60 protein-coding genes, 1 tRNA gene and 5 pseudogenes are annotated in these 57,671 nt (G+C 38.6%); 47 read left to right on the top strand and 19 right to left on the bottom strand.

Features of this window, described 5'->3' with window-relative positions:
• Positions 1–633: 633 nt before the first annotated feature.
• From ACFIKR_RS02055 to ACFIKR_RS02030, 6 genes are all read left to right on the top strand, one after another.
• The gene (locus ACFIKR_RS02055) at positions 634–1,554 is read left to right on the top strand and encodes a YopJ/AvrA family T3SS effector serine/threonine acetyltransferase (protein ID WP_375658627.1); all 921 of its coding nucleotides are present in this window, start codon (positions 634–636) and stop codon (positions 1,552–1,554) included.
• 387 nt (positions 1,555–1,941) lie between these two features.
• Positions 1,942–2,871: a YopJ/AvrA family T3SS effector serine/threonine acetyltransferase gene (locus ACFIKR_RS02050; RefSeq protein ID WP_026500412.1), complete on the top strand. Its 930-nt coding sequence runs from the start codon at positions 1,942–1,944 to the stop codon at positions 2,869–2,871.
• 888 nt (positions 2,872–3,759) lie between these two features.
• Positions 3,760–4,422 carry a lysozyme gene (locus ACFIKR_RS02045; RefSeq protein WP_375658626.1) on the top strand — a complete coding sequence of 221 codons (663 nt, stop codon included), beginning with the start codon at positions 3,760–3,762 and terminating at the stop codon, positions 4,420–4,422.
• The gene (locus ACFIKR_RS02040) at positions 4,419–4,655 is read left to right on the top strand and encodes a hypothetical protein (protein WP_273788536.1); all 237 of its coding nucleotides are present in this window, start codon (positions 4,419–4,421) and stop codon (positions 4,653–4,655) included. The genes ACFIKR_RS02045 and ACFIKR_RS02040 overlap by 4 nt, the downstream gene beginning before the upstream one ends.
• The gene (locus ACFIKR_RS02035) at positions 4,579–4,791 is read left to right on the top strand and encodes a hypothetical protein (protein ID WP_273788509.1); all 213 of its coding nucleotides are present in this window, start codon (positions 4,579–4,581) and stop codon (positions 4,789–4,791) included. Before ACFIKR_RS02040 ends, ACFIKR_RS02035 begins: the two co-directional genes overlap by 77 nt.
• Positions 4,784–4,996: a hypothetical protein gene (locus ACFIKR_RS02030; RefSeq protein ID WP_375635573.1), complete on the top strand. Its 213-nt coding sequence runs from the start codon at positions 4,784–4,786 to the stop codon at positions 4,994–4,996. Before ACFIKR_RS02035 ends, ACFIKR_RS02030 begins: the two co-directional genes overlap by 8 nt.
• Positions 4,997–6,669: 1,673 nt before the next feature.
• Here the strand turns inward: ACFIKR_RS02030 and ACFIKR_RS02025 are convergent.
• A complete protein-coding gene (locus tag ACFIKR_RS02025) occupies positions 6,670–6,816 on the bottom strand; it encodes a transposase (protein ID WP_375658625.1) in 147 nt (48 codons plus the stop codon).
• A 102-nt stretch (positions 6,817–6,918) separates the two neighbouring features.
• On the opposite strand from ACFIKR_RS02025, the gene ACFIKR_RS02020 reads away from it, so the two are divergent.
• The 4 genes from ACFIKR_RS02020 (at position 6,919) to ACFIKR_RS02005 (ending at position 10,382) form a co-directional block, all read left to right on the top strand.
• Positions 6,919–7,149: a DUF6471 domain-containing protein gene (locus tag ACFIKR_RS02020; RefSeq protein ID WP_375658624.1), complete on the top strand. Its 231-nt coding sequence runs from the start codon at positions 6,919–6,921 to the stop codon at positions 7,147–7,149.
• Positions 7,150–7,203: 54 nt separating this feature from the next.
• Positions 7,204–8,322, top strand: a complete 1,119-nt coding sequence (locus ACFIKR_RS02015; protein ID WP_375658623.1) for an adenine-specific methyltransferase EcoRI family protein — start codon at positions 7,204–7,206, stop codon at positions 8,320–8,322.
• Positions 8,322–9,215: a hypothetical protein gene (locus tag ACFIKR_RS02010; RefSeq protein WP_375658622.1), complete on the top strand. Its 894-nt coding sequence runs from the start codon at positions 8,322–8,324 to the stop codon at positions 9,213–9,215. The genes ACFIKR_RS02015 and ACFIKR_RS02010 overlap by 1 nt, the downstream gene beginning before the upstream one ends.
• Positions 9,216–9,446: 231 nt before the next feature.
• A complete protein-coding gene (locus ACFIKR_RS02005; RefSeq protein WP_375658621.1) occupies positions 9,447–10,382 on the top strand; it encodes a DUF262 domain-containing protein in 936 nt (311 codons plus the stop codon).
• A gap of 793 nt (positions 10,383–11,175) precedes the next feature.
• Here the strand turns inward: ACFIKR_RS02005 and groL are convergent.
• On the bottom strand, positions 11,176–12,819 hold the full coding sequence (gene groL / locus ACFIKR_RS02000) for a chaperonin GroEL (RefSeq protein ID WP_375658620.1): 1,644 nt from the start codon (positions 12,817–12,819) through the stop codon (positions 11,176–11,178).
• Between the two features lie 58 nt (positions 12,820–12,877).
• Complete coding sequence (groES, locus tag ACFIKR_RS01995; RefSeq protein WP_005774667.1) at positions 12,878–13,174, bottom strand: co-chaperone GroES; 297 nt, start codon at positions 13,172–13,174, stop codon at positions 12,878–12,880.
• Positions 13,175–13,401: 227 nt separating this feature from the next.
• Between groES and fumC (ACFIKR_RS01990) the strand changes: the two genes are divergently transcribed.
• The 3 genes and pseudogenes from fumC (ACFIKR_RS01990) to ACFIKR_RS01980 all read left to right on the top strand — a co-directional run bounded on the left by fumC (ACFIKR_RS01990) (position 13,402) and on the right by ACFIKR_RS01980 (position 17,090).
• Positions 13,402–14,790 carry a class II fumarate hydratase gene (fumC, locus tag ACFIKR_RS01990; RefSeq protein ID WP_375635572.1) on the top strand — a complete coding sequence of 463 codons (1,389 nt, stop codon included), beginning with the start codon at positions 13,402–13,404 and terminating at the stop codon, positions 14,788–14,790.
• A 546-nt stretch (positions 14,791–15,336) separates the two neighbouring features.
• Positions 15,337–15,555, top strand: a pseudogene (gene fumC / locus ACFIKR_RS01985) (class II fumarate hydratase); the annotation flags it as partial.
• Positions 15,556–16,199: 644 nt separating this feature from the next.
• Positions 16,200–17,090 (top strand): outer membrane protein, encoded by an 891-nt coding sequence (locus tag ACFIKR_RS01980; RefSeq protein WP_375658619.1) that lies wholly within the window; start codon positions 16,200–16,202, stop codon positions 17,088–17,090.
• A 1,324-nt stretch (positions 17,091–18,414) separates the two neighbouring features.
• Here ACFIKR_RS01980 and ACFIKR_RS01975 read toward each other — a convergent pair.
• Positions 18,415–18,499: transfer RNA gene (locus ACFIKR_RS01975), tRNA-Leu, on the bottom strand.
• 221 nt (positions 18,500–18,720) lie between these two features.
• Between ACFIKR_RS01975 and ACFIKR_RS01970 the strand changes: the two genes are divergently transcribed.
• The 4 genes from ACFIKR_RS01970 to ACFIKR_RS01955 all read left to right on the top strand — a co-directional run bounded on the left by ACFIKR_RS01970 (position 18,721) and on the right by ACFIKR_RS01955 (position 22,361).
• Positions 18,721–19,326 (top strand): YqaA family protein, encoded by a 606-nt coding sequence (locus ACFIKR_RS01970; protein ID WP_015856907.1) that lies wholly within the window; start codon positions 18,721–18,723, stop codon positions 19,324–19,326.
• A 12-nt stretch (positions 19,327–19,338) separates the two neighbouring features.
• Complete coding sequence (locus ACFIKR_RS01965) at positions 19,339–19,911, top strand: disulfide bond formation protein B (RefSeq protein ID WP_375658618.1); 573 nt, start codon at positions 19,339–19,341, stop codon at positions 19,909–19,911.
• A 295-nt stretch (positions 19,912–20,206) separates the two neighbouring features.
• Positions 20,207–20,731: a type II toxin-antitoxin system PemK/MazF family toxin gene (locus ACFIKR_RS01960; RefSeq protein WP_375658617.1), complete on the top strand. Its 525-nt coding sequence runs from the start codon at positions 20,207–20,209 to the stop codon at positions 20,729–20,731.
• A 1,267-nt stretch (positions 20,732–21,998) separates the two neighbouring features.
• A complete protein-coding gene (locus ACFIKR_RS01955; RefSeq protein WP_375658616.1) occupies positions 21,999–22,361 on the top strand; it encodes a hypothetical protein in 363 nt (120 codons plus the stop codon).
• Positions 22,362–23,123: 762 nt separating this feature from the next.
• Here the strand turns inward: ACFIKR_RS01955 and ACFIKR_RS01950 are convergent.
• Positions 23,124–23,804, bottom strand: coding sequence for a hypothetical protein (locus ACFIKR_RS01950; protein ID WP_375647266.1), 681 nt, complete (start codon positions 23,802–23,804; stop codon positions 23,124–23,126).
• Positions 23,805–24,871: 1,067 nt separating this feature from the next.
• On the opposite strand from ACFIKR_RS01950, the gene ACFIKR_RS01945 reads away from it, so the two are divergent.
• Both ACFIKR_RS01945 and dut read left to right on the top strand, forming a co-directional pair.
• Positions 24,872–25,681 (top strand): VIT1/CCC1 transporter family protein, encoded by an 810-nt coding sequence (locus tag ACFIKR_RS01945; protein ID WP_273788648.1) that lies wholly within the window; start codon positions 24,872–24,874, stop codon positions 25,679–25,681.
• 243 nt (positions 25,682–25,924) lie between these two features.
• Positions 25,925–26,455: a dUTP diphosphatase gene (dut, locus tag ACFIKR_RS01940; protein ID WP_375658615.1), complete on the top strand. Its 531-nt coding sequence runs from the start codon at positions 25,925–25,927 to the stop codon at positions 26,453–26,455.
• A gap of 813 nt (positions 26,456–27,268) precedes the next feature.
• On the opposite strand, the gene ACFIKR_RS01935 is transcribed toward dut, so the two are convergent.
• Positions 27,269–27,850 (bottom strand): biopolymer transporter ExbD, encoded by a 582-nt coding sequence (locus tag ACFIKR_RS01935; RefSeq protein WP_375658614.1) that lies wholly within the window; start codon positions 27,848–27,850, stop codon positions 27,269–27,271.
• A complete protein-coding gene (locus tag ACFIKR_RS01930; protein ID WP_375658613.1) occupies positions 27,847–28,731 on the bottom strand; it encodes a MotA/TolQ/ExbB proton channel family protein in 885 nt (294 codons plus the stop codon). The genes ACFIKR_RS01935 and ACFIKR_RS01930 overlap by 4 nt, the downstream gene beginning before the upstream one ends.
• Before the next feature lie 982 nt (positions 28,732–29,713).
• Between ACFIKR_RS01930 and ACFIKR_RS01925 the strand changes: the two genes are divergently transcribed.
• Together ACFIKR_RS01925 and ACFIKR_RS01920 are read left to right on the top strand one after the other, a co-directional pair.
• Positions 29,714–30,043 carry a YqjD family protein gene (locus tag ACFIKR_RS01925; RefSeq protein WP_375658612.1) on the top strand — a complete coding sequence of 110 codons (330 nt, stop codon included), beginning with the start codon at positions 29,714–29,716 and terminating at the stop codon, positions 30,041–30,043.
• Between the two features lie 3 nt (positions 30,044–30,046).
• A complete protein-coding gene (locus ACFIKR_RS01920; protein WP_375658611.1) occupies positions 30,047–30,490 on the top strand; it encodes a hypothetical protein in 444 nt (147 codons plus the stop codon).
• Positions 30,491–30,509: 19 nt separating this feature from the next.
• Here the strand turns inward: ACFIKR_RS01920 and ACFIKR_RS01915 are convergent, their stop codons facing one another.
• Both ACFIKR_RS01915 and ACFIKR_RS01910 read right to left on the bottom strand, forming a co-directional pair.
• Positions 30,510–30,845 (bottom strand): hypothetical protein, encoded by a 336-nt coding sequence (locus ACFIKR_RS01915; protein ID WP_375658610.1) that lies wholly within the window; start codon positions 30,843–30,845, stop codon positions 30,510–30,512.
• A gap of 222 nt (positions 30,846–31,067) precedes the next feature.
• A complete protein-coding gene (locus tag ACFIKR_RS01910; protein ID WP_375658609.1) occupies positions 31,068–31,811 on the bottom strand; it encodes a nuclease in 744 nt (247 codons plus the stop codon).
• A 158-nt stretch (positions 31,812–31,969) separates the two neighbouring features.
• On the opposite strand from ACFIKR_RS01910, the gene ACFIKR_RS01905 reads away from it, so the two are divergent.
• The 26 genes and pseudogenes from ACFIKR_RS01905 to virB11 all read left to right on the top strand — a co-directional run bounded on the left by ACFIKR_RS01905 (position 31,970) and on the right by virB11 (position 46,590).
• Positions 31,970–32,320 carry a TrbC/VirB2 family protein gene (locus ACFIKR_RS01905; RefSeq protein WP_375658608.1) on the top strand — a complete coding sequence of 117 codons (351 nt, stop codon included), beginning with the start codon at positions 31,970–31,972 and terminating at the stop codon, positions 32,318–32,320.
• A gap of 27 nt (positions 32,321–32,347) precedes the next feature.
• Complete coding sequence (locus tag ACFIKR_RS01900; protein WP_375658607.1) at positions 32,348–32,671, top strand: type IV secretion system protein VirB3; 324 nt, start codon at positions 32,348–32,350, stop codon at positions 32,669–32,671.
• Positions 32,671–35,031 carry a VirB4 family type IV secretion/conjugal transfer ATPase gene (locus ACFIKR_RS01895; RefSeq protein ID WP_375658606.1) on the top strand — a complete coding sequence of 787 codons (2,361 nt, stop codon included), beginning with the start codon at positions 32,671–32,673 and terminating at the stop codon, positions 35,029–35,031. Before ACFIKR_RS01900 ends, ACFIKR_RS01895 begins: the two co-directional genes overlap by 1 nt.
• A complete protein-coding gene (locus ACFIKR_RS01890) occupies positions 35,028–35,822 on the top strand; it encodes a type IV secretion system protein (RefSeq protein ID WP_375658605.1) in 795 nt (264 codons plus the stop codon). Before ACFIKR_RS01895 ends, ACFIKR_RS01890 begins: the two co-directional genes overlap by 4 nt.
• Positions 35,823–35,845: 23 nt before the next feature.
• Positions 35,846–36,112 (top strand): EexN family lipoprotein, encoded by a 267-nt coding sequence (locus tag ACFIKR_RS01885; RefSeq protein ID WP_375658604.1) that lies wholly within the window; start codon positions 35,846–35,848, stop codon positions 36,110–36,112.
• Positions 36,112–36,483 (top strand): annotated as a pseudogene (locus ACFIKR_RS01880) (EexN family lipoprotein); the annotation flags it as partial. The gene ACFIKR_RS01885 and the pseudogene ACFIKR_RS01880, both read left to right, overlap by 1 nt.
• 122 nt (positions 36,484–36,605) lie before the next feature.
• Positions 36,606–36,956, top strand: coding sequence for an EexN family lipoprotein (locus tag ACFIKR_RS01875; RefSeq protein WP_375658603.1), 351 nt, complete (start codon positions 36,606–36,608; stop codon positions 36,954–36,956).
• The gene (locus ACFIKR_RS01870) at positions 36,956–37,360 is read left to right on the top strand and encodes an EexN family lipoprotein (RefSeq protein ID WP_375658602.1); all 405 of its coding nucleotides are present in this window, start codon (positions 36,956–36,958) and stop codon (positions 37,358–37,360) included. Before ACFIKR_RS01875 ends, ACFIKR_RS01870 begins: the two co-directional genes overlap by 1 nt.
• A 26-nt stretch (positions 37,361–37,386) precedes the next feature.
• Positions 37,387–37,593 (top strand): hypothetical protein, encoded by a 207-nt coding sequence (locus tag ACFIKR_RS01865; protein WP_375658601.1) that lies wholly within the window; start codon positions 37,387–37,389, stop codon positions 37,591–37,593.
• Positions 37,594–37,641: 48 nt separating this feature from the next.
• A complete protein-coding gene (locus tag ACFIKR_RS01860) occupies positions 37,642–38,070 on the top strand; it encodes an EexN family lipoprotein (RefSeq protein ID WP_375658600.1) in 429 nt (142 codons plus the stop codon).
• Positions 38,071–38,106: 36 nt separating this feature from the next.
• Positions 38,107–38,337: a hypothetical protein gene (locus tag ACFIKR_RS01855; RefSeq protein ID WP_375658598.1), complete on the top strand. Its 231-nt coding sequence runs from the start codon at positions 38,107–38,109 to the stop codon at positions 38,335–38,337.
• A gap of 27 nt (positions 38,338–38,364) precedes the next feature.
• Positions 38,365–38,769 carry an EexN family lipoprotein gene (locus ACFIKR_RS01850; RefSeq protein WP_375658599.1) on the top strand — a complete coding sequence of 135 codons (405 nt, stop codon included), beginning with the start codon at positions 38,365–38,367 and terminating at the stop codon, positions 38,767–38,769.
• Between the two features lie 26 nt (positions 38,770–38,795).
• Positions 38,796–39,026, top strand: coding sequence for a hypothetical protein (locus ACFIKR_RS01845; RefSeq protein ID WP_375658598.1), 231 nt, complete (start codon positions 38,796–38,798; stop codon positions 39,024–39,026).
• A 27-nt stretch (positions 39,027–39,053) separates the two neighbouring features.
• Positions 39,054–39,458, top strand: coding sequence for an EexN family lipoprotein (locus ACFIKR_RS01840; RefSeq protein ID WP_375658597.1), 405 nt, complete (start codon positions 39,054–39,056; stop codon positions 39,456–39,458).
• A gap of 26 nt (positions 39,459–39,484) precedes the next feature.
• Positions 39,485–39,703, top strand: a complete 219-nt coding sequence (locus ACFIKR_RS01835; RefSeq protein ID WP_375658596.1) for a hypothetical protein — start codon at positions 39,485–39,487, stop codon at positions 39,701–39,703.
• A 49-nt stretch (positions 39,704–39,752) separates the two neighbouring features.
• Complete coding sequence (locus tag ACFIKR_RS01830) at positions 39,753–40,157, top strand: EexN family lipoprotein (RefSeq protein WP_375658595.1); 405 nt, start codon at positions 39,753–39,755, stop codon at positions 40,155–40,157.
• Between the two features lie 26 nt (positions 40,158–40,183).
• Positions 40,184–40,414, top strand: coding sequence for a hypothetical protein (locus ACFIKR_RS01825; RefSeq protein WP_375658594.1), 231 nt, complete (start codon positions 40,184–40,186; stop codon positions 40,412–40,414).
• A gap of 27 nt (positions 40,415–40,441) precedes the next feature.
• Positions 40,442–40,846: an EexN family lipoprotein gene (locus ACFIKR_RS01820; protein WP_375658593.1), complete on the top strand. Its 405-nt coding sequence runs from the start codon at positions 40,442–40,444 to the stop codon at positions 40,844–40,846.
• 26 nt (positions 40,847–40,872) lie between these two features.
• Entirely contained in the window at positions 40,873–41,091 is a 219-nt protein-coding gene (locus ACFIKR_RS01815; protein WP_375658592.1) for a hypothetical protein, read from the top strand.
• Positions 41,092–41,140: 49 nt separating this feature from the next.
• Positions 41,141–41,545, top strand: coding sequence for an EexN family lipoprotein (locus ACFIKR_RS01810; RefSeq protein ID WP_375658591.1), 405 nt, complete (start codon positions 41,141–41,143; stop codon positions 41,543–41,545).
• A gap of 26 nt (positions 41,546–41,571) precedes the next feature.
• A complete protein-coding gene (locus ACFIKR_RS01805; protein WP_375658590.1) occupies positions 41,572–42,507 on the top strand; it encodes a type IV secretion system protein in 936 nt (311 codons plus the stop codon).
• 6 nt (positions 42,508–42,513) lie between these two features.
• Entirely contained in the window at positions 42,514–42,798 is a 285-nt protein-coding gene (locus tag ACFIKR_RS01800) for a type IV secretion protein VblB7 (protein WP_375658589.1), read from the top strand.
• Positions 42,795–43,466, top strand: coding sequence for a virB8 family protein (locus ACFIKR_RS01795; RefSeq protein WP_375658588.1), 672 nt, complete (start codon positions 42,795–42,797; stop codon positions 43,464–43,466). The genes ACFIKR_RS01800 and ACFIKR_RS01795 overlap by 4 nt, the downstream gene beginning before the upstream one ends.
• Before the next feature lie 2 nt (positions 43,467–43,468).
• Complete coding sequence (virB9, locus tag ACFIKR_RS01790; RefSeq protein ID WP_375658587.1) at positions 43,469–44,323, top strand: P-type conjugative transfer protein VirB9; 855 nt, start codon at positions 43,469–43,471, stop codon at positions 44,321–44,323.
• A gap of 27 nt (positions 44,324–44,350) precedes the next feature.
• Entirely contained in the window at positions 44,351–45,520 is a 1,170-nt protein-coding gene (virB10, locus tag ACFIKR_RS01785) for a type IV secretion system protein VirB10 (protein ID WP_375658586.1), read from the top strand.
• 17 nt (positions 45,521–45,537) lie between these two features.
• On the top strand, positions 45,538–46,590 hold the full coding sequence (virB11, locus tag ACFIKR_RS01780) for a P-type DNA transfer ATPase VirB11 (RefSeq protein WP_375658585.1): 1,053 nt from the start codon (positions 45,538–45,540) through the stop codon (positions 46,588–46,590).
• 835 nt (positions 46,591–47,425) lie between these two features.
• Here virB11 and ACFIKR_RS01775 read toward each other — a convergent pair.
• From ACFIKR_RS01775 to ACFIKR_RS01730, 10 genes and pseudogenes are all read right to left on the bottom strand, one after another.
• Entirely contained in the window at positions 47,426–47,545 is a 120-nt protein-coding gene (locus tag ACFIKR_RS01775) for a type II toxin-antitoxin system RelB/DinJ family antitoxin (RefSeq protein WP_375629687.1), read from the bottom strand.
• A 164-nt stretch (positions 47,546–47,709) separates the two neighbouring features.
• A complete protein-coding gene (gene vbhT, locus ACFIKR_RS01770; RefSeq protein WP_375658584.1) occupies positions 47,710–49,233 on the bottom strand; it encodes a type II toxin-antitoxin system protein adenylyltransferase VbhT in 1,524 nt (507 codons plus the stop codon).
• Positions 49,220–49,408: an antitoxin VbhA family protein gene (locus ACFIKR_RS01765; protein ID WP_375658583.1), complete on the bottom strand. Its 189-nt coding sequence runs from the start codon at positions 49,406–49,408 to the stop codon at positions 49,220–49,222. The genes vbhT and ACFIKR_RS01765 overlap by 14 nt, the downstream gene beginning before the upstream one ends.
• Positions 49,409–49,577: 169 nt before the next feature.
• Positions 49,578–49,849 (bottom strand): annotated as a pseudogene (locus tag ACFIKR_RS01760) (HigA family addiction module antitoxin).
• Positions 49,850–49,865: 16 nt separating this feature from the next.
• Positions 49,866–49,976, bottom strand: a pseudogene (locus ACFIKR_RS01755) (type II toxin-antitoxin system RelE/ParE family toxin); the annotation flags it as partial.
• A gap of 300 nt (positions 49,977–50,276) precedes the next feature.
• A complete protein-coding gene (locus ACFIKR_RS01750) occupies positions 50,277–50,459 on the bottom strand; it encodes a hypothetical protein (protein WP_375647376.1) in 183 nt (60 codons plus the stop codon).
• 281 nt (positions 50,460–50,740) lie between these two features.
• The gene (gene glmM / locus ACFIKR_RS01745) at positions 50,741–52,114 is read right to left on the bottom strand and encodes a phosphoglucosamine mutase (RefSeq protein WP_375635540.1); all 1,374 of its coding nucleotides are present in this window, start codon (positions 52,112–52,114) and stop codon (positions 50,741–50,743) included.
• A 472-nt stretch (positions 52,115–52,586) separates the two neighbouring features.
• Complete coding sequence (gene ftsH / locus ACFIKR_RS01740) at positions 52,587–54,737, bottom strand: ATP-dependent zinc metalloprotease FtsH (protein ID WP_375658582.1); 2,151 nt, start codon at positions 54,735–54,737, stop codon at positions 52,587–52,589.
• A 114-nt stretch (positions 54,738–54,851) separates the two neighbouring features.
• A complete protein-coding gene (tilS, locus tag ACFIKR_RS01735; protein ID WP_375658581.1) occupies positions 54,852–56,339 on the bottom strand; it encodes a tRNA lysidine(34) synthetase TilS in 1,488 nt (495 codons plus the stop codon).
• Positions 56,340–56,357: 18 nt separating this feature from the next.
• A pseudogene (locus ACFIKR_RS01730) lies at positions 56,358–57,671 on the bottom strand (tol-pal system protein); the annotation flags it as partial.

The following is a 57,671-nucleotide window of genomic DNA, read 5'->3' as shown; positions in this document are numbered from 1 at the left end:
CTCTCCCTTCATCTTGCCCCCTCCTTTCTCAAAGGAGAAAATGTTTTTTGCCGCATCAAAAACTTTCCCATTAAAACAACATATTTTGCTGCATAGCTAATGAATGAGCTTTTTTCTGTAGATTTTTTGCCACAATAAAAAAGGAAAAAATAATCGTTTTGCTGTTGACAGAATATGAAAAATCGTATTTAATAACAGGTGCGGTAACGGGTTTTTTGTGCCCAGATTTCATCATCAGATGTTTGAGTTATTATAGACTGTTATCAAACAGTGTGTTTCGCGACAATCTTCAGAAGTCTCCTGTTTGAAGGTATCTTTCGTCTTTCTCTGACTGTTTTTCTTCTGCATCATCCAATTTGCATCACCAACAGCCCTGTAATTTTGAGATTTTCAAAACAAGCAGTATCCAATAAGGGCTCCCAATAAAACGCTCTAACAAAATACCCCAATAAAAATATCGATGCAATACATCTCAGAAATGATGAGCAATATACGAATAATAATATGAAAACGGCACAATATGCTCTCATCGCCTCATCTTTCAAAATGCAAAGGCTCTCTTTCAAAACATTGTTTAGTCAAAATTGAAGAAAATAATGCCGTCCATTGATTATTAATATGGAGGCTAATATCATGAAGCCACAAGATTCTTCTCTCCCTCATTCCTCACAAACACTAGGAATGGCAAATGCATCATTAGACAATCTTGCTGCACATTCAGAACAACCCAGCAGCGAAAAAGAAAGAAATATCCCATTCAGTCATGAGGAATTAAAAAATATCATTGCCCGTTTAGAAGATGACATCTCAACTGGCCGTTGGTTCACAGCTGATTATGCAAGCATAGATCTTACACTGATGCCAGCCTTGGTAGAACAAGCAAATCGTAAATATCCTGAAATGCGTCTTCAATTGGTAGCATCATCTCACGACTTTGCCCTTGCACTAAAAGAAGCCATCGAAAACGGCATTCAATCTTCTAGATTTATCATTCACACAAAGGATAGAGGAATTCATTTTTCAGTGATTGATCATCAAACCATCGATGACAAAACGTCCGTGATATTTTTTGAACCTACAACACTTAACAATATGAGATCAGCGGTGCTAGCATTAAGGACACAACTGGCCATTAAAGCGCATGAATTGTCTAATTGTTCTTTTGCCATGGCAGAAATGGACATTCAACGCAGTTCCTCTGAATGTGGAATGTTCAGCTTAAGCCTCGCCAAAAAGCTTTATTCCGAAGCTCAAAAATTAGAACGACTGCACAAAGATAATATTAAGGGTGTGTTATGTGAACCAGATACGCCTTTATCTGCTGAAAAGTTAGATACATATCTTCCAACCACTTTTTATAAACATACACAAGGGAGAAGACGTCTTGAGGAATATCTAAAAGCCAATCCACAAGCAGCACATGAAACAGTAAACAAAAAAGGTGAAACTCTAACCGAGAGATTTGAAAGAAGCTTAAGTTCAGCAGAAGGAAAAACTGTTTCTGTTTCACAACATAGAAAAAGAGCGACGGAATACAAATCTCTGATGATGTAATGAGTGTTTTAGCCATATCCGTATTCCACATCCACAAAGAATGAAGCTTTACGGCTTTACGATTAAGCATAAATTGCTGTCAGCCAATCTTCTTTTCCCTTTGAAAGAAGTAACAATGCAAAAAGTGAGCAATTACCTCTTCAAACAAAAAGCAAAACAATAGTATTCTATTAAAAGCAGCCCATTTTAAAGCCCGTATTTTAAGACTTTGAACAAACATAAAACACGCAAGTTTTGAAAAGACCTGCCCGCACTTTCTTATAAAGCAGCCGAAAAATGATTTTTTCCTTAATCTTCAAGAGATAAAGGTTCTTTTTCAAAACATTATTTGGTCAAAATATAAGAAAATAATATTGCCTCCCAATTATAACCACGGAGGTTCATATTATGAAGCCACAAGATTCAAAAGATACTGCCGCTCATGCCTCACAAATAGCAGAAAGTAACATCGAAAATGAATCCTTAGAAAGCCTTATTGCCCGTTTAGAACAACTCAACGCTCCTCAAAAAGAAGAGAGCACCTTGAGTCAGGAAAAGTTGAAAGCTATTATTACAGACTTAGAGGATGATCTCGTCACCGGCCGTTGGATTAACTCTTATTATGAAAATATAGATATTAGATTGATGCCGGCTCTCGTAGAAAAAGCAAACAGCAAATATCCAGAAATGAATCTCAAATTGGCTCTTACAGCAGAAGAGTTTTCGCACGCACTAAAGGAAGTGGTTGAGAGCGACGCAAAATCTGCTCGATTTATAGTAAATTCGGGAAGCAAAATCCACTTTGCAGTCCTTGATTATCAAAAAGTTGATGACAAAATCTCTTTGATTATGCTTGAACCTACAACATTTCAGAATATCACTGCTTGCAAACTAGGGATAAAAATAAATCAAACCCTTCAATGTCTTCAACTGCCTCCTTATTCTTTTACCACGGCAGAAATGGATATTCAGCGAAGCTCTTCTGAATGTGGGATGTTCAGCTTAAGCCTCGCCAAAAAGCTTCATCTTGAATCTGATAAATTAGCAAGATTGCACAAAGATAATGTTAAGGGTGTATTATGTGAACCCAATTCATCTTTATCTGCTGAAAAGTTAGATTCCTATCTTCCCATCAGTTTATACAAACATGCGCAAGGAAGAAAACGTCTAGAACAATATTTAAAAACCAATCCGGATGCTGAACATGAAACAGTAAACAAAAAAGGTGAAACTCTGAGAGAGAGATTTGAAAAAAACTTAAGAACAACAGAAGGAAAAACTGTTTCCGTTTCCTCCCACCAAAAAAGGCTCACTGAATACAAATCTTTGATGATGTAATTGAGGTTTTTTCCATACCCATAAAGAACGAGGCTCTGCTGCTTGACAGTGAGGTGCAAATTGCTGTTAGCAAATCTTCTTGTCCCTTTGTAAGCAGATAAAGATGTAAACAACAAGCAACGTGACCTCTTAAAGACAAAAGGCAAAACAGGACTGTTCTATCAAAATCAGTCGATTTTAAAATTTTATCAAAAGTCCAAAGCTCTTCTTAACAATGATCCATATTTGAATAGACAGAAGGCTGAATGCATAAAATATTTTATGATTTTAGATGTTAAATAAAAGCACCCGCCTCCTCCTGTAGCTTTTTTCTAAGAGTTGTCCGCTTTTATCTCAAGCGCCTCCACATCAGTACCACTTGCCAAAACAACCGCAAACAGCCGCTCTCTTATCCCTCACAATCAACACCCATCCGTTCTCCCCATCTCTCCCCCCTCACAACCCCTGCCAAAACAACCGCAATCACCAACACCAATGCTAACACAAATCATTATGCACCCCCTCCCACCCCCTGCCGCGCCAACAGTGCCTTCTAAAAATTCCATTCACCAACATATATGTCACCCCTCCAACCTCACCTCTCATGCCACCGCTAACACAACCGTAATGCCCGCCGTAATGCCGCCGTAATGCCATTGCGTACATCAACACAATCGCCAACCTCACCAGCACCAAGTCTCAAAACCAACAACATCTCTCAACGGAAAACACCAGCCAAACCATTATCCCACTTGGCCAACTATTATCGCATCCCTTAAGTTGCTACAACTAACCTTTTGATTTCATTGAAGTTTAACGTCTCTTCTGTTTTTGAAGAGTGAAAAATTTCATTTTTAATATGTCGACCAGCCTCACGTTAACGTGAGGCTTTATTTTATGGAGAAGCAAATGAGAAAAATATCATCAGCAGGGCTTGCACTCATTAAACAATGGGAAGGATTGCGTTTGAACGCCTATAAAGATGCCATCGGGGTATGGACAATTGGCTATGGACATACCAGCGCTGCTGGCAAACCGTTCGTTCACAAGGGCATGATCATTACTGAAAAACAAGCAGAAGAAGTTCTTTCTCAAGATTTAAGACAATTTGAAAATACTGTTGAAACAAATGTGACGGTTTCCTTAACGGATGAACAATTCGCCGCGCTCGTATCGTTTTGCTATAATATAGGAGCTTCGGCTTTTTGTAATTCGACCCTGCTCAAAAAACTCAATAACGGCGAATATGAAGCCGTCCCTGCTGAATTACAAAAGTGGACCAAAGCAGGAGGAAAACGTCTTCACGGTTTAGTGCACCGTCGTGCAGCCGAAGCAGGACTATGGGCAAAAGGTGCTTATGTTTCTCCTAACTACCAAGCCGTAGAAACGCAAGCACCAATGGGATTTTTCAAAGCAGAAGCGCTTACACCGATTATTGGTTCTTTTTCTGGACTTGGAGGCTTATTGGCAGGCAATGGCCCCATCCAATGGGCATTGGCAGCCATTATGGTTTTAGCCGCCTGTGCTGGCATCTTCTTTGTGGCAAAACGGTTTCGGGAGCAGCGCTTATAATGTGGTGGATGAAAAAAAATCTGATGATAACAGGAGCGGCTCTGACCGCTTTTTTTATCGCTTTAGCAAAAGTTTTCACTCTTGGAAAAAAGATTGAACAACAAAAGCAAATAGAAAAAACACTAAAGTCATCAACAACACGGCTAGAGGTGGAAAATGAAATTAATCAAAAAAGTGATCCTGATGTACGCGCTGCTCTTACTCACTGGTTGCGCGATAAAAACAATAAATGAGCCTTTTTCTTGCGTTGGTTGGATGCCCATTTATTTAGACAAAAAAGATCTCAATATCATCAGTTCAAATCTCGCAAGAGATATTTTAAAGCATAACAAACAAGGGGAAGGCTTGTGTGGGTGGAAACATGGCTAGAAAAAAAACAGAAAAACAAACAGAGCTGACAGAACAGGAAAAAGAAATCCTACAAGAAATCATCACGACTTATAAAAGTGTAAAAATAATGTCACGCTATACGAAGTGGATTATATTCATCATTTTCTTATTAGCGCTTGATTTTTCACGTATCGTGGATGCATTGGCAAATATTTTTACACAAAAATCGAATATTCAGCTCTAAAATAAATAAAAAACATGAGACGTGTTAAATCTTTTTTTAAAAATATAAAAAGTCATTCGTTATTTTTTGAAAACACGGAGATTTTATTGATGATTTTTCACGTCTCATAGAAAATTTTTACACACTCTTCACCAACGCTTTCATGAAATGAATTTAGGAGCATGAAGAGAGATTTTTAACAAACGCGTAAGTCAACAACTTTGCTAACATAAGAAAATGATCATACCAACGCACATTTTTTTAATAACCTATTGATCCTCAAAAGATTTTATACTCTTCACAAATCTCATTGGGGGGATACCATCGCGAAAAAATTTTAAAATATTTAGAGATATTTTTTTAATAATTGCATAAGTAAACAACGCAAAAAGCATTAACTTGCCTAAAATCCCCTTTCTTTACACTTAAAAAAAAAGAGCAATCGGACACCACCCTACGCATTACCAATCCCCAATATTTATAAAAACCCCGTTTATAAAAACTCTGTTTATAAAAACTCTGTTTATAAAAAACTGACTATTTGAGAATATTCATGAGAGGCATTTTTATTTTCTTTAAGTATTTTACCCTAGCTCCCTCCACTTGTGAGGTATAAGAAAATGATTGAGATTGTTTCAACATAAGAAAGAATTGAAATGAAAAAATTCACCGCAATAAAAATCTCTTATTCAACATACAAAACAATGAATTATTATTATAAATAAAAGCGTTGCTCCATTAAAACCCATTAAAAAATGTGAAGCAACACATGATTATCGTTATTTGCAAGAATGCAATGCTCTTGAAAAGAGTAAAACCACATCACATTGATTTATAACTATCATTAAGCACTCTTCAACTTGAATTAAAACCCTGTATATCGTGGGATTCTCTCATTTCCAAACCTGTTTCTTTTGAAACAATCCAAACCATGTCGCTTGCACATTACAGTGTATGGGTCAAAACTATACAAGCAAGGCATGCCTCACCGTCTCACGGACTAACGGCTTGTCATAACATTGAGAGCTGAAAACATGTATGATAACGTTCGCGTATTCTTTTATTAAGCGTAAAGATGATCGTGCCCTATAGTTTTATGCACTTCATGAGAACTTTGCCCTTATGCCATTCACGAGTCCATTGCGAAATCGGTGTGACGAGCGAAATGTCTCTTAAAAAACACGTCAATATGCAAAAATGTATATTTGGAGACAAATATATTTGCGGCTTTTCTGCTTTACGTGAGGGATTTCACCCAATGCCACGAAGGTATATGTCATTTTAGCCACTGCGAGTTGTAGATTGGCTAGGATTTCGTCTGTGGTGTAGCGATTACGCATAACGATGATACAACGCTTATTGGGGTTATCATTGACCTTTAAACGTCTATCAACCCCTATCAATCTTTTTATTTTCCTCACACACACACTTGAGTGGACGTAGCTACCATCCAGGTGGCTTCACCATTTAGCGGAAACAAATCTTTTTGGGCTTGGAGTGATTCACGGATTTTATAGGCTAAGACAAAAGCAGTTTTGTACTGAATATCTAGGAGATAGCTGTAGGGCTGATATACCTTTCACCACATTGACTTAAATGGCACAGGCAAAAAGAAACACCCGTAATGGCAATTTATGGTGAGCAAAGATAATGCTTGATGTTACACTAAAGCGATGTTTGCAATGCTTACATTGTCATTGTTTACGACAGGTAATGTAATAGGCTTTATTTTGTACTTGGCATTTCGGGAAAACCACGATTTCTGTACTACTCCAACGCAATTCACACAGCATAGCATGGCACTTGTCATCACTTAACCGAACAATAGCTAGTGACAGCATACTACGAGCATGGGCTGTTAATAAGAAGTGTTTTGTCATAATTTAAGCTTGTTAATCATCGTTTATAATGATTATATGTTTTAAATAGTGAGAAAATACGATATGCAACACTCAAAGATCAATGAATGGCGAAATAAAGCCAAAGGCATTGTTAAAGCGGAAATTGTCCTTAGAAACCTCAGCTATGCTGATGTAGCAGAAAAGTTAAAAGACTTAGGTATTGAGGAAACCCCACAGAACCTTAGCAATAAGATTTCTCGCGGAGCTTTTGGGGCGGACTTTATGTTGCAGGTTTTGACTGCGATTGGGTGCAATGAAATTCGTTTGATTTAATAACATTTTTTATAAACGGTAGTTTTGAGTTGATCTTAGTGAGAAGGTTTTAATATGCTTAATAATGATGCACATCTTGAAAAGAAAAATAGTGGCTTATCTAAAGCCAAAAATGCTAAAAAGGACGAATTTTACACGCAATACAACGATATTGAAAAGGAAATGCAATCCTACCTTGACTATGACGCTAACGTTTTTCGAGGTAAAATTGTCTTTTTACCATGTGACGACCCCGATTGGAGTAACTTTACCAAGTATTTCGCTCAAAACTTTGAACGATTTGGCTTAAAAAAACTCATTAGCACCAGTTACGCACATACCAGTAAAGATTTACAAACTGATTATGAGCCGTCTTTATTTGAAACTCAAAGCCCGAATTATGACAAAGGTAAATCGGTAAAACAGGGTAAAATATTCATCCTTGATAAAGACAATAACCATGACGGAAAAGTCGATATTAAGGATTTGCAATGGTATTACCTTAATGGCACAGGGGATTTTAAAACAGATGAAATCAAAGCCTTGCGAGATGAAGCGGATATGATTATCACCAATCCACCCTTTTCGCTATTTCGTGAGTTTTTGGCATGGATAGTGGAAGCGGATAAACAATTTTCCATTATTGGAAATATGAACGCCATTACCTGTAAAGACATATTTTCACTCATTAAAAACAATGAAGCATGGTTAGGTGCGACCATTAATAGTGGTGATAGAGAGTTTAGAGTGCCTGAAAGCTACCCACTTGAAGCAGCAGGATTTAGGATTGATGATGAGGGGAATAAATATATTCGTGTAAAAGGCGTTCGTTGGTTTACAAATATCGACCACGGCAGACGACATCAACCCTTGCAACTGATGACAATGGCAGAAAATCTTAAATTTAATAAGAAAATTCAAGGAAAAAATGCTTATCAAAAATACGATAATTACAACGCCATTGAGGTACCCGTAACTATCGCCACACCAAGCGATTATAAAGGTATCATGGGTGTGCCTATTAGCTTTTTAGACAAACACAACCCTGAACAATTTAAAATTATTGGTATGGATTTAGATGTCAAAAATGGATTATTAAGTGATTTAGCTGTTGCTGATTGGAATGGTAAGTTAGACCGTGCTTACATTAAGGGTAATCGAATGTACTCACGAATCCTCATACAAGCAGAATAATGAGAGTACCTAATATGTACATTGAATATATAGATTATAATGATGGGCAAATGCTGTTTGACAATAATCACATGATCCGATGTGATTATTTCAACAATCTACCATTTAGAATACAGCGTATTGTGCTTACACCTGATAATCAAAACACTCAAAATATCATTGAGATTGCAAAAAAGCGTTTAAGCAATATAAATTTTAATTCAGCCAATTCGTCAGGCGATACAAGAAATTTAAGAGAAATTCAGTTAAAAGGCTTATGTGGTCTTATCATTGAGCAATTATGTTTTACTATGCTTAATCACTACAATACAAGTAAAAATGTTTCTATCCAAATAGATAGTTCAAATAATTCTATCAATCAAGTTGATATAAAGATTATCAAAAGATGGAAAGACCAATCAGACATTGAACATCAAGCCGTAAAAACAGTAGAGATACGCTCCTCTTTTCCATTTAAGCCGATAGCAGAAGCTATAATAAAAGATTTTGATATATTAGGTACTTATACTAACCATGTTAAAACTATAGAAATGGATAAAGATTTCTATTTGCGTTTTCTTTTTAGTATTGATTATAGTAACGGGCAGTTCGTTAAAAATAATAAAGGCGGTATAAATTACAGTGCTACTACAGTTAAGTTTTTAAATGAACAGTATTTTGATGATAATTTATTTTTGAAACGAGATTTGGTTATCTATTTTGTCGGTGGGGCTACCAAAGAAATGATGCTTGATGACACGATATCATATTATGGCTCTATGCAGTCAAATAATTTCAATAAGTCTAGCACCGCAAAATATCGAAAATTAAAAATTAAAAATGCCCTTGATTGTATTTCTATAATTCAACTAATGTTAAATGTTGTCGCTGATGAAGCATCTAACGGGAAATAAGAATAATTTATGAAAACCACGCTTAAGACCTATACCATTGCAATATCTGTCATGGATTCACCTACAACGAATTTGAAGGCAAAGGCTTATTTGGTTTATCTGGCAAACTTACCATTCAACCTGAATACCAACGCAATTATATCTATGCTGATGGTAAACGTGATGTTGCCGTTATTGAATCTATCCTAAAGGGCTACCCATTGGGTTTGTTGTATTTTAACCAAACAGGGGATGGTATATGAGGTTTTAGACGGACAGCAACGCATTACCAGTATCGGGCGATTTGTTACCAATAAATTTGCCATCATGGATAACAATAAGACCCCGCAATATTTCAACTCACTACCACCTGAACAGCAAGATTTGATTAATAAAACCAATCTTTTAGTATATGTGTGTGACGGTGAGGAAATCGAAATTAAAAACTGGTTTAAAACCATCAACATTGCAGGCGTACCACTCAATGAACAAGAATTATTAAATGCTGTCTATTCAGGCAAATTTGTAACCCTAGCAAAAGCCGAATTTAGCAACAGCCAAAACGCCAATATTAACAAATGGGCGAGTTATGTGCGAGGGTCAGCTTTACGCCAAGACTTTTTAGCCACCGCCCTTGAATGGGTCAGCCGTAACAATGTAGGCGACTACATGAGCCGTCACCGTCATGATGACAACATTAGCGAACTAAAAACCTATTTTAATACCGTAATTGACTGGGTATCAGGGATTTTTACTACTGTTGAGAAAGAAATGCAGGGGTTAGAATGGGGACGACTATATGAAACCTACAAATCCAAGCCTTACAATCCGCAAACCATTAGGGAGCAAGTAAAAACCCTATATGCAGACCCTTATGTCAAAGACCGTAAAGGAATTTTTGAATATGTGCTAGGTGGTATGATGGATAAAAAATTACTTAATGTAAGAGTATTTGATGAAGTTACCAAAAAATCAACCTATGCCAAACAAACCGCCAATGCCGAAGTGAATGGTATTTCAAACTGCCCGCTATGTGCAATCAGTGACAATGTCAATAAAAATAAAATTTGGAAAATTGCCGACATGGATGCAGACCATGTGACTGCTTGGAGTAAAGGGGGTGCAACCGACAAGGCTAATTGTGAAATGTTATGCAAAACTCATAATAGAGCTAAGGGTAATAAATAATACAAATCACGAATAAACATTGGTTTTGTGCAAGTGCTACATAATGACGGAATTTCACAAAAAAAAGATACGCAAGCAACAAAAGTTTGAGGCATCATCTTCATTATTTAATAAGATATTACTATAAATACCTTTAAAAGTCATAAAGCAAAAAGATGATGACACGATGAATGATTATATGCCTTTACACTCTTCCTCAATGAGGTTGTCTTTCTATTACAGAGATTAACCAAACAGAGATATGCTTGTCCCAGTATACAAAAGCCCTTTAACAGAGCAAACCTTAAATTTTGTTTTCATACAAAAACTTAAACACCAGCATCTTATTCATAAAAAAACAAACAAGACCCAACATGCTCTGTTCAACTTTCCCTCTTCAACTTTTAATGGGTACAAACTCTTGCGTTGGTTCATAAAAACCATTCGCCCTTCTAAAGCGCAAACACGAAAGCGCAAACACAGGATTTTTTAATGGTGCATACATAAACTTAAAATGAAAAATAGAACTGTATAAGAAAGAAATGACTATAAATCAAAAAGTTGTATTTTTATCAATAAAATATTTTCAAAGAAAACCACGCTCCCCGCACAATAAAAACATTTCATAAATGCAAGAGAAAAAGTCATGAATAAAGAGAAGATCTATTCACAATGGCGATACATCAACCAATGAAAAATAGAAAAATGCTATAAGATCACTATCATAAAAGGAAGAACTGTACGAAAAGCGAAAAAACATTTAAAAAAACGGGCACAGAAGGCCCGTTTCTTTATTATTTCTATGGAAAAGAGCTTAGAAATCCATTCCACCCATTCCACCCATTCCGCCACCAGGCATTGGAGGCATTGGGGTATCTTTCTTTGGAACTTCAGCAACCATTGCTTCTGTTGTAATCAGAAGGCTAGCAATTGAAGCCGCATTCTGGAGAGCAGAACGCACAACTTTCACTGGATCAACAATTCCCAAAGCAATCAAATCACCAAATTCACCCGTGGCAGTATTGTAACCATAAGTGTCAGCATTATTTTCCAGCACTTTGCCCACAATAATAGCGGCTTCTTCACCGGCATTGCTTGCAATCTGGCGCGCTGGTGCTTGTAGAGCACGACGAACGATACTAATACCAGCTTCTTGGTCAGGATTACTTCCCTTAACGGTCAACGCATTTGCTGCACGCAACAATGCGGTACCACCACCAGCAACAATACCTTCTTCAACAGCAGCACGTGTTGCATTCAAAGCATCATCAACACGGTCTTTCTTTTCTTTCACTTCAACTTCTGTTGCACCACCCACGCGGATAACAGCAACACCACCAGCGAGTTTAGCAAGTCTTTCTTGCAGTTTCTCACGGTCATAGTCAGAAGTTGTTTCTTCGATCTGAGCCTTGATTTGATTGACGCGAGCAGTAATTTCAGACTTTTGTCCAGCACCATCAATAATGGTGGTGTTTTCTTTAGAAATGTTCACTTTCTTTGCACGTCCAAGCATATCCAAAGTAACATTTTCAAGTTTAATGCCCACATCTTCAGAAATAACCTGTCCGGATGTCAAGATTGCGATATCCTCTAACATTGCTTTACGGCGATCACCAAATCCAGGTGCTTTTACAGCAGCAATTTTCAAACCACCACGCAACTTGTTGACCACGAGTGTTGCCAAAGCTTCACCTTCCACATCTTCAGCGATAATGAGAAGTGGTTTTCCAGATTGCACAACAGCTTCAAGCACTGGAAGAAGAGATTGTAGATTAGACAATTTCTTTTCGTGAATGAGAATGTAAGGATCATCAAGATCAGCGACCATTTTCTCAGCATTTGTGACAAAATAAGGGGAAAGATACCCACGGTCAAATTGCATTCCTTCAACGACTTCTAATTCCGTTTCAGCAGTTTTAGCTTCTTCTACGGTAATGACGCCTTCATTGCCCACTTTTTCCATAGCATCAGCGATCATTTTACCGATTTCAGCAGCACCATTAGCAGAAATGGTTCCTACTTGTGCAATTTCTGCTGAAGTTTGGATTTTTTTTGCTTTTTTGAAGAGGTTTGCCACCACTTCATCCACAGCAGCATCAATCCCACGTTTAAGATCCATTGGGTTCATGCCAGCAGCAACAGCTTTAACGCCTTCTTGCACAATAGCTTGTCCTAAAACAGTTGCTGTTGTTGTTCCATCACCAGCGATATCATTGGTTTTAGAAGCAACTTCGCGCAACATTTGTGCACCCATATTTTCGAACTTATCTTCAAGTTCAATTTCCTTTGCAACGGATACACCATCTTTTGTGATGCGAGGCGCACCGAATGATTTATCAATCACCACATTACGACCTTTAGGGCCGAGTGTCACCTTAACAGCATTAGCAAGGATGTCGACACCGCGCAACAAACGCTCACGCGCTTCACGGCCAAATTTGACTTCTTTAGCAGCCATTTAATTTCTCCTTGGAGTTTTCTCAAAATAGTACACAATGAAAAGTTAAGCGCTTCAATTAGCCCATAATTCCCATAATGTCAGATTCTTTCATGATGAGGAGGTCTTCCCCATTGATCTTGACTTCAGTTCCAGACCATTTTCCAAAGAGGATACGGTCTCCTGTTTTGACTTCTAAAGGCACACGCTTTCCGTTATCATCGAGAGCGCCATTGCCAACAGCAATCACTTCGCCTTCTTGAGGTTTTTCTTTTGCTGTATCAGGGATGATAATCCCACCAGCCGTTTTATTTTCAGATTCAACCCGACGGACAACGACACGGTCGTGAAGTGGGCGGAATTGTATATTAGCCATGTTTTAAATCCTTAAAACTGAACATAATTGCATTAATCTTAAAAGTTCTTGCTAGCACTCATAGCTTGAGAGTGCTAGTATGAGTTAGATATAAAATCTGCATCTCTTAATGTCAAGAATAGCCACAAAAATAATTTCTCTAAATGAAGCTTCAAAGTCTTGCCTCTCATTGCACTTTCGCGTTATTTAGCTTTTTTAAGAACCCGTGAACAAAAAAGGATCTTATCATGGTTGAAACACGTCAGGAAACGGATAGCTTTGGAACGATTTCGGTACGTCAAGATCGTTATTGGGGAGCACAAACTGAACGTTCACTGCATAATTTTAATATTGGCAGTGAAAAGCAGCCTCTTGCCATCATCTATGCCTTAGTCCTTATCAAAAAAGCTGCAGCTGTTGTAAATATGGACAAAGGAAAACTACCAGCAAATATTGGAAAAGCAATTATTGCCGCCGCCGATGAAGTGCTTGCCGGCGATTTTGATACGCATTTCCCACTCTCCGTCTGGCAAACAGGTTCTGGCACACAAAGCAATATGAATGTCAATGAAGTCATTGCTAATCGTGCCAGTAAGATTTTGGGAGGAAAACTTGGAAGCAAAAAACCAGTTCATCCCAATGACCATGTCAATATGAGTCAATCATCGAACGATTCCTTTCCCACAGCGCTTCACATTGCCACCACGTTGCAAACACGCCAACACTTACTGCCAATCCTTGAAGCTCTTATTGCTACACTAAAACAAAAAGAGCAAGAATTTGCAGACATCATTAAAATCGGCCGCACCCATACCCAAGATGCAACGCCTTTAACCTTAGGACAAGAATTTTCAGGCTATCGTGCCGCATTAGAAGCCAATCTTCAGCGCATTGAAAATGCTCTAACCGATGTCCACATGCTTGCTCAAGGTGGCACGGCTGTTGGCACAGGACTAAATGCGCCAAAAGGTTTTGACATTGCTTTTGCGCAAACAGTGAGCGCTTTCACAGGAATAACGTTTCAAACTGCCAGCAATAAATTTGAAGCACTCGCCCATCATGGAGCCCTTGCGCATTTCCATGGGAGCTTGAATGCTCTTGCTGCTGATCTGTTTAAAATTGCCAATGACATTCGATTTTTGGGCTCAGGACCACGTTCAGGTTTAGGAGAACTCAGTCTTCCCGAAAATGAACCCGGATCTTCCATCATGCCAGGCAAAGTCAACCCCACGCAATGTGAAGCCTTAACCATGGTCGCATGCCAAGTTTTTGGCAATCACACCAGCGTAACCTTTGCCGCAAGCCAAGGACATTTTGAACTCAACGTTTATAAACCTGTTATTGGCTATAACGTTTTACAATCAATTACCCTTCTTGGTGATTGCATGCGCTCTTTTGATGAACATTGCATTCAAGGATTACGAGCCAATCGCATTCATATTCACTCGCTCATGGAGCGCTCACTCATGTTAGTCACAGCTCTTGCACCAGAAATTGGCTATGAAAAAGCTGCTGAAATTGCTAAAGCAGCGCATAAAAATGATACAACTTTGCGCGCAGAAGCAATAAAAGCTGGCGTTTCTGGAGCTGATTATGACCGGCTGGTTGATCCCAAAAAGATGATTTCTCCCCAATAAACAACTTACTAAAAAAAGATGCAAACGTCTTAAAACAAATCTTTCTGTCAAAAAATCGGGGTGTAAACAACCCCGATGATGACCGATAACGATTACCCACAGCGTTCATTTTAGGCTCTGCTCCATATTTCTGCTCTTGTCTCAATGAGATAATGTGTTTATTTATAATGATAATCCTGAATACCGTAGGATTTTCTCATTTTAAATCTGTCCCATTTTAAATCAATCAAAATCACTTACTTGCACATCACAAGCGGGATGAATGTATGGATAGAAATTGTATAAGATTAAAAAAGAACTAAAAGCGCCTCTAATGAACCGCCTCAATTGCCAAGAACTGTCTCAACATTGTGGAGAGGGCTGTCACAACACCCACGAGCTGGCAAATATAATGATCGTACCGGCTTGCTTCTTTATGAAGCGTAAAGATAGGGGGGCTCAATGGCTTTATCGTTATACCATTCACGAGCCACCGTCGTGAAATGGGTTTGGGAGCATTGAGAAATGTCTCCTTTATGAAGCGTGAAGATAGAAGTGCTCAATAGAGGAACAGCTGTTGGAAAAAACTCAATGCACCGAAAGGCTTTGGCCTTTGCTGAAACAATCAGCTCTCTAACGAAAATATCCTTGACAGTTCGCAAAAAATTTGAGGCATTTACCTATCATGGCGCCCTCACCCATTTCCACAAAAACCTGAGTACACGCGCTAATCTCTTTAAAATTGCCAACGACATTCAGTTTTTAGGCTCTCATCCACGTTCCGGCTTTAAGCGAACGAAAAAAAGAATTTATCGTTTTACATGGTGCATGAGAAACCTCATGAAACATCAGATTCTCGCACTTTGCTCCTTCTTATTCTTCGTATTCCATTCAATCAATCAAAACTATTCGCTTGGATTGTTATAAGCAAAAGTGGCATATAGATAAAAAAAGAAATAAAGAAATAAAGTCGCTCATCCTTTCAAGTGTTCAAAAGGCTATCGCAATACAAAGCTACGCAATATCAGAAACGAGCAAAGAATGTGATGGTGCCGATATATATTTTTTACGATCAATTGAATATTAAGCACAATGATATCAATCATTATAGACAATATATTTAACAATGAAAAACAAAGAGTGTTTTTGATATATATATATATAATAATGGTTATTAAAAAAATTAAAATCTTATTCACTATACTATATTTTTTCTAAAACACAGAAAACACTGAAAGAATATATAAAAATCCTGAAAAATTAAGACAAACGCGGGACAAAAGCACGAAAACAAGCTGTAAAAACGCTTTAATATGATTAATTATAGATTTTATGCATATTTTATTTTTCATAATGATATTAACTATAGATTTTTTTAACCAATTTGCATATAATACGATTTGTATCCGAAATGAATTGGGGACGTTTTTATGAAAACAAAATGTTTAATTGCACTATCTATTTTTACTTTCATTACCACTTCAACAGCGCAAGCAGCAGATACGGTAATCTTTGAGCAATCAAAACCGAAGGTTTCATTGCAAAATGATTCATCGTCACGTATCTCACCGGTTACTGTTTCTGCGCCTTTTTCTTGGTCTGGTTTTTATTTTGGAGGACAAATTGGATATTTTTCCAGTAAAAATACTCTAGATTATGCAAAAGAAGCCAGGGACGGAAAATGGGCTTGGGTTGATAGAGATTTATCACCGAAACCATCAGGATTGAGAGCAGGTTTGTATGCAGGTTCTAATATTGATCTGGGAGAGAACCTTGTTTTCGGTTTTGATACGGACATAGTCTGGTCTGGGAGGAAAAGCACCCAAACAGACAATGGAAAGAAAATTCTAGATGAATTAGACTCTATTAACATTGCCTTTAAAGAAGCTGGGATTCCTATCATAAAACCTGCGGCTCAGGATGAAACGATACCCAACTATGGTGACATTGTTGTCAGCAGTGTAACATTGAAAGAAAAATGGTCTGGTGCTGCACGCGCGCGTATTGGTTTTGCTTCCCATCGCCTTATGCCTTATATAGCAGGGGGTGTAGCCTATACACAAATGCAATATATCATGTCACTTTTATCAAAATCGCAAGAAGATTCGACAGTTTTTGCTTCTGGCGATGTGTTAGATAAGACAGAAACAATGTTTGGTTACACTGTTGGTGGTGGTTTTGATCTTGCAATGACAGATAATATCATCATGCGTACAGAATATCGTTATTCAGATTTTTTGAAAAAGAAATTTGCAAACGATGACCTTAAAATCTCTTCTCAAACGCATGATGTTCGCTTTGGTATCGCTTATAAATTCTAAGTTCTATAAAAAAATTGAACTCTTAAAAAACCCTGTTAAAACGGGGTTTTTTTATGCCCCTTTCCCTCCTAAAAAGACGCAGATTCTAAAAACCAAGACTAAACTGTAAACAAATCGTCACAAAACAATAAAGCCTCTCCCTCTTTTAAAGCAAGCTCCTATCCTCTCCCCCTTTCATGTAATACATTTGGAATATAAAAGCTTTACCATCATACCACTGGGCGCCATCGTAAAATACGCCATCGTAAAATAAATAAGAGCAATTATTAAGAGATATTGACTTGGCCTCCCACTCTCAAAGGATCAAGATTCTAAAAACCCATTTCTAAAATCATGTCCGTTTGTAAGAACACAACAACTCTTGGGGACTCTTGGGGCAGGCTCCTCTTGGTGCCTCCCCATGGAATGCCCTTAAACCTAAAGTAAAACAAACACTCTTAAGAATATCCAACACACACTGAAAAAAATTACTGTAACGTTTCAAAGAAGTTTACAGCCCCTATATGACCACACTTCAAATGACAGTGTTTTACAGCTATTGTATACCAGAGTAGAGAGAGGATATTGCGGTTCTCTGTTTATGTAATTTCTGTAACGGGGAGACAGCTTCATTTGGGGAGCATATGAAATTGTCAAGGCAAAAACCAATTTCCACCCTTACTATTTCTTTTTACTTCGGTTTTACGACTTTCAAAGCCTCTAAAGCACTATCTTTTAAGCCTCTACAGCTCTGTCTTTTAAAGAAAGGAGTTTACGCATTGCCTCATGCTTGTGTTTCTCACGTATCTCTTTTGGATCACTCCCCTCATGTCATACGACAGCGCTCCAAACAAAACACTCTCAAATCCCAAACACTCTCAAATCCCAAACACTCTCAAATCCAAGACACTTGGGTTGCCAATTCACATGCGTGTTTTCAAGAAACATCTCTCAAAACCATGACGCCCATTTTGCAACAACGCCCACAAGCATATAAAATCTATAGAGCATCATCTTTACACTTCATAAAAGTGCAAGATAAAAGTGCAAGCTGGCACCATCCATCATATACTCCCACCCCCCAATGATGCCCTTGAAACGGTTTATTAAGAGGCATTTTTATTCATTTTTTGTAAAATTTCATGCCACAATAGCTCATCCAGCTTGCAATGTACAAGAGACATGATTTTGGTCAATTTACTATAAACAAACTTAAAATGAAAGAATCCTATGGTATTCGAGGTTTTTCATTCAACATGCAAAACAGTGAACACTATTTATAAATCCCACATGTTTTATAAATTAACATGATACGCCATAACAGGATAAAGGAAAATATTAGAAATGGTGCGGGTGGTCGGACTCGAACCGACACTCCTCTCGGAACCAGATTTTGAGTCTGGCGCGTCTACCAGTTCCACCACACCCGCACATTGCTACAAAAGACAGGACTTAAAATACAGACTTGTCGATTATTCCTTTGCACTATATGAAGAAGCACAGATTCGTCAACAGCAGACTTCTCATTTTTTAAGAATTCATATCATTTTCTTATCTGTTTTATGAAATATTTTCTTTGTTGGATTTCTCTACCAGATTTATAACAATCTCATTTGTAAAGTCTTTACCTCTTAAATTTATAGAAAGCCTCATGATATTAAACAAATTAAAGCTTTGGACGATTTCTTTAGCAAATCGGCGTACAGCACCACACTGGCTTGGTTTCATTGCCTTTATTGAAAGTTCTGTTTTTCCAATTCCCATAGATGTTTTATATATTCCGATGCTGCTTATCCATCAAAAGCGAGTTTATCGCTATGCTTTGATTGCGACTATCTGTTCTGTATTAGGAGGCATTGCCGGTTGGTTTATCGGACATTTTGCCTATGATACTCTTGCCAAACCCATTTTAGAAATTTATGGTAAGGTTGAAAGTTTTGAATCTCTGAAAAATAGTGCAACCCTGCAATTTCTAGTCATTTTACTGATAACATCAGGTTTTTTTCATCTTCCCCCCATCAAAATTGTCACAATTTTGGCCGGTGTAATGAGTGTACGTCTTGAACTTTTCATTCTTATTTGTATTTTTTCTAGAGGCGCTCGTTTTTATCTTCTCGCGTGGCTGATTAAACATTTTGGGCAAAAAGCAATGAATTTTCTAGTACAGAATTTCAAATGGATTATTCTCATTGGTTGTGTTAGTCTCGTTTTAATTTATGGGATTTTCATAGCTTTTTTAAACAAAAAGCTTTTATAAGGAACAGACTTAATGGCGTGCGTTTTGTCTTCTCACCCACTTTTATACAAGCACCTTCATCTTGAACCCAGCAGAAAAGAACAAAGTTTATGGGCTTTTTTTCTCGCTTTTTGCTTGTCCGCTACAATAGGTCTTGCCCTTGGTTTTGAATATTTTGGAGGGTATCTTCCTTGCGATTTGTGTCTCATAGAGCGTTTTCCCTATTATGGTGCCATACCCTTTTTGCTCTTAGCAGGTTTTGGGGCATGGTTTTTTCGCATGTCTGTTTGGATACAACTTTTATTTTTATGTGTTTTTGTCTTAATGTGTATAAGCCTTGTTTTAGCCATTTATCATGCAGGTGTTGAATATGGCTTTTGGGCAGCTCCCCTCAGTTGTGGTTTAAGCGCAATGAGAAAAACCTCAGACATTAACCAGCTTCTTAACCAATTAAACAACATTCATCCCCCTTCTTGTTCTGAAGCATCCGCACGCTTTCTTTTTCTTTCATTTGCCGGCTGGAATGTCGTTGCTAGTCTATTTTACATGCTTATCAGTTTTTATGTTGCCTCAAAAGGACTCCTTTCAAGCAATAAAAAACTCTAACCATAAAATAGAAACGAGACCGCGTGCACTCGTTCTCTCCAATCGTTTCCCCCTAACCAACACCCTCCAATCACCAATCATCCCCTAAAACCACCCACCGCCAAACCAACCCACCAACACCAACTAGTCACCAACATCCCTCCTCTAGCGTTGTACGCAAAAGACAAAAATAAGCAGATATATCCATTTTATGGTTTCACCTCTCTGTACTTATGAGCAACATTTTGATAAAAACCCGTGATAGAAAAGCCGTAAAATAATAAGTGAGGGGACCGATAAATATAAATGGTCTGCTATGGCTGAAGATAAGAACACAGCGCCTTCTACCCTATCACCTATTTCCTTAGATATAACCAAACTTGAAGAACCATGTGTTATGATGGAACATGATCATAATGCATGGCGCGAGCATATAAGAGAAACGGATTTAAATGCTCCTTACAAAAAACCACCTCACATAAAACCACGAATCAAATCGGCACCACGCATCAGACAAGTTTTTTGGTGCGATTTTCCTCATGATTCGATACTCCCTGAATTTTGGAAAAAGCGGCCTGTTTTAGTGCTTTCTAAGAATGCAAAATTATATGGAAATGTGACAGTTTTACCTTTTTCAACGAAATCACAACCCAATAATCCCGCTGCGTATCCAATACAATCTCCCATAGAAAATAAAAAAGCATGGATTATCTGCAATTATGTCACAACAGTTTCTGTAAGTCGTTTAAGTTGCTCACGTACTGTTCCAAGATTATCCAGCGAAGATTTTCATAAAGTTGTAGCTCTGATGCTCAAACATTTACCGCATTTACACTATTGACTTTTGAAAAAAATAAGCGTATATGTACTACCATATACGGCATCAGTAATGGTGGCCGCTTCCCCGAAAGGGGAGATAGGAACGAAGGAGTGGGCAACCGCTCCTTTCGTCATTTTTGGTATTTTTTTTGAGAACTTTTTAGCCATTTTTTGCAACCTTCCCTAGAACATATCCAACATTCATTCTCCACCGTTGTTGTTTTGAAATATCTGCGATTTAGAGTAAGAAGAAGACACTATCCGTACTGTTGATCCGGTAAAGTTTCCCACGGAAATTACCGTGACGTTGTACATATTTATCATTTCATTGCACAAAAAACCGTGCTGCCGTTGCTTAAACTTTATATGATTTGCCGCAATGGGAATATCTTTCCAAGATTGAAAAAAAATCATAATTTGGCATAACAAATAATCCCTTGTTCTTCGCGCTCTTGAAGTGTTCAATCGCTCAATTTACCAAAAGATATTCGACCTCACAACTTGTTTATTTACGTCCCTCAATACGGATGAAGCGGATAGAAAAGCCAGCATTCTTGAAAAAAAATAAAGAGCATTTAATGATTCAAGCGCTTTAAGACTACACAGAATACTCCATCCATCTTTGAACGCAACTATTTCTGTAAAGAGAGCTAATAATGCTTATATAATCTGAATAATATTAGTTTACTTACCATATGATAACCGATTGATAACGATAACGCTGAACACAGAACTTACATCACCATACCGCAAAATAGTGTTTTTACGAGATAACAAAAAACGATTACTTCACACCGCAATATATCTTAAAAATTGCATCAATAATCCATAGCATTTTTATAAAATGCTATGAAATTTGAAAAATTCATACAGAACATATGTCATTTACACCACAATAAAACTACATTCTGTTTATTAAAAAACATTTTGTATATTTAAAATATCTCTGTTAATAATATAGAATTGCGTTTACGACTTACCAAAACAGATGATACAATAAATATAATAAAAACAATAATATAATTTAAACTTATTTCTAAATTAACAAAAAAATTACAGCTTATAATTTAAGTTAAAAACTAAAATTGAAAAGTTGACAGAATCAATAAACTATGGAAATTACATAAAAGTATAATACAAAATGTGCAATTGAACACTTTGTATTAACAGCACATTAAACACATAATGAAATTATGTATCATAGGATGCCACGGTGCTTTTTTTGTTTTGTTTAAAGAGTGTAATGAAAAAACTTTTTTGATTAAATCTTTTAAATTTGGATTATTATAATGAAAATATTTCAAAAAATCGCGTTATATATTGTTACAATAGCCTTTTTCTTTTCACAGGTTTTGGAAGCTAATGCTTATTATTTGAATAGTCATTCTCAAGGTTCTAGTTTTGCTTCTACAGTGTCAAAAGAAAATAAAGTTGTTAAAGCTATTGATATGGATCATATTTCAACACAAAGCACTGAACAAGATTTTAAAAAAGGTGTTGTAAAGGTAGGAGTTATGATGGGACTTGCACCAGCACTTTGGGGTCTTATTGCATATTTTTCATGGTTGTTTTCTAAAAAGCGGGCTCCCTATCGTACACCGGGTCAAAAAGCATTTGATGCTTTTGCGGACAGTGCGTGGATGCTCATTTAAACAACGTTTCACTTAAATACAGTTTAAACAGTAAGCTTATTTAATACTTAATAACATAAACTGTAATTCAGATTACAGTTTATGTTTTTTTATATTCAATTAATATTGTTAACTTTTCCCCACTCTACATGATAAATAAAATTTGATCAGCTATATTCACACAAATGCAATGCGATAAATTGAACACTGTTTGATATGATAATATCTCTCTCTCATTTATGCACCCCCACCCTTAAACCTACCCCTGAAATTGCAGCACAAAAGATAATTCGTTACACGCTAAAAAATCCACCTAAATGCAAAAGCTGTAATAACGCTCAACTGCGACTATTTGAATAACAGCGATCATTCAAATTTTAACCAACACGATAATACGCCTATTCTAAACGATTTATGTACCACCTCATCCGCAACACATTGCCAAATATCCTTACATTTCCCCGAAAAATTTTCACACTTTTACGCATAGTAAAAAAAAGATTAACTTTAATCATGTTGCACTCCTTAAATTGATAACGGATTTTAAAAATGACCAAAAAAATCAAACAAAAATAGAGAGGTAAGTTACGAAAACTACAGGGTAAATTTTACTGCCCAACAACGTCTATTTTTCCTCGCCTGAACAGTCAGAGGAACACTATAAAAATTATTTTCATTGAAAAACAATTACTTATAATCTAGGGAAGAAAAGTAAAAATCTCCCCCAGAAAAAGAGATTATCTTCAAAATTATCAAAAAAACAGCACAATTTTAGTGATCTTTTTATTTTTTTTCTTTTGATAAAAGAGAGCTGGCAGGTGTCTTAGGAGCCCCTCCGGTAGGTTCCCAATTCGCAACAGCCGCTAATTCCTCAATGAGCTTCTCTCTTGGTAAATTATTATCATCCACCAACTTGTACTGAACGGCATTGTCACTAAGCCACTTTATAAGCGTTCCTTTAACAGTTTTACCACCCTCAGCCTCACTCACCGCTTCCCATGCCGCAACCACCGCTCCAAGCTTTGGAGCATAACGTGGATGCGTTGGATCTTGAAACGCATATTTTTGATCCTTAACGTCACGAGAATCATCCTCAGGGAAAAGAATTTTAGGTCTCTCACCACGCGATGAAAGCCATTTCCTCAAATCATCTAGGGAAACAGAAGAATATTCAGCAATAGGATCGTTCAAATGCCCCACCCGAAAACCACTAAGATAGTACCATTCTACCCTTAATTTTCCCTCTTTTGCTTCTCTTACTATGTCACTATAAACAGCTCGGAACAAAGCAATTTTATCAAACGGTACTCGCTCCTCTCCTTCGTAAATATCACTGTCTTCAGGGCTATATTCGCCGGGAAATTTACATATGAGTGGATTCAAGCCCGCTATCAATAACGCTGCCTGCAGTATTGTTATTTTTTGAGAACGTAAAAACCATTCTAAACTTTTATTAATTTCCATATATTCCCCGCTTTTTCTACGAAACTTAACATATTTTTCAAAATGCTAAGAGCAATCTCCTTCACTGACACAGAGATTATACTCCCCTCACATTGCAACTTATCACACTTTTTAATAATCCCACAACCACACCCCTCCTTGTGATACACAAGAAAATGATTTGAATTGCTTCAATATAAGAAGTTTTGAAGTGAGAGGAAACCTACTGAATTTTGGGCTTTCATACAAGATATCAGGCAAGTTACAAGGCGATAAAAGCCCCTTCATAAAGCATAAATTTTTATGCGTGATCAAACAATTTGATATGATAATATCTCTTTCATTTATGCACTCCCCCCCTTAAACCTGCCCCTGCAATTACAGCACAAAAGATAATTCGTTACACGCTAACAAATCCACCTAAATGCAAAAGCTGTAACAACGCTAAAATGCACGTAAATATCATAAGAATATTGTCTTACATCTCCACAAGTGGGATCAAGTGGCGTAAAACTGTACAATAAAATGCCATGTCTATAATGAACCTTGCTAAAGACTGTCGCAACACTGGGAGCTAAGGTGTATGATGATGCCGGCTTGCTCTTTTATGAAGCGTAAAGATTAAGAAGACTCAATAGAGTTTATATTATTTCATGGAAATTTTGTCGCTCTACCCTTCTATACTCTTCACAGGGTCCCTTCGCGAAATGGGCTTTTGTCCCTTGAAAAAGGTCTCTTTTAAAGAATCATCTCAAATTCCAAGAGCTGTTACAGTCTTTTGAACGCATAAAATGAATGATGACGCCAAGCCTATTTCTTTCCCTACATTCTCTAGCACAATACATTGAAACACTTCTTTGGAACGCCCCTTTAGCAAAATAAAGCACATTGTCTCTTAATTTTTTCACGCAATCATTTCTTTCATGTGACCATACTTCTTGATAAATCTCCTTTGCTTTCTTGACTTCCCAGCACTCTTTTTTCTCAGTGCAACCTTTTTGCAATTTTTCAGTTTTTAACTTTTAGATTGACTTTTGGTTTATTTTTCTTATGGTTTAGAACTATTCTAAAGTGCAGAGGAACAGAAAATGTTGAGATCGTTTTTTTCATTTGTACAACGTAAAGCTCTGTTCTTTCGTTCAGCACAAAAAATGATGCTTCAAGCGCTCAAAGTAAAAGAGCAGCATGCAGCGCTCTATTTAAAATATGCAAAAGCTCTAGAACCTTATTCCTCTAAGGAAGCGGCGGTTTTTACCGCCATGGGGCTTCAAGAGCTTGAAAATTATAAGGAACTTTTGTGCCTTACTTGCCATAATCGTGCAAACACTATCGGTTCATTATGTGACCGAACTTCTCTTGTAAAAAGCAAGAGCAGCCATCCCTCTAAAAAAACAACAGTGGCCAATAACACCGTAAAAAAACCTTCGAAAACGCAAAGACAAACACTTTTGACTTGGATTCAACCAGGTCTTGCAGGATTAATGGATGGCTCTGTCTCTACCCTTGCCCCCATTTTTGCGGCAGCTTTTGCCACAGGAGACACGCATCAAACTTTTTTGATAGGGCTCTCAGCTTCAATTGGTGCAGGACTTTCGATGGGTTTCACAGAAGCAGCCCACGATGACGGTAAATTATCAGGGCGTGGTTCGCCATTAAAAAGAGGTCTTGCCAGCGGCATTATGACAACGTTAGGGGGGTTGGGCCATACTCTTCCCTATTTGATCAACTCTTTTTATGTAGCGACAGTTATTGCATTTATCATTGTTTTTTTCGAACTAGGCGCAATCGTCTGGATTCAAAACAAATTCATGTCAACTCCCTTTTGGCGCGCCTCTTTACAGGTCATCATTGGTGGTGCTCTGGTTTTTGCCACGGGTATTCTTATCGGTAGTATCTAAAAAATCTTATCTGTAACCATAATTTAGATCTCAAATAAGCGCATGTCCCTAGGCATAAGCCGTCATGGATGATGCCATGAAAAATGCCATTATTGGTGTTAGATGGTGTTTTGGAATATTCTAGATCAGCAAGCTCTGGGGACAACCTGTATTAACAAACCTTTATCGACTTGGTTTTATGGATATCTTTTGTTAAAGTATCATTTCCTTCTAGAGACCTCATATTTTGGAAATGCCTTGATCATGTCGCACACTGAAACCAACGCCCTTCTAAACAATCACCCTGTCTCTTCTCAACCTTCACATGCCCAGACTTTATCCGTTCAGCGTCTTGCACACGGACAAGGTTTAGAACTTCCTCACTACGCAACGGCTGGTTCTGCGGGTCTTGATCTACGTGCAGCAATTGGAGAAGAAGAAACCGTGGTCCTCACACCGGGGCAACGCGCCCTTATCCCAACCGGTCTGATCTTTCATCTTCAACCAGGCTTTGAAGCGCAAATACGTCCACGCTCTGGCTTAGCCTTAAAACACGGCATCACATGCCTCAACACTCCAGGAACAATTGATAGTGATTACCGTGGTGAAGTCAAAGTCCTTCTTATCAATTTAGGACAAGAAGACTTTTCTATCCAACGGGGAATGCGCATTGCCCAAACAGTCATCGCTCCCGTATCCCAAGTCAATGTTTGCGCCATTGAACCAGAGCAAAATACCCAAAGCCATAACGAGAGCCGTGGAACGGGAGGTTTTGGTTCAACGGGGCATACTTAAGAAATCGCTACTCTCAAAATATAACACTCGCTTATTCTAACCACTCTTTTACTGAAAGTCCTTTGGGCTTTTAAAATGCAGAAGGAATGCGCATGTGCTCTCAAAGTTTTTTTACTAAACGGAACCTCTAAACAATCATCTCTCAATTACGTTTCTTGCGCTATACAAAACTTCGTTATCACCGGACACCTCTCCCCCATAACAAAAACATTGGCATTAACCATTGAGAGCCCACATACCGCTTGTAATGTCTACAATCTATACATCATATTGATTTATAATAATTAATTATCTTGTAACTTAAATGAGAAATCCCAATACTGTAAGATTCTTTCATTGCAAATCTATTTATATTACATCAATCAAAAGTATATCTCTCACGTTCCAAATGTGGCTGGCATGTAGATAAAAACTGGAAAAATACCTATAATGAATACTTGTACTCAGCACTGTCACAACATTGGGAGAAAATATAAACACTATAATGGTGCTCGCTTGCTCTTTTATTAAGCATAAAGATAGTGAGGTTCAATAGATTTTTGATTATTTTACGGGGGCTTTACCGTTATACCATTTATGAACACCGTCGCAAAAAGGGCTTTAAGATGTATTAAGACACACAACAACCACTCCTGCTGTTTTTCTTGATCGTACCTCTTGAGGCAAGATTAGTAGAGCTTAATCCTACACAACCGATTCAATATATCAACCCATGCGTATTTGGTTTAATAAATCCACGACAAAACCCTCATCAATTTCACTCTACGATTTTGAGTCATATGCTTTGCTTCCTACAACAAAGGCTGTTTTTTATCACTGGTCAGAAGCAGCTCCTGAAATATTAGCGTTTACCGCAGTGCCCGTTGTTACGGCATCCACATGCCCCACAATGTTACCACCCACTCCATCGACAACAGCGTCCGCTACCCCTGTGGTTTTATTATTGATCACATCTTTTGAGGTAAGACTGGTAGAGTTTTGCAATCCTACAAGACCGATTTTATTATATCCAGCCATGCGTATTTGATTTAATAAATCGATGACAGCACCATAATCAATTTCGCTATCGGCTTTGATTAAAATTTTTGTCTCTAAATTTTGCGTAGTTTCCCTCAACAAAGCTTCTCTCAAAGCTGCTTGTTCTACAAGATGATCACCAATGTAAAGAGAACGATCTTTTTGCAAAGTAACATAAAGAGGTTCATCAGACTGAATCACTGAAGGTATTTGAGTTATAGAAGGAAGCTGAATGGGAATGACAGATGTTGCCAAAGGTGCAGCAACCATAAAAACAATAAGCAACACCAATATAACATCAATAAAAGGGGTCACATTGATTTCGCTTTGCAACCCACTCTCATCTGTATCCCAATCATTATTCAGGCTTGCTTTCATTTTTTATGACTTTTCTGTTGTCTTTGTCTATCAAGTTCACGGCTCAAGAGCCTTTCAAGAGCCGCAGCGATATCGCCTAAATCATTGCGATAACCATTCAAAGCACGCATAAGGCTATTATACATAACAACGGCGGGAATAGCTACAAAAAGCCCAATAGCTGTTGCGAATAAGGCTTCAGCAATCCCAGGAGCAACCACATCAAGTCGCGTTGTTTGAGACTGAGCAATCCCAATAAAAGAATTCATAATGCCCCAAACAGTCGCAAAAAGACCAACAAAGGGAGCAATTGCGCCAATGGTTGCAAGAACAGTGCTTCCACATGCAACACGGCGTGTAGCAGCCAACAAGCAGCGTGACAAAAGCGAATGAACCCTTTCTTTTAAACCTTCATGAACATCGCGAATCTTAACATCGCGAACATCGCGGGAAACATCTTCATATTGATTGCTCTCCTCATAAAAGAGAATGTCTTCAAGCGTTTGTGCACTTTCCCTCGCACTGGTTCTTTCCTCAGAGCTTTTATTTATCCCTTCAGGAGCAGAAAAATGAACCTGTTGTGTAGAAAGATACACCTCTTTAAGGACTTCTTTGAGAAAAAACACACCAGCCCCTTTGCTTTCTTTCAAGCTAGCTGCCAAACGTGTAAGAGTCTGAGCATTAAGAACCAATTGAAGTTCATGACGTACTCTTCGTTTTGCCAAAGTGATCTCAATAATTTTCACAAAAGCAATTGTCCAAGATATAAGAGAAGCAAGTAACAAAATAATGATAACGGCTTTCACCACCCAATCAGCAGCCATAAACATAGAAAAAGGAGAAAAATCATGCGCTGTCAATACAGCAGACATATTATCTAGAGGTACTGTTTCAGATTCCATTTCTATCTCACATTCTTATGGTCTTATCTTTTTTATGAGCTGAATCGTCACCCCACATAGCATCACTGTTCCACAATGCCACTACCCTTTTAACGTCATCTTCGCATTCCTCTTAAGAAAGAAAACTTGATAAATCAAGTATAGTTTTATTCCACAAGCTCTCTCTTATTCTAAAGAAATCACTCAAGAAATTTTTCTCTAACAATTCAACAAGTTGATCTTAGCCAATCAATTTATTACATAAATTTGGCAAAATGATAGACTCGCAAGAAGTATTGCATATAATATTTTAATTTATAAGAATAATTTATCATCGTTTCTGTTGAATGAATCCCTCATATCGCAAAGCTTCTCTCATTTCAGCGGCTCTTTTAAACCCAATAAAATATTTACTTGCATGGAATAAGCCGCAAAAATATCATAAAATTCTTGAAGAAAAGAATATGCACATCTCTAACAACCAGTGCACTGAAGTACCTCCTATCCCAAAATAAAATATACCTTACATTTTTAAAAAAGAACTATCGCAATATCTTAAACTGACCAAAAATATAAAATATAATGGGAGTGCTCGTTTAGCCCCCAAATACATAGAGAGCAACGAACAGCAATATTATTTTCTTGTTCTTCTGCAAAAGCATAAAAATGGCATCACTTCTGCCGTAAAATCACAAAAACTATGTTTGTTATCTGTCACAAGCCCAAAAATAAATCTTAACACGCTTTTAAGAAAACTTTTATAAGAAACTGCGCCACAAGAAACTGAAGAATGGTGCTAACTTCCTGCAAAAGCATAAGACAATTTTCAACGGATGCGATCCCTTACGGGTATTGCCTATCGTATAGGAAAGATTTATTTTATCAAAAACAGTCTTAAATTCGACAAAATAAAAGGAACTAAAAAAAACTTTTGGCGTTACTCAAGCAGTGAAAATTTTCACACCAATACAAATATAATAAATCAAGAGAGGGAAAGAATATCATGGCCCAGAACAAAACAACACAGCATAATAAAACAGCCGTAGAAGAAAAAGACCTACAAGGACAATTAGAAAAGCTACGCACTGAAATTTCAGGGATTACCTCAACCCTGACAGATCTTGGTGCAAACAAACTTAACGCCGCCAAAGACAAAGCAGAAAAACTATATCACTCAGCGAAAGAAAGTGGTGAAGACATGATGTCTCAAGCAAAAGATAAAATCAGTGATCTTGAACAAACCATGAATCAATGCGTTCGCAAAAATCCTGGCAAAAGCGTTTTGTTTGCCGCAGGGGTTGGTTTTATTCTTTCTCAATTACTGCGTCGTTAAGCAATGCATAAGTTTATCGCTCCTCTTTTAAACCATCTTGTCGGTGGAGGGCTTAAAAGCACTGTCAAGCAAGTACGCCTTCAAGCAATTTGCTATGGGTTTATTGGCATTTCATTCTTCATGTCTTTGCTTTTTTTATGCATCATCGTTTTTATTGCGTTATGTTCTGTTATGAAGCCTCTTGCCGCCGCTAGTATCATGTTTTTAATTTGTCTTTCTCTTGCAGGATTAGGTCTTATTATCAGTCGTGTTCTCAAGGCTTATCAACGCTATGACCAACAAAAAAAGACAGAAGAACAACGCCAAAAACTAATGACAGATGCGACCGTTTCCAGCCTTGCAGCTCTCAGTCAACATTTCCCTTTTGCCAAATTGAGAGTTCCCATTCTCGGAATTGTAACTTATTTTTTGTGGAAAAAAGGTAAAAAAGACCGCTTTTCAAAGTAAAATATGTAAAGCTGTCACTCTAATCCCCCAATGTGCTTTCTTTTATAGCAAAAGAAAGCACATCTTTTCTTATAGTCTCTTTAGCTTCTTCAAGCGCCTGAAAGGAAATCCCTTTCATTTTCGCTAAAAATTCCATGGATCCGATTAAATCTCTTTCAGATTGCAATCCATGTTTCATGAACATAGCAACATGAGGCAATGCTTGCATTAAAAATTCTGGTTTGATTTGAAGCAATGTAGTATTTTTTGAAGATAGAGATAGTTCGTTTCTGCTTTTCTCTATTTTTTCATAAGCCTTTTTTTCATGACCGAAGGTTACGTCATCGATTTGAATGTGTTCATATTTTCTGAACACTCATGTTTGTTACAATGACTATTCTGTTTAGGGGAAGGAAACGCGCTCTTACATAGCGCTGTAGTAAGCAACCTATATGCATACGCGAGCTTTAAACACAACAATTTTTACTGAAGAGAGTTGTCCACCAAGGACTGTGTGGACTATGATTAACTTTTTTCTGATAAAGTTCGTAGTGGAATATTGTCTTTATTTTTAAATAGTGCTTGAGAGGACGCTTTATCAATAATGGTCAATAGGATTATAACTCCCGTGATCTCTTCGCCAATCTTCTGGTTGTTGAAATTTGCTCGACCATAAGCCATTTTGTGCTTTTTGAGCAGCAGATTGTAGAGTTTTATAGTCTGCTGGAGATGGAAAATTATGCTGATCTTGTGTTAGCACCATCAACCCTTCTGCAAGCCCCAAACGTGCCAGATCAACCCCATCCACAAAACATTGTGCATAATGAACCTGTTGAATGACACGTGCTTGCCGACAAGTAACCTTTTTATCGATTGTTTTTGAGACAAGCCAAGCAGTAACAAAAGCACCACATGGCCACTTAACTCCATTGCGTGAAGCAAATTGCCTCATTTCACAGCTTTCCACACCATATAAGCGAATATCACGGATGATCTTTTTTCTCCATCCATCATCCACAAGCGTAATCATTTTAAAGGTCACGCCACTTGTTACCTGTATAGCACCTGAATAAACCGGCACATTTTCTTCATAAAATTGTAATGCGAGTGGTTCTGGATGTAACATTACATTTTGTTGGTTTACGACTTGTTGGTTTGCATAATCTATCAATTGTGACTTCGGCTTTTGAACAAGGTTTTCTATTGTCTTTTCTGGCACTTTAAAAAAAGAATATTGCATAAGTTTTTCAGTATGTTGACTGAAATAAAAGTATCCCAAAATAATAATACAAATTAAGACAATATATTTAGGCGCTACTCTAAGATGTTTTAAAAGTATCATTTTGAATATTACTATAGTTTTTGTTTATTAATTAAGAAAAGATTAAATATTGTTAATTTATCGATAGAAAAATTTATTTTTTTCATCTATATGATTCCTGATTAATATTTTGAATATTAATTTTATGATCAACTTAAACATAAAGCGGGGGAATTTTCATGAAAAACATGAATAATTCGTTCATTAATGAACATACCTTACAAAAAACTACTCTATCCAACACACAAAAGAAATGGTTAACAGCAGCATTGATGCTGTTTATTGCCTTCATCGCACTGAGTGAGCCAGCATTTGCAGATGGCGGCTTCGGAAAAGTTGAAACTGCTCTTCAAAAAATAGTTGATGCTTTAAAAGGACCAATTGCAAAATCAATCGCAACCATTGCGATTGCTGGTGTTGGGCTTGCATGGATTGCTGGTTATGTTGAAATGCGTAAAGCTTTCTTTGTTTGTGTTGGCATCGGCATTGTTTTTGGTGCATCGCAAATCGCATCAATGTTTATGTCTTAGTTCGCTTGACTCTAGCCTTTCAAAGCCATGAAAGAGCACGATAAGCTAACAGAAGATACGTTATTTCTTGCTTGCACGCGCCCTGCAATGATTGCGGGCGTGACGGTGGAAGCTATGGGATTAAATGGGATAGGAACGATGATGTTGTTCATTATGACAGGCAATATTTTTCTTATCACCTTTGGTGTGATGCTGCATTTCATATTCAAGGAAATCCTAAAGCATGACCATAATAAATTTCGTATTCTTCTGACATGGCAAAAGACATGTCTTTTTGCCAGAAATTCGAGTCTATGGGGTGGGGGAAGTATTTCTCCATTACGATTAATTCGTAATTATGAGGAATTATAATGAACACAACAGAGCGCAAACGTGAAAAGCAGCCAGAGGCGATCATTCCTTATGTGCGCCATGTCAATAAACACATCATTGCGCTGGATTCACGCGCTCTCATGAGCGTTATTAAACTTGAAGGCATTAACTTTGAGACAGCGGATATTATTGATCTGAATGTGCTTCACGAACAGCTCAATAATCTGTTTAAAAACATAGCGGATGAACGGATAGCGCTTTATAGCCATATTATCAGAAAGCGTGAAACTGTCTATCCGGATGGGACTTTCAGATCGGCATTTGCCAAGCAATTAGATGATAAATATCGTGAGCGGATGGTTTCACAGGAGCTTTATCGCAATGATCTTTATCTTTCGATTTTGTGGAATCCACACGTTGATCAAACGGATAAATTAGTGGAGTTTTTCAAACGTTTAGGCAAAGCCAAGCAAGAAAAGACAGAAGTTGATGCAGAGTCCGTTCGCAAGCTTGAAGATATTACAACAGATCTTATTCAAAATTTAGAGCGCTATGGTGCAAAAAGACTGAGCCTTTATGAACATGAAGGTAATATTTATTCGCAGCAAAGTGAGTTTATCCACCAATTGGTGGGAGGTCGTCGTGAACGTATCCCCCTCACATGGGGGACGATAGCTTCAACTGTTTATTCAGACCGTCTCATTTTTGGGAAAGAGATCATAGAAATACGCTATGAGGCGGAACAGCGGTTTGCGGGCATGTTTGGTTGGAAAGAATATCCAGCAAAAACCAGGGTAGGCATGGCGGATGGTTTGCTCACGCTTCCCTTTGAGTTTATTTTCACCCAATCTTTTGTTTTCAAGAGCAAAAACATTGCCAAGCAGATTATGGGGCGCAAACAAAACCAAATGGTCAATGCAGGCGACCGTGCGGGCTCACAAATTATGGAGCTGGATGATGCGCTTGATGATCTTGAATCCAATCGTTTTGTTTTAGGGGAGCATCATTTATCATTGGCAGTTTTTGCTGATACGCCACAAGAGTTAGCTGATAATCTTGCCAAAGCGCGTTCTCGTCTTACAGATGGTGGAGCTGTGATTGCGCGGGAAGATTTAGGATTAGCGGCGGCTTGGTGGGCACAATTGCCTGGCAATTATGCTTATCGCACCCGCTCTGGTGCGATAACAAGCCGCAACTATGCAGCGCTTTCCCCTTTTCATTCTTTTCCGGTTGGAAAAATAGATGGCAATGTGTGGGGACCAGCGGTAGCCTTGATGAAAACCTCTGCTGGTTCACCGTTTTATTTTAACTTTCACTTTGGTGATTTAGGCAATACGTTTGTTTGTGGTCCCTCTGGTTCTGGGAAAACGGTTATTGTCAATTTTCTTTTAGCACAACTTCAAAAGCATGATCCCAATATGGTCTTTTTTGACAAAGATCGGGGTGCAGAACTTTTTGTCAGAGCGGGTGGCGGCACTTATATGCCCTTGAAGAATGGTAAACCGACAGGCATAGCACCGCTAAAAGGCTTAGACTATAACAATCCAGCAGATAGAGTTTTTTTACGCCAATGGATTATAAAGCTTGTTTCGTCTGAAGATCAAAAGATCAGTGAATCAGAAAGACAAGACATTACGGCGGCTGTTGAGCAGCTTGCCTTGTTGCCAAAAGAACAACGGACGATCTCTGCCTTACAAATGTTTTTTGACACCACGCACAGGGAGGGGATATCGGGTCGTTTAGAAAGATGGTGTAAAGGCAATGCCTTAGGGTGGGTTTTTGACAATCCTGATGACGACATTGGCATTGATGCAAAATTTATTGGTTATGACATGACGGATTTTTTAGACAATGATGAAATTCGTCCACCTTTAATGATGTATCTTTTTCATAGGATTTTATCTCTGATTGATGGACGTCGTATTATCATTGTCATTGATGAGTTTTGGAAAGCCTTAGAGGATGATTCCTTTAAAGCCTTTGCGCAAGACAGGCTGAAAACTATTCGTAAACAAAATGGTTTGATGTTGTTTGCGACACAATCTCCCAAAGATGCGATCAATTCGACCATTGCCCACACCATTATAGAGCAATGTCCAACACAGATTTATTTTCCCAATCAAAAGGGCAATCATGGGGATTATGTAGAAGGTTTTAAATTATCGGACAGAGAATTTAACCTGATACAATCAGAATTAAGCCGTGAGTCACGGCGTTTTCTCATCAAACAAGGGCAAAGTTCAGTTGTAGCAGAACTGAATTTACGCGGCTTTGATGATGAAATAGCCATTTTAAGTGGCACCACCAAGAATATTGAACTCCTAGAGACCATTATGGATGAAGTTGGACAATCTCCAGAAAAATGGCTTCCTCTTTTCCAAGAAAGGTCAAAACAATGAAAAAACTTTTATTGGCAACAGCCCTTTGCGCAATTTCTTTTGGACCTCAAGCAAATGCATTTGGAGGTGGTCCCTTTGATTGGAGCATACTGCAGCAAAACATAGGGCAACTTGAACAATTGAAGCAACAAGTTGATAAAGCAAAACAGCAAGTTCAACAAGGTGCACAACAGCTTGAGCAATTAAAGAGCCAACTCGATCAAGCAAAACAATTATATAACTCCTTGAATGTCAAGCCTGACATCTCGGGATTGAAAGACATGTTTAACAAGCAAGGGAGCAGTGGCGCCCTCCCTTCAGATTTTAACCACTTTCAACAATCGATGGGCAGCGGCAGTGGCGGTGGCGGCGGTGGCGGTGGCGGTGGCGGTGGCGGTGGCGGCAGCAAAAACACGCAAAAATGGCAAGAAGAACTTAAATACAAAGAGCCCGCGGGGGGCGCAGGATCAAAAGAAGCAGTAGATGCTTTTTACGCACAGGAAGTGAAAAAAGCCGAACAGCGCGTAGTAGGACAAGCAGCAAAAGGCCAAGACGTCTACGAAGAAGCCAGTGAAACACAAAAAAACATTAACAAGCTCCTTGACGAACTTGGAAGTACTGAAGATGCGGGTAAAATTCAAGGCATTCAAGCAAAATTAGCAGCGGTACAAGCAGACCTCCAAACAAAAATACTCCAAATGCAAGCTGCCATGATGATTCAACAAGCAGAAGAAAAAGCGGCAGAAAGACGTGAAATGGAAGAATTTAAAGCACGAACCAAAGCTTTAGCCCAAAAAATGCGTGGTCAATAAATGAGAAAAAGAGGAGCTTGAATATGAACAAGATCATCATAACAACATTGCTACTTTGCACAGGGCTCATCGCGGCTGGTTGTGAAAAAACCTACAGCGTAGAAGAACTTAAAAAAAATAAAAAACTGATGGAAGAAGTATTAGTGAAATGTTTGACGTCAGGGGATTTGAATTCGAAAAATTGTAAAAATGCAGAGCAAGCTGAATTTGAAACCCGTAAAAATTGGAGAGGCTTTGGCTCGACAAATGACGATAAACAAGAATCTGAAAAGAAACAGGACAATAAATAATGAACAAGATCATCATAACAACATTGCTACTTTGCACAGGGCTCATCACAGCTGGTTGTGAAAAGACTTATAGCGTCGCAGAATTTAAAAAAAATGAAAAATTGATGGAAGAATGGGGAGCAAGATGTGGATGGTCAGGAACTTCAAAAAATTGTGAAAACCTAAGAGTAGCAGCTTTAGAACTTGAAAAGGAACGTCGGAAAAAAGCTGAAGAACATAATCGCAAACTAGATGAAGAATTTAAAGCTAAACAAAAAGCTTGGATTGAAAAAATGAGAGCAGAGAATGAAAAATTCCGAGCTGAACAAGAAGCGAAAGAGCGCGCTGAAGAAGAACGAAGAGAAAAAGAGCGCGCTGAAGAAGAACAAAAAGCAAAAGAACAAGCTGAAAAACGGGAAGCTGAAGCTGAAAAACGGAGAATTAAAGAAGACGCTGAATGGCGAGCTAAAATTAAAGAGGATCAGAAAAGAATAGATAAGATCTGGAGCACGCCATGAAGAAAATCATCATCATCACACTGCTACTTTGCACAGGGCTCATCACAGCTGGATGTGAAAAAACCTATAGCGTTGCAGAATTTAAAAAAGATAAAAATTTACGCCTAGAGTGGGATGCAAAATGTGGATTTGCAGGAACTTCAAAAAATTGTGAAAACATGCGGTTAGCATTTTTAGAACTTCAAAAAGAATATGAAGCAAAAGCAGCAGAAAGAAGTCGTAAAATTGACGAAGAAAATCGCAAATCAATGGAAAAATTGAAAGCTGAACAAGACGCTTGGATTGAAAAAATGAGAGCTAAACGAGAAGCAAGAGAACGCGCTAAACAACAACAGGACAATAAATAATGAATAAAGCTCTCATAACAACATTGCTACTTTGCACAGGGCTCATCACAGCTGGATGTGAAAAAACCTATAGCGTCGCAGAATTTAAAAAAGATAAAAATTTACGCTTCGAGTGGGATGCGAAATGTGGATTTGCAGGAACTTCAAAAAATTGTGAAAACATGCGGTTAGCATTTTTAGAACTTCAGAAAGAATATGAAGCAAAAGCAGCAGAAAGAGAGCGTGAAGATGATGAAAAGTTTCAAAAAATGATTAGAGATTCCGAAGCTGAAATGAGAGCCAGAATTAAAAAAATGAGAGCTGAGAATGAAAAATTCCGAGCTGAACAAAAAGCAAAAGAACGCGCTGAAGAAGAACGAAGAGCAAAAGAGCGCGCGGCAGAAGAACAACAGAATAATAATTAAGACATAATGAAGAGCGAAGTATCTAAATGGCAATAGTAACCAAAGGCGTATTTTCTTATATCGACAATATGTTAATGGATCCCATTACAAAAACAATGGATAACATCTATTGCGCTTTAGCTGCTCAACTTAAAGAACCTTACAGACTATACAATAGATTTATGACAACATTATGTCTGTGCTCTAGATTTATCATCACTGGTTATAAAAAACCAGAACATAGCATAATTTAAAGATTGTGCTTAAACCTCAAAAACTGAAAGAAAGAAGGGGAAATATTGATGAATAAAGTTCTCATAACAACATTGCTACTTGGCACAGGGCTCATCACAGCTGGATGTGAAAAAACTTATAGCGTTGCAGAATTTAAAAAAGATAAAAATTTGATGGGAGAGTGGAATGCTAAATGTGGATTCGCAGGAACTTCAAAAAATTGTGAAAACCTAAGATTAGCACAACTTGAACTTCAAAAGGAATATGAAGCAAAAGCTGAAGAAAGAGCGCGTGAACGCGAAGAAGAAGATCGTAAAGCGATGGAAAGATTTGAAGCTGAAATAGAAGCTGAACATCAAGCAAGGCAAGCTGAAATAAAAAAACTAAAAGCTGAAATGGAAAAAAGAAAAGCTGAAGAAAAAGCAAAAGAACAAGCTGAACTAGAAGCAAAAGAGCGCGCTAAAAGAGAAGCTGAACAACAACAAAATAATGATTAAATTATAAAAATACACAATGAAGAGCGGAGCATCTCAATGGCAGTAGAAAGCAAAGGCATCTTTACTGATATAGATAATATGTTGATGGATCCCATTACAAAAACAATGGATAACATCTATTGCGCTTTAGCTGCTCAACTTAAAGAACCTTACAGACTATACAATAGATTTATGACAACATTATGTCTGCGCACTAGATTTATCATCACTGGTTATAAAAAACCGATAACACAAGCAGAATTTAAAAATTGTGCTCAAACCTTGTAAAACTGAAAGGAAAAAGGGGAAATATTGATGAATAAAGTTCTCATAACAACATTGCTACTTGGCACTGGAATTATCGCTGCTGGCTGTGAAAAAACCTATAGCGTTGCAGAATATAAAAAAGATAAAAATTTACGCTTCGAGTGGGATGCGAAATGTGGATTTGCAGGAACTTCAAAAAATTGTGAAAACATGCGGTTAGCATTTTTAGAACTTCAGAAAGAATATGAAGCAAAAGAAGCAGAAAGAAGTCGTAAAATTGCAGAAGAAAATCGCAAAGGATATGAAGAATTTATGGCGAAACAAAAAGCCAGACTTGAAAAAAGGGAGGCTGAGACTCAAAAAATACTCGAAAAACAAAGAGCGGAAACACGCGCTGAAGAAGAACGAAGAGCAAAAGAGCGCGCGGCAGAAGAACAACAAAATAACCATTAAGACATAATGAAGAGCGGAGCATCTCAATGGCAGTAGAAAGCAAAGGCATCTTTACTGATATAGATAATATGTTGATGGATCCCATTACAAAAACAATGGATAACATCTATTGCGCTTTAGCTGCTCAACTTAAAGAACCTTACAGACTATACAATAGATTTATGACAACATTATGTCTGCGCACTAGATTTATCATCACTGGTTATAAAAAACCGATAACACAAGCAGAATTTAAAAATTGTGCTCAAACCTTGTAAAACTGAAAGGAAAAAGGGGAAATATTGATGAATAAAGTTCTCATAACAACATTGCTACTTGGCACTGGAATTATCGCTGCTGGCTGTGAAAAAACCTATAGCGTTGCAGAATTTAAAAAAGATGAAAAATTACGCCTAGAGTGGGATGCGAAATGTGGATTTGCAGGAACTTCAAAAAATTGTGAAAACATGCGGTTAGCATTTTTAGAACTTCAGAAAGAATATGAAGCAAAAGCAGCAGAAAGAAGTCGTAAAATTGCAGAAGAAAATCGTAAAAGAGAAGAAGAAGATATAGCTGAAATGAGAGCCAGACTTAAAAAAATGGAAGCTAACACTAAAAAAAAATTAGCTGAACAAGAAGCAAAGCGACGTGCTGAGGAAGAACGAAGAGCAAAAGAGCGCACGGCAGAAGAACAACAAAATAACCATTAAGACACAATGAAGAGCGGAGCATCTCAATGGCAGTAGAAAGCAAAGGCATATTTTCTTATATCGACAATATGTTGATGGAGCCCCTTACAGGGACAATGGATCGCACCATTACACATCGCTATTGCGCTTTAGCTGCTCAACTCAAAGGACCTCACAGACTATACAATAGATTTATGGCAACATTATGTCGCTGCCCTAGATTTATCATCACTGGTTATAAAAAACCAGAACATAGCATAATTTAAAGATTGTGCTCAAACCTTGTAAAACTGAAAGGAAAAAGGGGAAATATTGATGAATAAAGTTCTCATAACAACATTGCTACTTGGCACTGGAATTATCGCTGCTGGCTGTGAAAAAACCTATAGCGTTGCAGAATTTAAAAAAGATGAAAAATTACGCCTAGAGTGGGATGCGAAATGTGGATTTGCAGGAACTTCAAAAAATTGTGAAAACATGCGGTTAGCATTTTTAGAACTTCAGAAAGAATATGAAGCAAAAGCAGCAGAAAGAAGTCGTAAAATTGACGAAGAAAATCGCAAAATAGATGAAAAGTTTCAAGCTGAACAAAAAGCTTGGATTGAAAAAATGGAAGCTAATACTAAAAAAAAATTAGCTGAACAAAGAGCAAAACGACGTGCTGAGGAAGAACGAAGAGAAAAAGAACGGGCGGCAGAAGAACAACAAAATAACCATTAAGACATAATGAAGAGCGGAGCATCTCAATGGCAGTAGAAAGCAAAGGCATCTTTACTGATATAGATAATATGTTGATGGATCCCATTACAAAAACAATGGATAACATCTATTGCGCTTTAGCTGCTCAACTTAAAGAACCTTACAGACTATACAATAGATTTATGACAACATTATGTCTGCGCACTAGATTTATCATCACTGGTTATAAAAAACCGATAACACAAGCAGAATTTAAAGATTGTGCTCAAAACTTGTAAAACTGAAAGAAAGAAGGGGAAATATCGATGAATAAAGTTCTCATAACAACATTGCTACTTGGCACTGGAATTATCGCTGCTGGCTGTGAAAAAACCTATAGCGTTGCAGAATTTAAAAAAGATGAAAAATTACGCCTAGAGTGGGATGCGAAATGTGGATTTGCAGGAACTTCAAAAAATTGTGAAAACATGCGGTTAGCATTTTTAGAACTTCAGAAAGAATATGAAGCAAAAGCTGAAGAAAGAGAGCGTGAAGATGATGAAAAGTTTCAAAAAATGATTAGAGATTCCAAAGCCGAAATGAGAGCCAGACTTCAAAAAATGGAAGCTAATACTAAAAAAAAATTAGCTGAACAAGAAGCGAAAGAGCGTGCTGAGGAAGAACGAAGAACAAAAGAGCGCGCGGCAGAAGAACAACAAAATAACCATTAAGACATAATGAAGAGCGGAGCATCTAAATGGCAGTAGAAAGCAAAGGCATATTTTCTTATATCGACAATATGTTGATGAATCCCATTACAGGGACAATGGATCGCACCATTACACATCGCTATTGCGCTTTAGCTGCTCAACTTAAAGAACCTCACAGACTATACAATAGATTTATGGCAACATTATGTCGCTGCCCTAGATTTATCATCACTGGTTATAAAAAACCAGAACATAGCATAATTTAAAGATTGTGCTCAAACCTTGTAAAACTGAAAGGAAAAAGGGGAAATATCGATGAATAAAGTTCTCATAACAACATTGCTACTTGGCACTGGAATTATCGCTGCTGGCTGTGAAAAAACCTATAGCGTTGCAGAATTTAAAAAAGATAAAAATTTACGCTTCGAGTGGGATGCAAAATGTGGATTCGCAGGAACTTCAAAAAATTGTGAAAACATGCGGTTAGCATTTTTAGAACTTCAGAAAGAATATGAAGCACAAGCAGAAGAAAGAGCGCGTCAAGCGGAAGAGAACAATCGCAAAAGAGATGAAAAAGATATGGCTGAAATGAGAGCCAGAATTAAAAAAATGAGAGAAGAGAATCAAAAATTCCTTGCTGAACAAAAAGCAAAAGAGCGCGCGGAAGAAGAACGAAGAGCAAAAGAACGGGCGGCAGAAGAACAACAAAATAACCATTAAGACATAATGAAGAGTGGAGCATCTCAATGGCAGTAGAAAGCAAAGGCATATTCACTAAGATAGACAATATGTTGATGGAGCCCCTCACAGAGACAATGGGTAAAGTCATTAACAACCTCTCATCAAGCTTAGGTGCTCCGCTTAAGCTATCTTGTACAATCTACATTATATTTATGGGCTACAATATCATCTATGGGCGCTCTTCCATGCCCTTATGGGAATTTATAGCGACAACTTTCAAACTCGGCATCGTTGTTTCGCTTGCCACAAACGCTGCTCTTTATAATGAGTGGGTCAGGGATATATTTTTCCATGATCTGCCGAATGCCATTGCAAATGTCACACAAGGAGCACATGTGGATCGAAATGTATGGGATAATATGATGAACCAAGCTGGAGCACAGGTTTTGGACGCAGCAAACCAATACACAGGTCTGACTCAAATGGGGATGTATATCGCGACATGGATTGCTGGTTTTATCTGCCTAGTAGTTGCTGCCTTTTTTTGTCTAGTCGGTTTTGTTGTTTCATTATTTGCTAAACTGGGATCATTTCTTGTCCTATCAATAGGACCACTCTTCATAAGCCTCTATATGTTTTCCTCAACCAGAAAATTCACAGAAGCATGGTTAGGGCAAGTTGCAAACTTCATCATTTTATATGTGTTAGTCGTGCTGCTTGGTGGTTTATATGTTAACATTTCAATGAACGTTTTTTCAGGAGATATTAAAAATATCTTCACTACTTTAATTCAGTTCTTGGTTGTTGGTATTGGTGGTATTTTTCTTTTCCTCAGACTCCCTGATATCGCATCAGCTTTAGCCTCTGGGGGGGCTTCTCTTACAGGATCAGGACCAGTCGCTAAAACAACGGCTCAACTAACAGGTAAAGCTGCTAAAGCAACAGCCCGCACGATAACGAAGGGCGTTAAAAAATTAGCATCACTATTAGCAAAGGCCTAAGTTCAAATGCGGAAATTTAAAAAAATTGGGGTCATCTTACCATTTCTCTTTCTCAGTGGCTGTGTGTCTTCACCAAACACACTGAAGTCACTCCCAAAATGTGATGGATATTCTAAACGTCCACTCAACAGATCAATGTGGAATTGGGAAGGGAAAAAACCCACGCCCATGCCCATTATCATCAGTAACAACACCCCTTCATCCGTAGAAGGGAAGCTGGAAATGCTTCTGGCACAAAAATTAACGGATGAAGAAATCAAATCTTACAAAAATTGCGGGCAAAAAGCATGAAAGAAAAAGACATAGAACAATACATTGCTGAAGCACGCTCGTTCGATCAAGATCGCATGCTCGCCTCACGCCGCACCACCCGCGTCTCGCTTGCCATTGCCGGCATCGCGGTTGCTGTTGCAATACTGTCTTCTCTCGCGGTCATCACCCTCACACCCCTTAAAACCGTGGAACCTTTTGTCATCCGTGTGGACAGCTCAACCGGCATCACTGAAGTTGTGGAAGCCTTAAAAGAAGGTCCCACCAATGTCGACGAAGCAATCACACGCTACTTTGCTGCAAAATACGTCCGCTCCCGTGAAGGCTTCACCACAGGAGAAACACAACACAACTTCCAAACAGTCTCTCTCCTCTCTTCTTCTGAAGAACAGGAAAGATTTGCCAGCTGGTATGGAGCAAGAAACCCCCAAAGTCCTCAAATTCTCTATAAACACGCCGCCGTTACAATAACAATAAAATCAATCTCCTTTATCAATGACGATGTTGCCCAAGTGCGTTACTACAGAACCATTCATGACAACGAAACCAAAAAAGAATTCATCACCCACTGGGTTGCAACACTTACCTTCGAATACATCAACGCCCCTATCTCTGTCCAAAACCGTTTAATAAATCCTCTAGGGTTTATTGTTAGTGAATATAGAACCGATCCGGAAGTGGTCAACTGATCATGACAAAAAAAATTCTTTTTCTCATTCTTAACATCGCTATTACCCTTTCTCCTATAGCCTTGAGCCATGCCAGTATTTTTCCCACCCGTGCGCCAAGCGATAGCCGCATTCGCTTTATCAACTATGATGCCTATAATGTCACAAAAATTATTGGCTCCATACGCTCATCGGTACAAATAGAATTTTCTCCCAATGAAGAAATTGCCCATGTGGCAATTGGCAACAGCGTTGCATGGGAAGTCGCTCCCGCTGGCAATATTCTTTTCCTTAAAGCGCGAGAAGTCCAACCCATTACCAATCTCCAAGTCGTCACCACAAAGCTTGATGGCTCAAAGCGCTCCTATCAATTTGAACTCATGGTCAAAGATGGAGAAATTTCATCTGGACAAGAAACATATTTCCTTGTGAAATTTCGCTACCCACAAGAAGAAGCAGAACAAAGAAGACTCGCAGCCCTTATGCGACAAGAAAAAAAACAAGCCCAGCGTATCGATAATGTCTTCAACGCTTATGAAACCTACGGACCACGCAATTGGGCTTACACCGCTCAAGGATCAAGCACGCTCGAACCCGCCTCCGTTTATGACAATGGCAAAACCACAACATTTACATTTCCCGACAACCAAGAAATCCCTGCCATTTACATTGTCAGCAATGACGGTACAGAATCGCTGGTTCCCAAAACCACAAGAGGCAACATGGTGATTGTCCATGCCATTAGCGCACGCTTCACCCTAAGACAGGGAAAAAACGTCCTATGCGTCTTTAACGAAGCCTATCAACCAAAAGGCACAAATCCAAATACCGGAACAACCTCACCATCTGTTGAACGTAAAATTGCATCAGATCTTTAAATAAGCGGGAATTGAAGGGGACAACTTATGAGTGATAAACCAATCATCGAAGATCGAGGATCTATTGGGGATGGCAAAAACAATAGCGCCAAAACCGCCGGCAAAAAAATAGTTGTCGCAATCGCCTGTATAGGAATCTGCGGCTATGTGCTCTGGAACATCTTATCCACCCCCACAGAACAAAAAGACACCGCAAAACCTCATAAAAAACAAGCACAAAACTTTCACAATTCCCTCGCCCCTTTAGAGCTCGCGCCCTCTGACCCGCGTGCAAACATAGCACCAATAACCTTACCACCCCCACAACCACTCGCACAAGAACCCAAAAAAGATGACCCACTACTTGATGCCGCAAGACGCGCCCCTGTCTTAGCTTTTGCCAAAGGTTCTAAATCTCAATTAAAAGACATCGTCAACACGACTCTCAACCCCTTTGACAAACTCCATGCCCTTGAAAATCTCGCGAATGCGCAAAATTCTCCTGCCCTTCAAAACACACAAAATTTTGCAACCCTCTTAAAACCGACCAAAACAGAAGAAACAAAAGCAAAACTCATCGGCAATAGAAACTTTATCATCGCCATGGGAACCTCTATCCCCTGTATCTTAGAAACCGCATTAAACAGTGAGCAACCAGGCTTTGCAAGCTGCATCATCAACCGTGATATCCTCTCTGACAATGGGCGCGTTGTTTTGCTTGATAAAGGAACCCAAGTGATTGGCGAATACCGCGGTGGAATAAAACAAGGTCAATCTCGCCTCTTTGTACTCTGGACAAGAGCCAAAACCCCAACCGGTGTCATCATCCCCCTTGCATCTCCCGCAACCGACAGTTTAGGCAGAGCCGGTTTTGATGGCAACATCAACACCCATTGGTGGGAACGCTTTGGCTCTTCCCTTTTACTCACCGTTATTGATGGTGCCACAACCGCCCTAACAAATAAAACAAAAAACAATTCCAACGCAAGTGCCAACAACTCTGGAGGCGGTGGTTTTGAAGGCGCAAACAACACTGGAAAAGAAGCCGCCAATATTGCCCTTGAAAATCAAATCAACATCCCTCCTACCCTAGAAAAATTTCAAGGCGAACTCGTCAACATCTTTGTAGCAAGAGATCTCGATTTTTCATCTGTCTATAAACTAACCGTAAAGAGCAAAAGAAACCGCTCTACTCCCAGCTATTCCTTTTTTCATTAAGCCAATAAAGTCACATTATGCCATCAGCAAAAAATGCAGAACGAGCCTCCATCGTCTTAACAAAATTAAAGATCTTAGATGACTTCCTCAATGATGAAAATTTATTTGAAATTGTTGTCAATCGCCCCGGCGAAGTAATCGTTGAGGGTCCCAATGGTTGGCAAACCCACATCTTAAAAGAACTAACCTACAGCGAACTAGAAGGGATTGCGAAAGTTGTTGCTGCCTACACAACACAAAAAATCAGTGTAGAAAACCCCGTTCTCTCCGCAACACTGCCAAACAACGAACGCATACAAATTGTTATGCCTCCAGCTGTTGCAGCCAATACCATTAGCATGACCATTCGTAAACCTTCATCACGCACTTTTTCTCTTGAAAGTTTACATGAAAACAATCTGTTTTCTGTCGCCCAAAACACCAGTTTCACACCCACGCAACAAATGACAGAACGGTTATCCGAACTCTCTGATACAGACAAAGAGCTAACAGATCTCTTTATCGCCAAAGATTTTTGCACCTTTTTAGAACGCGCCGTTATTACACAACAAAATATCTTAATATCGGGCAAAACCGGTTCTGGGAAAACAACCCTCTCTAAAGCTTTAATTGCAAAAATCCCTGACTATGAACGAATTCTCACCATTGAAGACACGCCAGAACTTGTCGTTCCGCACGCCAACAAAGTGCAGCTCTTTTATTCAAAAGATAACCAAGGCTTAGCAAAAGCAGGCGCAAAAGAACTGCTTGAATCTGGCTTACGCATGCGCCCCGACAGAATCCTTCTACAAGAGCTGCGTGATGGTACAGCCTTTTACTACATCCGTAATGTCAACTCTGGTCACCCCGGCTCCATTACCACCGTCCACGCCTCAACAGCACTTGCAGCCTTCGAACAAATGACCCTTTTAGTCAAAGAAAGTGACGGTGGTGGTAATTTAGCACGCGATGATATCCGCGGCTTATTAATCTCGATGATTGATGTCATCATCCAATGTAAACGCCTCGAAGGAAAATTTCGTGTAACAGAAATCTATTACGATCCTTTCAAACGCCGTGATGCTTTTTAAAAAAACGCGACCCTCACACCCCTTTTATACCAATAGAGCTTTCTTAAAAACACGATTATAAGCCGCGGATATCATCGCGTGCTAAATTACCACCATAGCTTCAAGTTCATTTTCAATAATCGAAAGCAAAAAGAAGTAAAAATATCATCCCCATTCCCAATCACGAATGCGCCCCACACAAAAACCACAACGTGCCGAAAATGATATCTATAACCCAATATCTTTTCTGATTTTTTTTGACATCAACATTTGCAGAAATATCGATACAAAATTTAGTGACATCCACTTCACCTTTAGCTTCAGACAAGAGCTTCACAAACACCTTTTAATATACCAGATCCTGCTTTATTTGTCTTATCCATTATTATTCTTTTCGATATTCATCAAGGCGCAGTATAAAAATTTTCTTCAACGCATTCCTCTCTGATTTTGCCAAATTGCCTCAAGATGATTAACTGTAAACATCTTCAATCAACACCGGAATATTTTGACCACCCAAAAAGGGTATAACCCTATATCTCCCTCTTTTACCCCTCATGCTTTTAAACCTGACATTCCCTAGCTTCCTCTCGTACCTTCCACAAGATCACCAGCATCTGAATGAGTAGCAATAAAAGAAACAATATCAAATAATTCTTCAAGCGATATGCCTTCTTCTTTTGCAGAAATTCAACAAGCTGCCATTTCAATCACTGTTTGCATACATCATTCAATATACGGAAACACCCATAACGATAATGATGTAAATTAAAAGCTAATTTGAAGTGAATGATCAGAAATATCAAATAACCAAATGACGAAACAAATCTTACTTATCTTTAGCAATACATATCTCTTAACCCTTATCACTTTTCTCAAAAGTTTTAAGCGTTTCCGCATTAGGAATATACATATCAAACGGCAATCCCTTTTCATTGACAACTTTTATCAAAACAATACGGATAAAATCAGACACCGTAAGTCCTCAACTTGCTAATATTTCATGGGCTTCTTTTTAACGCCTATCTATGCGGGATCGTATAACATCTTTTGTCACCCCCACATTAAACCTCCTTTGATTACCTCTCTTTTACCGTATGGCTTAATAGGGCTTATACAGCATAAGGCTTATCCTTACCCTCACCGTATCACATCTCTTGATCTTGCACGCGCTATTGCGTTGATTTTCTCCTGTTGTCTCTGTTGCAAAAATTTAACTGCCATTTGAAGCTCTTTTATGCGTTCTTTATTATAAGACTGTTCTTTGGGGATCACTTTTGATAAATCAAAACCATATTTATAAATGGCATCATGTCCAAAACGTTTATCTAAAGCACTTTGCAGCTTTAAAAATTCTTCACTAACCTGCTCTGGTATCTTTGAATAACTATCACGACCAGCTTCAACATTTTTCATAAAAGTCACTGCTTCTTGTGAAAGTGACGGAACCTCTACTTTTAACTGTTCACGCTCCCGCGTAAAACTATCCATATGTGTCTCATAAGAATTCTTATAAAAGGATTGAAGCTCTCTCATAATAGAAACAGAAATAGGAACATGATAAAGCGCTTCTTTTCGTTCTTTTCCTGTAGATTTGAGTTTATCGATTAAACGATCTGATCCACGCAGCTCACCAGCTCTCTCTGGAGACTTAGCTAGAATATCAGGAAGTTTATCGCCTTTACCCGCTAAAATTGTTTGCTCAATCCTAAGCGCAGCCTCTTGCGGATCTTTATAAATAGATGCTAAACGACTGTTTAATCTTTTAAACATATCAACGTAAGACTTTTTATTTCTAAGAGCGCTTAGCACCTTCTGTTCTAGATTAGAGTTATCCGTATAAGCAGCAAGGTATGGCTCTCGTTCTGTTGCTTTTAACGTAGCATTAACATCCCTTTGCGATTGCTCAATTTCAAGTTCTTCTTTTTGACGTTTAGCAAAACTTGTCTTTTCTCTATCCCAAGGAGTTTCAATCTTCTCTTTTTGTTGTTCCAAGCACTCTTTATTAAGATCAACGCCAAAAGCAATATTTTTGCCAATACCTTGAGAAACATCATCCCTTTTATTTTCTGTAAACTTGGTAAGGTTCTTATAGATGAGTGCAGACAGATATTCTGAATTACCAAAATGTGCTTCAATTGACGCACGTGTCATTTCTTGTCGCTCAATACCCTTCCAGTTGATATGATAACCAGCTTCACGAGCCAGTTGCACCATAAATTCACGCTGAGTACGCCCATTCCCCTCTCGAAACGGATGCAACGCATTCAACTCGCCCATGTAATACCCAGCCCTTTGGCTAAAGTCATAAGCGCCAAGACCACACAAATACTGTTCTTTTGCAAGCTTTTGTGTAATCTTCGGTGCATAACTTTCAATCTGATTATAACTAGCAAACATACTATTGCCTTTGGCAATATCCACTAAACGAACTTGTCCCGCCCATTCATATATGTCACCAAACAGTCTTCTATGGATCTCTTTCATGTAATTCAGATCAAACTCACCACGAATAGGAGTATGTACAAATTCGAAAGATTTTACATAAGAAATCGTAGATTCTACGCGCTGCAGTGTGGCTTTGTCTTTAATACCAAGCCGATTATACATCACACCAGTTTCAAGATCAGTATAAGGATCACCGCTTCCCTTATACTTCCCCACGTTTTACCCGCTCCATATAATCTTTGATGATATCACTTGTTTCAAGCTCTCCAATAATAACACGCTCCATTTGCGCAACAACCAGCGGATCTGGCTCTAATCCCTCTAAACGTTGGCTTGCCAATGCATTTTTAGCAGCAAAGCGACGTCGCTTAATTTCCTCTTCACTCAACATATAAAACCCTCCTTTGCTTATATTTATTATAGCCAAACAGACTACAGAAACAAGATTTTATTCCTTATCTTACCCGCGTTCACATCTTTTGATTTTGTACGCGCTATCGCATGATTTAGCTCTTCCACATGTTTCTGTTGCAAAAACTTAACCGCCGTTTGAAACTCTTTTATGCAATCTTGATCATGAGACTGTTGTTAAGGATTTTTTTTGATAGATCATAATTTGTTTGCATAGCGAGCCAAGCACATGCTGTGCTTACACCAGACATTTCAAGCCTAATAGCAAGATTAGCACTCATAGCGGCTTTTCCATTTAAAACTCTAGAAAGTGCTACACGAGAATACCAAGCCGCTCTGCTGCTTCATTAACGGATAAACCAAGCTCTTTGATCACATCTTCACGCAATAATTCACCGGGATGTGAAGGATTCTTCATCATTGTTTGGATCTCCTTTTTAATGATAATCCAGATAATCAACCATTTCGACATCTATGCCATCAAAGCGAAATATTACGCGACAATTTCCATTTACGGTAACTGACCAATAACCTTTGAGAACGCCCTTTAGTAGATGTAATCAAAAAGACGGAAAATTGAAATCATTTGGCGATATAGCAACTTCAAAGGCACCTAGAATACGCTTTAATTTTTGAGCATGGGCGGTTCTAAACCCTTTAGTCGTACCAGTATTATAGCAGGCTTCAATCCTTTTATGTTTAAATCTTAAAAGCATAAATTAATATAGAGTGTAACCCTCCAAGATACAAAAAATGTTCATTATTTTTACATCACAGGGCTTTTTTTACTTTATAAACATTAGAACTGTCGTGAAAAAATTGATCATTCTCATCTCTTTCTAATTATTCTACTCATTATCGGAAAAGTATAAGTTTATAATTAGGGGAGCTAAACGTAATAAGAGCGCATCATATCCCCAATTGGCAGCTGCGCTTAGAAACATCAAGATGATATAACCAATGACCATTGCTGTTTGATGTTCATAGGGCGCTGCACCCGCTGTGTATCCAGTAAAAAGAATGAATAACAATAATAAACTCCCCCCTACTCTAAACTCTGTTAAAATAATAACTAGTTTACGAACAAGCAAAAGAAGGCATGGTTTTAATATCTTACGAACTATAGAACACTCTACGCATTATAGTTATTAGAACTCTATTTTTCTCTTTTTTATTTAATTGATTAGTAGATAGAGTATCCATTACCGTTATTACATCACTAACATAGCTACCATACCTTTTGTAATTGCCAAAATCCCGCATTACAATAAGAGCTTTATCAAAAGATGATCTGATAATTTTCTCAAAAAATTCAAGATTCCTCAAGTGCAGTACCCATGCGTACATCATGATGGATAATAACATCCATCAACTCTGTCACGACCGTGTCCAATACTTCTCGTGCATCGCCTTCAGCCATAAGGCGGATAAGCGGCTCAGTTCCAGAAGCGCGGATCACCAGCCGTGCCTCTTTTCCCAATTGTTGCGTTGCTTTATCGATTGCCGCTTTGACTGGATTTTTTTTCAGTACATTTTTATTTTTAATCGTTACATTTTTTAAAATTTGCGGTACAGGTTCAAACCGTTTACACAATTGGCTCATAGGGCTTTGACTTTCTTTCATACAGGCTAAAATCTGCAATGCAGCCACCAAACCATCACCCGTTGTACCAAAATCACTAAGCACGATATGCCCAGAAGCCTCACCACCAACATTATATCCCTTTTGGCGCATGGCGTCGACAACATAACGATCTCCAACATTTGTCCTTACAAGGTGCAACCCTTTACTGTTCAAGAAACGCTCCAGTCCAAGATTTGACATAATCGTTGTGACAACACCATTGCACCGTAATCGTCCCATTTTATGCCAATTTTCAGCAATTACAGCAATCAACTGATCTCCATCAACCGTTTGTGCTTTTTCATCAACAATGAGAACACGATCTCCATCTCCATCAAGAGCAATCCCCACATCAGCACGCACTTCATGCACTTTTCGTTTTAAAGAGCTTAAATCGGTTGATCCACATTTTTGATTAATATTGGTACCATTAGGCTCATCATGAATAGCAAAAACCTCAGCCCCCAATTCCCATAAAGCACGGGGAGCAGCTTTATAAGCAGCTCCATTGGCACAATCCACAACAATACGCAAAGCATCTAAGCGAACATCACGCGGCAAAGTTCGTTTAGCATATTCAATATAACGATAAATATCCCCCTCAACCCGTTTTGCATAACCAATTTCAGAAGAACTTGCTAAAGACTTTGAAAGATCTGTATCGATCAATTGTTCAATTTTCGCTTCCATATCATCTGAAAGTTTAAAACCATCAGGACCAAAAAGTTTAATTCCATTATCATAGAACGGATTATGAGAAGCAGAAATCATCACCCCAAGATCCGCTCGCAAAGAACGGCAAAGCATTGCAACAGCAGGTGTTGGCACTGGCCCCAATAAAAAAGCTTCCATCCCCGCAGCAGTCAACCCTGAAACCAAAGCATTCTCCAACATATAGCCAGATAATCGTGTATCCTTGCCAATCACCACACGACGTGATTGATGTTGTGAGCGAAATAAAACCCCTACAGCCATCCCCACCTTCATGGCAAAATCGGGTGTCATAGGAAATGAATTGGCTTTCCCCCGAATTCCATCTGTACCAAAATATTTTTGCACCATGCCTCTTTCCTTTAATATATAACTCTTCCCTTGGCTTTTCTTTAAAACCCTAACAAGCCCCCTTGGTACAATAGGCCCCCTCCCCATATAAAATCAGATCATTGGTCTAAACCTTCATGCATTTAGACAATCAAGAACCCTATTCACCATCTACACATCTAAACCCCTCTCAACCAAAGGATAATCTCACACATTTGCTAAATCCGTAAAGAAACCCAGCACCTAACCTCAAACCTTACCAAATCCGCAAGGAAATCTATCGCCTAGCCTCACACCTTGCTAAATCCGTAAAGGAAAATACCACCTCGCCTTATAGCCTGCTAAAACTGTCATCATACAACAGCTTTGCTTAATTTTTTGCTTCCATATTTTTGCAAATATTACATTAAAGGCGCAAGCTTTGCTTGCGCCTTTCTCAAAGAATTTAGAAATTTTCCTAAAACATCGTTACTCAAGCGTTATTAAACAGTTCTTATTTTTCTTTATCATCTCCCGCAGTACTGGACTTCTTTTCAGCATTACTTTTAGAGCGGTTGACTGATTTTGTGGTACCTTTTGTGCTTTGCGCTTTTTTCTCAGTCTCATCCGATTGCACTTCTTTAGACTGAGCCTCCTTAGGCTCAACATTACCGGATTTTGCTGTTTTTTTCCCAACAGCTACCTCTGCTTTACCTGCCTTGCCTTTATCGGTCTCTGCTTTATGAGGGGCGGCTTCAGCATCTTTTTCATCTACCACTGTTGTCTCGGTCTTCATTTTTCCAGTTTTTGGAACAGAAGATCCCCGTGGCGCAGCACCCTCATCTTTCTGTGTGCGTGAAGGAGGCTTTCCTGCAATAACTTCGTTAATTTCAGCTCCCGTTAAAGTCTCATATTCCAACAAACCTTGTGCCAAAGCAAACCATTCTTTTCTTTTTGTTTTCAAAATATTTGTCGCATTTTTATAGGCATCATCAATAAGCTTACGCACTTCCATATCAATCATGCGTGCTGTTTCTTCAGAGACATTTTGTGTTCGCGCAACAGAATGACCCAAAAAGACTTCATCTTGGTTATCGCCATAAGCTACATTTCCAAGCAGATCAGAAAATCCCCACCGTGTGATCATTGCGCGTGCCAATTTAGTTGCTTGCTCAATATCAGAAGAAGCACCGGATGTGATATTTTCCTTTCCAAACTTTAATTCTTCAGCCACACGTCCACCCATCATAATGGCCAAACGAGAAATCATCCATCGATAACTCATGGAATAGCGGTCACCTTCAGGCAATTGCATCACCATTCCCAATGCTCTTCCCCTTGGAACGATTGTTGCTTTGTGGACAGGATCAGCAACCGGCACATTAAGAGCCACAATAGCATGTCCTGCTTCGTGATAAGCAGTGAGTTCCTTTTCCTCTTGTGTCATAGCGGTTGAACGACGTTCAGCCCCCATCATCACCTTATCTTTGGCATCTTCGAATTCTTGCATCGTGACAACTCTTTTATTACGGCTCGCAGCCATAAGAGCAGCTTCATTGACCAAATTCATCAGGTCCGCACCGGAAAATCCTGGTGTTCCCCTTGCCAAAATTTTTAAGTCAACGTTAGGTGCTAAAGGCACGTTGCGCACATGCACTTTCAAGATTTGTTCACGCCCAGAAACATCAGGATTTGGCACAACAACTTGTCGGTCGAAACGCCCTGGTCTTAACAACGCGGGATCAAGCACATCGGGACGGTTTGTTGCAGCAATAAGAATAATACTTTCATTGGGCTCAAACCCATCCATTTCGACAAGCAACTGATTTAAGGTCTGTTCACGTTCATCGTTTCCACCACCAAGTCCAGCCCCCCGATGACGTCCAACAGCATCGATTTCATCGATAAAGATAATGCAAGGTGCATTTTTTTTAGCCTGTTCGAACATATCGCGCACACGGCTCGCCCCAACACCAACAAACATTTCAACAAAATCAGACCCTGAAATGGTAAAGAATGGCACATTAGCTTCACCTGCCACAGAACGTGCTAGCAAAGTTTTACCGGTTCCTGGAGGACCAACAAGCAAAACACCGCGTGGAATACGCCCCCCTAAGCGTTGAAATTTTTGTGGTTCACGTAAAAATTCAACAATTTCTTGAAGATCTTGCTTTGCTTCTTCAACGCCAGCAACATCTTTAAAGGTAACACGTCCTTGCGCTTCATTAAGCAATCTCGCTTTTGATTTCCCAAATCCCATTGCACCGCGTGATCCATTTTGCATTTGCCGCATAAAAAAGACCCACGCCCCCACGATAATAATAACAGGCAATAAGGAAAAGAGAAGATTGAGGAAAATGCTATTTCCAGAGCTTTCAGGAATAGCTTTAACATTAACGTTTTTGCTTTCCAATTTTTGTATCAAACCTGGATCGCGAGGAGCATAGGTTGAAATAGCTCTATGTTCAACGGTTTGTCCTGTTAATTTTTGACCTTGAATGGTCACAGATTTCAACTCATTATTCTCAACTTTTTGCAAAAATTCAGAATAGGAGACTTCTCCACCACCAGAACGCTGACTATCTCCATTAAAGAGAGAAAACGACACAATCAAAATGAAGGCAATAACTCCCCAAATGAGGAGAGAGCGGTAATTGGAATTCATATTCAGCCCACTTAATCAAATATAGATTTCAAACAGTTCCCCTTAACATATAACCTTGTCAGCCCCTTGCCAAGGGATGAGAAGCTGTTTATTTTCTTTTAGCATAATTTTTCTTTATCTTTTCACCTCAATATAAAAAAAAGGTTCCACAATATTTACCAAGGCAGCATCTTCTCGTGAGGAAAGCCAATCGAAAGGTGCCATAATCCGCTTGATGATAACATGTTTATGAACAACTGCTTGAGAAATCAACTCTGGAATATCATACCCTTTGTGATTTGAGATCATCAGCAGCGATTGTAAAGAGGGAAAATGAGGCTTTTCAAGCTCAAAGTCGCTATTTTTCAATAAAAATTTCAGCTGTTCTAAATTTGCGGCTCCAATCTTTATAGCCTCAGATCCATGATTTGTGATCTGATAGCGCCCATCCCATATAAAAGTTTTATCTGGCTCAACAATAGCCTCTTTCATATTCCGCCCTTCACGCCACAAAGAAATTCCGTACTTGTTATATTCAATAACAGAGCCCGCATAAGTAAAACGCTTCTTTTCTGGAGAATCGAGACAGAGTCTTTGAACAAGCATGTTTAATTTTTGATTGGAAAGTAAATAAAATCCCCCTCCCATCAACACCGCAAAAAGCCCCATCACAAAAGGAAAACTGGAATGTTTCTGTAAAAATAGCGCAGGCTTTGCTATGAAACAACGCCCATGTTGAACAGTAATATCCAGCGCTAAGATCAAATCAGCAATATTTTTCGCTTGTTGACGACGCTGCAATGCGGCTTCATTTATTTTTTGAGCAATATAAGCCAATTTTTCAGGATGAAGAGATTGACGCACGCGCACACGTTCAAAATTGCGATCTTCATTGGTTGGATCATCAATCCATGTTTGTCCTTGTAAGCGTAAATAATTTCGTAATGTTTGGCGTTTTACACCAAGGAGCGGCCGAATCAAACGCACTTTTCTATGCAACAACGCCTCACGCGGAATACAGGATAAACCACGCTCATATAGGAGACCATAGTTTTTTTCGGCAATATTTTTTCCCGTTTCTCTGGCATGATCCTCATCATGTATACCTTCGGCTTCACCGCGCAAAACACCGGCAAAACCACTGGAATAAACCTCATCACGCACGGCACCAACTTCACCGTGCAACGCACCTCTATTTTTTTGGAGACGTTGATACCGCATTTGATAGGTTTCAACCTGATCATTGAGTGTATGGCCCGTCATAATAACTGATGCGCCTTGTTTTTGTGCTTCTTTAACCAAGAGATCATAGCGTGCAACACGAGCACTGGAAGCAATATGCGTCTTTGGTTTTTCACCTTCCCACCGCACAGCAATATGTTTAATGTGATGGACTCGACAAATTTTCGCAACAGTTTCTACTTCACGCGTTGATTCTTTACGCAATTGATGATCAACCGTGACAACAATCATTTCTGGAGGAACTGAGAGAGTTTCCAAATGCTCTTTGACCAAAAACATCAAAGCCAAAGAATCACTTCCCCCTGAGACGGCAAGAATCAACTTCTGACACTGAATAAAATCCGATGTTTTAAAGAGATTTCTTGCCAGTCTAACGCACACCGAAAACGACCTCGCTATTTATTTTGCAGGTTTACAAAAAATAGACTCTAATGTTTTTTGATGTTTTGATTTTTTCACAAAATGAGCACAATCGTCTTTATTTGGCTCAAGAGCGATCATACTTCTTGCTAATTTCAGCAAAATCTCGGAGGTATAGAGCTTCTTTTTATCTGCATACCATGCGGTAAGATAAACTTGTGCTGCTTCATGATAGCGTTTTTGTCCCAACAAAGATTCAGCCAACCAAAATAAAGCATCATCACTCAAAGAATCTTTTTTGTAACGATTTTGAAAAGCGCAAAAGCTTTTTTCAGCATCAACATAGTTGGCAGAACGAATAAAATCATACCCTTCCTTATACAAAGCTTTAGAAGAAGAAAGATTGTCACTCTGATGTGCTTCAATTGGAGCACTTACTTCATGCACTTTGTTAAAATGTTGATTGTTTTCATGATCATGGCTCTCCACCTTAGCGTCCACAGCAGCAACCTTTGTCTGATCACCTATACTATGCTCCTGCTCCATCTCTTCTTTTACAGTCTGAGATTTTTCATCCACAGCGGACTTTTCAAAAGAGCAAGAATAAACGGACGGGGATTTTTTATCAAAAAGCCCATGAAACTGCTTGTTAACATTTTTTAGATTATTATGCTCAAGCACCATTCGTATCTTATGCAAAAGCTTATCTAAATCATAATCTTTAAATAAAGCCTGTTGATTCTCTAAAATAATCCCTTGGTGCTCCACAACACTAGCGGCTTTTTCCACCGCGCTAGATGCTGCTTTATCAGCTGCTTCAGGTGCTTTCTTCACTGCATCAATAGCCTTATCAACAGTGTCAGTAGCTTTTTCCACCACGCTAGACGCTGCTTTATCAGCTGCATCAGGCGCTTTCTTCACAGCATCGATAGCCTTATTAACAGTGTCAGTAGCTTTTTTCTCCACGCTAGATGCTGCTTTATCAGCTGCATCAGGTGCTTTCTTCACAGCATCGATAGCCTTATTAACAGTGTCAGTGGCTTTTTCCTCCACGCTAGACGCTGCTTTATCAGCTGCTTCAGGTGCTTTCTTCACTGCATCAATAGCCTTATTAACAGTGTCAGTGGCTGTTTCCTCCACGCTAGATGCTGCTTTATCAGCTGCTTCAGGCGCTTTCTTCACTGCATCGATAGCCTTATTAACAGTGTCAGTGGCTTTTTCCACCACATCAGATGCTGCTTTATCAGCTGCATCAGGTGCTTTCTTCACTGCATCGATAGCCTTATTAACAGTGTCAGTGGCTTTTTCCTCCACGCTAGATGCTGCTTTATCAGCTGCTTCAGGCGCTTTCTT

The organism is Bartonella sp. MR30HLJHH (assembly GCF_042194195.1).
Classification (GTDB): domain Bacteria; phylum Pseudomonadota; class Alphaproteobacteria; order Rhizobiales; family Rhizobiaceae; genus Bartonella; species Bartonella grahamii.
This window is presented reverse-complemented; position numbering and strand designations above follow the sequence as displayed.

Excerpts from the sequence above, each read along its gene's own strand:
- ACFIKR_RS02055 (WP_375658627.1), top strand. The coding sequence starts at position 634 with ATGAAGCCACAAGATTCTTCTCTCCCTCATTCCTCACAAACACTAGGA.
- ACFIKR_RS02050 (WP_026500412.1), top strand. The coding sequence starts at position 1,942 with ATGAAGCCACAAGATTCAAAAGATACTGCCGCTCATGCCTCACAAATA.
- ACFIKR_RS02045 (WP_375658626.1), top strand. The coding sequence starts at position 3,760 with ATGAGAAAAATATCATCAGCAGGGCTTGCACTCATTAAACAATGGGAA.
- ACFIKR_RS02035 (WP_273788509.1), top strand. The coding sequence starts at position 4,579 with ATGAAATTAATCAAAAAAGTGATCCTGATGTACGCGCTGCTCTTACTC.
- ACFIKR_RS02030 (WP_375635573.1), top strand. The coding sequence starts at position 4,784 with ATGGCTAGAAAAAAAACAGAAAAACAAACAGAGCTGACAGAACAGGAA.
- ACFIKR_RS02025 (WP_375658625.1), bottom strand. The coding sequence starts at position 6,816 with ATGCTGTCACTAGCTATTGTTCGGTTAAGTGATGACAAGTGCCATGCT.
- ACFIKR_RS02020 (WP_375658624.1), top strand. The coding sequence starts at position 6,919 with ATGCAACACTCAAAGATCAATGAATGGCGAAATAAAGCCAAAGGCATT.
- ACFIKR_RS02015 (WP_375658623.1), top strand. The coding sequence starts at position 7,204 with ATGCTTAATAATGATGCACATCTTGAAAAGAAAAATAGTGGCTTATCT.
- ACFIKR_RS02010 (WP_375658622.1), top strand. The coding sequence starts at position 8,322 with ATGAGAGTACCTAATATGTACATTGAATATATAGATTATAATGATGGG.
- ACFIKR_RS02005 (WP_375658621.1), top strand. The coding sequence starts at position 9,447 with ATGGTATATGAGGTTTTAGACGGACAGCAACGCATTACCAGTATCGGG.
- groL (WP_375658620.1), bottom strand. The coding sequence starts at position 12,819 with ATGGCTGCTAAAGAAGTCAAATTTGGCCGTGAAGCGCGTGAGCGTTTG.
- groES (WP_005774667.1), bottom strand. The coding sequence starts at position 13,174 with ATGGCTAATATACAATTCCGCCCACTTCACGACCGTGTCGTTGTCCGT.
- fumC (WP_375635572.1), top strand. The coding sequence starts at position 13,402 with ATGGTTGAAACACGTCAGGAAACGGATAGCTTTGGAACGATTTCGGTA.
- ACFIKR_RS01980 (WP_375658619.1), top strand. The coding sequence starts at position 16,200 with ATGAAAACAAAATGTTTAATTGCACTATCTATTTTTACTTTCATTACC.
- ACFIKR_RS01970 (WP_015856907.1), top strand. The coding sequence starts at position 18,721 with ATGATATTAAACAAATTAAAGCTTTGGACGATTTCTTTAGCAAATCGG.
- ACFIKR_RS01965 (WP_375658618.1), top strand. The coding sequence starts at position 19,339 with ATGGCGTGCGTTTTGTCTTCTCACCCACTTTTATACAAGCACCTTCAT.
- ACFIKR_RS01960 (WP_375658617.1), top strand. The coding sequence starts at position 20,207 with ATGGCTGAAGATAAGAACACAGCGCCTTCTACCCTATCACCTATTTCC.
- ACFIKR_RS01955 (WP_375658616.1), top strand. The coding sequence starts at position 21,999 with ATGAAAATATTTCAAAAAATCGCGTTATATATTGTTACAATAGCCTTT.
- ACFIKR_RS01950 (WP_375647266.1), bottom strand. The coding sequence starts at position 23,804 with ATGGAAATTAATAAAAGTTTAGAATGGTTTTTACGTTCTCAAAAAATA.
- ACFIKR_RS01945 (WP_273788648.1), top strand. The coding sequence starts at position 24,872 with ATGTTGAGATCGTTTTTTTCATTTGTACAACGTAAAGCTCTGTTCTTT.
- dut (WP_375658615.1), top strand. The coding sequence starts at position 25,925 with ATGTCGCACACTGAAACCAACGCCCTTCTAAACAATCACCCTGTCTCT.
- ACFIKR_RS01935 (WP_375658614.1), bottom strand. The coding sequence starts at position 27,850 with ATGAAAGCAAGCCTGAATAATGATTGGGATACAGATGAGAGTGGGTTG.
- ACFIKR_RS01930 (WP_375658613.1), bottom strand. The coding sequence starts at position 28,731 with ATGGAATCTGAAACAGTACCTCTAGATAATATGTCTGCTGTATTGACA.
- ACFIKR_RS01925 (WP_375658612.1), top strand. The coding sequence starts at position 29,714 with ATGGCCCAGAACAAAACAACACAGCATAATAAAACAGCCGTAGAAGAA.
- ACFIKR_RS01920 (WP_375658611.1), top strand. The coding sequence starts at position 30,047 with ATGCATAAGTTTATCGCTCCTCTTTTAAACCATCTTGTCGGTGGAGGG.
- ACFIKR_RS01910 (WP_375658609.1), bottom strand. The coding sequence starts at position 31,811 with ATGATACTTTTAAAACATCTTAGAGTAGCGCCTAAATATATTGTCTTA.
- ACFIKR_RS01905 (WP_375658608.1), top strand. The coding sequence starts at position 31,970 with ATGAAAAACATGAATAATTCGTTCATTAATGAACATACCTTACAAAAA.
- ACFIKR_RS01900 (WP_375658607.1), top strand. The coding sequence starts at position 32,348 with ATGAAAGAGCACGATAAGCTAACAGAAGATACGTTATTTCTTGCTTGC.
- ACFIKR_RS01895 (WP_375658606.1), top strand. The coding sequence starts at position 32,671 with ATGAACACAACAGAGCGCAAACGTGAAAAGCAGCCAGAGGCGATCATT.
- ACFIKR_RS01890 (WP_375658605.1), top strand. The coding sequence starts at position 35,028 with ATGAAAAAACTTTTATTGGCAACAGCCCTTTGCGCAATTTCTTTTGGA.
- ACFIKR_RS01885 (WP_375658604.1), top strand. The coding sequence starts at position 35,846 with ATGAACAAGATCATCATAACAACATTGCTACTTTGCACAGGGCTCATC.
- ACFIKR_RS01875 (WP_375658603.1), top strand. The coding sequence starts at position 36,606 with ATGAAGAAAATCATCATCATCACACTGCTACTTTGCACAGGGCTCATC.
- ACFIKR_RS01870 (WP_375658602.1), top strand. The coding sequence starts at position 36,956 with ATGAATAAAGCTCTCATAACAACATTGCTACTTTGCACAGGGCTCATC.
- ACFIKR_RS01865 (WP_375658601.1), top strand. The coding sequence starts at position 37,387 with ATGGCAATAGTAACCAAAGGCGTATTTTCTTATATCGACAATATGTTA.
- ACFIKR_RS01860 (WP_375658600.1), top strand. The coding sequence starts at position 37,642 with ATGAATAAAGTTCTCATAACAACATTGCTACTTGGCACAGGGCTCATC.
- ACFIKR_RS01855 (WP_375658598.1), top strand. The coding sequence starts at position 38,107 with ATGGCAGTAGAAAGCAAAGGCATCTTTACTGATATAGATAATATGTTG.
- ACFIKR_RS01850 (WP_375658599.1), top strand. The coding sequence starts at position 38,365 with ATGAATAAAGTTCTCATAACAACATTGCTACTTGGCACTGGAATTATC.
- ACFIKR_RS01845 (WP_375658598.1), top strand. The coding sequence starts at position 38,796 with ATGGCAGTAGAAAGCAAAGGCATCTTTACTGATATAGATAATATGTTG.
- ACFIKR_RS01840 (WP_375658597.1), top strand. The coding sequence starts at position 39,054 with ATGAATAAAGTTCTCATAACAACATTGCTACTTGGCACTGGAATTATC.
- ACFIKR_RS01835 (WP_375658596.1), top strand. The coding sequence starts at position 39,485 with ATGGCAGTAGAAAGCAAAGGCATATTTTCTTATATCGACAATATGTTG.
- ACFIKR_RS01830 (WP_375658595.1), top strand. The coding sequence starts at position 39,753 with ATGAATAAAGTTCTCATAACAACATTGCTACTTGGCACTGGAATTATC.
- ACFIKR_RS01825 (WP_375658594.1), top strand. The coding sequence starts at position 40,184 with ATGGCAGTAGAAAGCAAAGGCATCTTTACTGATATAGATAATATGTTG.
- ACFIKR_RS01820 (WP_375658593.1), top strand. The coding sequence starts at position 40,442 with ATGAATAAAGTTCTCATAACAACATTGCTACTTGGCACTGGAATTATC.
- ACFIKR_RS01815 (WP_375658592.1), top strand. The coding sequence starts at position 40,873 with ATGGCAGTAGAAAGCAAAGGCATATTTTCTTATATCGACAATATGTTG.
- ACFIKR_RS01810 (WP_375658591.1), top strand. The coding sequence starts at position 41,141 with ATGAATAAAGTTCTCATAACAACATTGCTACTTGGCACTGGAATTATC.
- ACFIKR_RS01805 (WP_375658590.1), top strand. The coding sequence starts at position 41,572 with ATGGCAGTAGAAAGCAAAGGCATATTCACTAAGATAGACAATATGTTG.
- ACFIKR_RS01800 (WP_375658589.1), top strand. The coding sequence starts at position 42,514 with ATGCGGAAATTTAAAAAAATTGGGGTCATCTTACCATTTCTCTTTCTC.
- ACFIKR_RS01795 (WP_375658588.1), top strand. The coding sequence starts at position 42,795 with ATGAAAGAAAAAGACATAGAACAATACATTGCTGAAGCACGCTCGTTC.
- virB9 (WP_375658587.1), top strand. The coding sequence starts at position 43,469 with ATGACAAAAAAAATTCTTTTTCTCATTCTTAACATCGCTATTACCCTT.
- virB10 (WP_375658586.1), top strand. The coding sequence starts at position 44,351 with ATGAGTGATAAACCAATCATCGAAGATCGAGGATCTATTGGGGATGGC.
- virB11 (WP_375658585.1), top strand. The coding sequence starts at position 45,538 with ATGCCATCAGCAAAAAATGCAGAACGAGCCTCCATCGTCTTAACAAAA.
- ACFIKR_RS01765 (WP_375658583.1), bottom strand. The coding sequence starts at position 49,408 with ATGTTGAGTGAAGAGGAAATTAAGCGACGTCGCTTTGCTGCTAAAAAT.
- glmM (WP_375635540.1), bottom strand. The coding sequence starts at position 52,114 with ATGGTGCAAAAATATTTTGGTACAGATGGAATTCGGGGGAAAGCCAAT.
- ftsH (WP_375658582.1), bottom strand. The coding sequence starts at position 54,737 with ATGAATTCCAATTACCGCTCTCTCCTCATTTGGGGAGTTATTGCCTTC.